The 57,020-nt window shown below is 69.0% G+C and carries 45 protein-coding genes, 1 pseudogene and 1 riboswitch (1 of these 47 only partly in view); of the genes and pseudogenes, 21 read left to right on the forward strand and 25 right to left on the reverse strand.

The genetic code is table 11. The annotated features are described in order from the left end of the window. The 7 genes and pseudogenes from VGU03_RS09235 to VGU03_RS09265 form a co-directional block, all read left to right on the forward strand. A pseudogene (locus tag VGU03_RS09235) lies at nt 1-139 on the forward strand (IS3 family transposase) (its annotated part extends 49 nt beyond the left edge of the window); the annotation flags it as partial. A 75-nt stretch (nt 140-214) separates the two neighbouring features. Continuing rightward, the gene (locus VGU03_RS09240) at nt 215-1,066 is read left to right on the forward strand and encodes an STAS domain-containing protein (RefSeq protein WP_327480090.1); all 852 of its coding nucleotides are present in this window, start codon (nt 215-217) and stop codon (nt 1,064-1,066) included. Nucleotides 1,067-1,069: 3 nt separating this feature from the next. Further along, nucleotides 1,070-1,432 (forward strand): STAS domain-containing protein, encoded by a 363-nt coding sequence (locus VGU03_RS09245; protein ID WP_327480091.1) that lies wholly within the window; start codon nt 1,070-1,072, stop codon nt 1,430-1,432. Next, nucleotides 1,429-1,833, forward strand: coding sequence for an anti-sigma regulatory factor (locus VGU03_RS09250; RefSeq protein ID WP_327480092.1), 405 nt, complete (start codon nt 1,429-1,431; stop codon nt 1,831-1,833). The genes VGU03_RS09245 and VGU03_RS09250 overlap by 4 nt, the downstream gene beginning before the upstream one ends. Continuing rightward, entirely contained in the window at nt 1,824-2,831 is a 1,008-nt protein-coding gene (locus VGU03_RS09255; protein ID WP_327480093.1) for an ATP-binding protein, read from the forward strand. Before VGU03_RS09250 ends, VGU03_RS09255 begins: the two co-directional genes overlap by 10 nt. A gap of 1 nt (nt 2,832) precedes the next feature. Then, nucleotides 2,833-3,693: a sensor histidine kinase gene (locus tag VGU03_RS09260; RefSeq protein WP_414655957.1), complete on the forward strand. Its 861-nt coding sequence runs from the start codon at nt 2,833-2,835 to the stop codon at nt 3,691-3,693. After that, on the forward strand, nt 3,686-5,614 hold the full coding sequence (locus tag VGU03_RS09265; protein ID WP_327480094.1) for a response regulator: 1,929 nt from the start codon (nt 3,686-3,688) through the stop codon (nt 5,612-5,614). The genes VGU03_RS09260 and VGU03_RS09265 overlap by 8 nt, the downstream gene beginning before the upstream one ends. Before the next feature lie 186 nt (nt 5,615-5,800). Here VGU03_RS09265 and VGU03_RS09270 read toward each other — a convergent pair whose 3' ends face one another. Continuing rightward, entirely contained in the window at nt 5,801-8,002 is a 2,202-nt protein-coding gene (locus VGU03_RS09270; protein ID WP_327480095.1) for an ATP-binding protein, read from the reverse strand. Nucleotides 8,003-8,183: 181 nt separating this feature from the next. Further along, nucleotides 8,184-8,732 (reverse strand): DUF488 domain-containing protein, encoded by a 549-nt coding sequence (locus VGU03_RS09275; protein ID WP_327480096.1) that lies wholly within the window; start codon nt 8,730-8,732, stop codon nt 8,184-8,186. Between the two features lie 137 nt (nt 8,733-8,869). Here VGU03_RS09275 and VGU03_RS09280 point away from each other — a divergent pair, with 137 nt between their 5' ends. Next, on the forward strand, nt 8,870-9,316 hold the full coding sequence (locus tag VGU03_RS09280) for a PA2169 family four-helix-bundle protein (RefSeq protein ID WP_327480097.1): 447 nt from the start codon (nt 8,870-8,872) through the stop codon (nt 9,314-9,316). 103 nt (nt 9,317-9,419) lie between these two features. Here the strand turns inward: VGU03_RS09280 and VGU03_RS09285 are convergent, their stop codons facing one another. From VGU03_RS09285 to VGU03_RS09295, 3 genes are all read right to left on the reverse strand, one after another. Next, entirely contained in the window at nt 9,420-10,019 is a 600-nt protein-coding gene (locus VGU03_RS09285) for a hypothetical protein (protein ID WP_327480098.1), read from the reverse strand. A gap of 72 nt (nt 10,020-10,091) precedes the next feature. Further along, on the reverse strand, nt 10,092-10,916 hold the full coding sequence (queF, locus tag VGU03_RS09290) for an NADPH-dependent 7-cyano-7-deazaguanine reductase QueF (RefSeq protein WP_327480099.1): 825 nt from the start codon (nt 10,914-10,916) through the stop codon (nt 10,092-10,094). An 85-nt stretch (nt 10,917-11,001) separates the two neighbouring features. Next, entirely contained in the window at nt 11,002-11,994 is a 993-nt protein-coding gene (locus VGU03_RS09295) for an aldo/keto reductase (RefSeq protein ID WP_327480100.1), read from the reverse strand. Between the two features lie 117 nt (nt 11,995-12,111). Here VGU03_RS09295 and VGU03_RS09300 point away from each other — a divergent pair, with 117 nt between their 5' ends. Continuing rightward, the gene (locus tag VGU03_RS09300; RefSeq protein ID WP_327480101.1) at nt 12,112-13,023 is read left to right on the forward strand and encodes a LysR family transcriptional regulator; all 912 of its coding nucleotides are present in this window, start codon (nt 12,112-12,114) and stop codon (nt 13,021-13,023) included. Nucleotides 13,024-13,084: 61 nt separating this feature from the next. Here VGU03_RS09300 and VGU03_RS09305 read toward each other — a convergent pair whose 3' ends face one another. Further along, complete coding sequence (locus VGU03_RS09305; protein WP_327480102.1) at nt 13,085-13,828, reverse strand: glutathione S-transferase family protein; 744 nt, start codon at nt 13,826-13,828, stop codon at nt 13,085-13,087. A 144-nt stretch (nt 13,829-13,972) separates the two neighbouring features. Here VGU03_RS09305 and VGU03_RS09310 point away from each other — a divergent pair, with 144 nt between their 5' ends. Both VGU03_RS09310 and VGU03_RS09315 read left to right on the forward strand, forming a co-directional pair. After that, nucleotides 13,973-16,297 carry a S9 family peptidase gene (locus tag VGU03_RS09310; RefSeq protein ID WP_327480103.1) on the forward strand — a complete coding sequence of 775 codons (2,325 nt, stop codon included), beginning with the start codon at nt 13,973-13,975 and terminating at the stop codon, nt 16,295-16,297. A 254-nt stretch (nt 16,298-16,551) separates the two neighbouring features. Beyond that, complete coding sequence (locus VGU03_RS09315) at nt 16,552-18,378, forward strand: filamentous hemagglutinin N-terminal domain-containing protein (protein ID WP_327480104.1); 1,827 nt, start codon at nt 16,552-16,554, stop codon at nt 18,376-18,378. Between the two features lie 54 nt (nt 18,379-18,432). Here the strand turns inward: VGU03_RS09315 and VGU03_RS09320 are convergent, their stop codons facing one another. From VGU03_RS09320 to VGU03_RS09355, 8 genes are all read right to left on the reverse strand, one after another. Further along, nucleotides 18,433-18,906: a nuclear transport factor 2 family protein gene (locus VGU03_RS09320; protein WP_327480105.1), complete on the reverse strand. Its 474-nt coding sequence runs from the start codon at nt 18,904-18,906 to the stop codon at nt 18,433-18,435. A gap of 140 nt (nt 18,907-19,046) precedes the next feature. Then, complete coding sequence (locus tag VGU03_RS09325; protein ID WP_327480106.1) at nt 19,047-20,975, reverse strand: M56 family metallopeptidase; 1,929 nt, start codon at nt 20,973-20,975, stop codon at nt 19,047-19,049. Between the two features lies 1 nt (nt 20,976). Beyond that, a complete protein-coding gene (locus VGU03_RS09330; RefSeq protein WP_327480107.1) occupies nt 20,977-21,363 on the reverse strand; it encodes a BlaI/MecI/CopY family transcriptional regulator in 387 nt (128 codons plus the stop codon). A 131-nt stretch (nt 21,364-21,494) separates the two neighbouring features. Next, nucleotides 21,495-24,740, reverse strand: coding sequence for a TonB-dependent receptor (locus VGU03_RS09335; RefSeq protein ID WP_327480108.1), 3,246 nt, complete (start codon nt 24,738-24,740; stop codon nt 21,495-21,497). A gap of 233 nt (nt 24,741-24,973) precedes the next feature. Continuing rightward, nucleotides 24,974-25,144 carry a hypothetical protein gene (locus VGU03_RS09340; RefSeq protein WP_327480109.1) on the reverse strand — a complete coding sequence of 57 codons (171 nt, stop codon included), beginning with the start codon at nt 25,142-25,144 and terminating at the stop codon, nt 24,974-24,976. 31 nt (nt 25,145-25,175) lie between these two features. Further along, nucleotides 25,176-26,183 (reverse strand): ribonucleotide-diphosphate reductase subunit beta, encoded by a 1,008-nt coding sequence (locus tag VGU03_RS09345; RefSeq protein WP_327480110.1) that lies wholly within the window; start codon nt 26,181-26,183, stop codon nt 25,176-25,178. Between the two features lie 189 nt (nt 26,184-26,372). Further along, entirely contained in the window at nt 26,373-26,597 is a 225-nt protein-coding gene (locus tag VGU03_RS09350; protein WP_327480111.1) for a hypothetical protein, read from the reverse strand. Nucleotides 26,598-26,610: 13 nt separating this feature from the next. Further along, nucleotides 26,611-29,025 (reverse strand): ribonucleoside-diphosphate reductase subunit alpha, encoded by a 2,415-nt coding sequence (locus VGU03_RS09355; RefSeq protein WP_327480112.1) that lies wholly within the window; start codon nt 29,023-29,025, stop codon nt 26,611-26,613. Between the two features lie 243 nt (nt 29,026-29,268). Continuing rightward, nucleotides 29,269-29,487, reverse strand: a riboswitch (cobalamin riboswitch). 282 nt (nt 29,488-29,769) lie between these two features. On the opposite strand from VGU03_RS09355, the gene VGU03_RS09360 reads away from it, so the two are divergent. After that, a complete protein-coding gene (locus VGU03_RS09360) occupies nt 29,770-30,804 on the forward strand; it encodes an SDR family oxidoreductase (protein ID WP_327480113.1) in 1,035 nt (344 codons plus the stop codon). 4 nt (nt 30,805-30,808) lie between these two features. After that, nucleotides 30,809-31,282, forward strand: coding sequence for a DUF421 domain-containing protein (locus tag VGU03_RS09365; protein WP_327480114.1), 474 nt, complete (start codon nt 30,809-30,811; stop codon nt 31,280-31,282). Nucleotides 31,283-31,289: 7 nt separating this feature from the next. Here VGU03_RS09365 and VGU03_RS09370 read toward each other — a convergent pair whose 3' ends face one another. The 4 genes from VGU03_RS09370 to VGU03_RS09385 all read right to left on the reverse strand — a co-directional run bounded on the left by VGU03_RS09370 (nt 31,290) and on the right by VGU03_RS09385 (nt 35,470). Further along, nucleotides 31,290-31,688 carry a hemerythrin domain-containing protein gene (locus VGU03_RS09370; protein ID WP_327480115.1) on the reverse strand — a complete coding sequence of 133 codons (399 nt, stop codon included), beginning with the start codon at nt 31,686-31,688 and terminating at the stop codon, nt 31,290-31,292. Next, nucleotides 31,685-33,496, reverse strand: a complete 1,812-nt coding sequence (locus VGU03_RS09375; RefSeq protein ID WP_327480116.1) for a bifunctional diguanylate cyclase/phosphodiesterase — start codon at nt 33,494-33,496, stop codon at nt 31,685-31,687. The genes VGU03_RS09370 and VGU03_RS09375 overlap by 4 nt, the downstream gene beginning before the upstream one ends. A gap of 113 nt (nt 33,497-33,609) precedes the next feature. After that, nucleotides 33,610-34,719, reverse strand: coding sequence for a cell division protein ZapE (gene zapE, locus VGU03_RS09380; protein WP_327480117.1), 1,110 nt, complete (start codon nt 34,717-34,719; stop codon nt 33,610-33,612). A gap of 64 nt (nt 34,720-34,783) precedes the next feature. Further along, on the reverse strand, nt 34,784-35,470 hold the full coding sequence (locus VGU03_RS09385) for an alpha/beta family hydrolase (protein ID WP_327480118.1): 687 nt from the start codon (nt 35,468-35,470) through the stop codon (nt 34,784-34,786). A 57-nt stretch (nt 35,471-35,527) separates the two neighbouring features. On the opposite strand from VGU03_RS09385, the gene VGU03_RS09390 reads away from it, so the two are divergent. Both VGU03_RS09390 and VGU03_RS09395 read left to right on the forward strand, forming a co-directional pair. Next, nucleotides 35,528-36,142 (forward strand): ACP phosphodiesterase, encoded by a 615-nt coding sequence (locus tag VGU03_RS09390; protein ID WP_327480119.1) that lies wholly within the window; start codon nt 35,528-35,530, stop codon nt 36,140-36,142. Next, the gene (locus tag VGU03_RS09395; RefSeq protein WP_327480120.1) at nt 36,139-36,390 is read left to right on the forward strand and encodes a hypothetical protein; all 252 of its coding nucleotides are present in this window, start codon (nt 36,139-36,141) and stop codon (nt 36,388-36,390) included. Before VGU03_RS09390 ends, VGU03_RS09395 begins: the two co-directional genes overlap by 4 nt. A gap of 91 nt (nt 36,391-36,481) precedes the next feature. On the opposite strand, the gene VGU03_RS09400 is transcribed toward VGU03_RS09395, so the two are convergent. After that, a complete protein-coding gene (locus VGU03_RS09400) occupies nt 36,482-37,003 on the reverse strand; it encodes a c-type cytochrome (RefSeq protein ID WP_327480297.1) in 522 nt (173 codons plus the stop codon). A gap of 331 nt (nt 37,004-37,334) precedes the next feature. On the opposite strand from VGU03_RS09400, the gene VGU03_RS09405 reads away from it, so the two are divergent. The 3 genes from VGU03_RS09405 (at nt 37,335) to VGU03_RS09415 (ending at nt 45,413) form a co-directional block, all read left to right on the forward strand. Further along, nucleotides 37,335-38,561 carry an efflux RND transporter periplasmic adaptor subunit gene (locus VGU03_RS09405; protein WP_327480121.1) on the forward strand — a complete coding sequence of 409 codons (1,227 nt, stop codon included), beginning with the start codon at nt 37,335-37,337 and terminating at the stop codon, nt 38,559-38,561. A gap of 230 nt (nt 38,562-38,791) precedes the next feature. After that, nucleotides 38,792-42,034, forward strand: a complete 3,243-nt coding sequence (locus VGU03_RS09410; protein WP_327480122.1) for an efflux RND transporter permease subunit — start codon at nt 38,792-38,794, stop codon at nt 42,032-42,034. Between the two features lie 265 nt (nt 42,035-42,299). After that, nucleotides 42,300-45,413 carry an efflux RND transporter permease subunit gene (locus tag VGU03_RS09415; protein WP_327480123.1) on the forward strand — a complete coding sequence of 1,038 codons (3,114 nt, stop codon included), beginning with the start codon at nt 42,300-42,302 and terminating at the stop codon, nt 45,411-45,413. Nucleotides 45,414-46,329: 916 nt separating this feature from the next. Here the strand turns inward: VGU03_RS09415 and acpA are convergent. Further along, nucleotides 46,330-48,021 (reverse strand): acid phosphatase, encoded by a 1,692-nt coding sequence (gene acpA / locus VGU03_RS09420; protein WP_327480124.1) that lies wholly within the window; start codon nt 48,019-48,021, stop codon nt 46,330-46,332. Nucleotides 48,022-48,085: 64 nt separating this feature from the next. Next, nucleotides 48,086-48,583 (reverse strand): Lrp/AsnC family transcriptional regulator, encoded by a 498-nt coding sequence (locus VGU03_RS09425; protein WP_327480125.1) that lies wholly within the window; start codon nt 48,581-48,583, stop codon nt 48,086-48,088. 115 nt (nt 48,584-48,698) lie between these two features. Between VGU03_RS09425 and VGU03_RS09430 the strand changes: the two genes are divergently transcribed. From VGU03_RS09430 to VGU03_RS09440, 3 genes are read left to right on the forward strand one after another with little or no spacing between them, the layout of a single operon-like run. Further along, the gene (locus VGU03_RS09430) at nt 48,699-49,625 is read left to right on the forward strand and encodes a DMT family transporter (protein ID WP_327480126.1); all 927 of its coding nucleotides are present in this window, start codon (nt 48,699-48,701) and stop codon (nt 49,623-49,625) included. Further along, complete coding sequence (locus VGU03_RS09435; RefSeq protein ID WP_327480127.1) at nt 49,612-49,920, forward strand: cupin domain-containing protein; 309 nt, start codon at nt 49,612-49,614, stop codon at nt 49,918-49,920. Before VGU03_RS09430 ends, VGU03_RS09435 begins: the two co-directional genes overlap by 14 nt. A 12-nt stretch (nt 49,921-49,932) precedes the next feature. Next, the gene (locus tag VGU03_RS09440) at nt 49,933-50,619 is read left to right on the forward strand and encodes a glutathione S-transferase family protein (protein ID WP_327480128.1); all 687 of its coding nucleotides are present in this window, start codon (nt 49,933-49,935) and stop codon (nt 50,617-50,619) included. 405 nt (nt 50,620-51,024) lie between these two features. On the opposite strand, the gene ubiE is transcribed toward VGU03_RS09440, so the two are convergent. The 4 genes from ubiE to VGU03_RS09460 all read right to left on the reverse strand — a co-directional run bounded on the left by ubiE (nt 51,025) and on the right by VGU03_RS09460 (nt 56,870). Further along, nucleotides 51,025-51,777 (reverse strand): bifunctional demethylmenaquinone methyltransferase/2-methoxy-6-polyprenyl-1,4-benzoquinol methylase UbiE, encoded by a 753-nt coding sequence (ubiE, locus tag VGU03_RS09445; RefSeq protein ID WP_327480129.1) that lies wholly within the window; start codon nt 51,775-51,777, stop codon nt 51,025-51,027. Between the two features lie 92 nt (nt 51,778-51,869). After that, a complete protein-coding gene (locus VGU03_RS09450) occupies nt 51,870-53,198 on the reverse strand; it encodes an amidohydrolase family protein (RefSeq protein ID WP_327480130.1) in 1,329 nt (442 codons plus the stop codon). Nucleotides 53,199-53,297: 99 nt separating this feature from the next. Beyond that, the gene (gene plsB, locus VGU03_RS09455) at nt 53,298-55,910 is read right to left on the reverse strand and encodes a glycerol-3-phosphate 1-O-acyltransferase PlsB (RefSeq protein WP_327480131.1); all 2,613 of its coding nucleotides are present in this window, start codon (nt 55,908-55,910) and stop codon (nt 53,298-53,300) included. 42 nt (nt 55,911-55,952) lie between these two features. Next, nucleotides 55,953-56,870, reverse strand: coding sequence for a hypothetical protein (locus VGU03_RS09460; protein ID WP_327480132.1), 918 nt, complete (start codon nt 56,868-56,870; stop codon nt 55,953-55,955). Between the last annotated feature and the right edge of the window lie 150 nt (nt 56,871-57,020).

Consider the following 57,020-nt stretch of genomic DNA (forward strand, 5'->3'; position numbering starts at 1 on the left):
TCAAGCGCGAGGCCGTGCGGCTGGTTGGGGAGCGCGGCGTAGCCGTTGCGCGGGGGGTGCGTGGCCTGTAACTGCACGTGTTGCGCAAGTGGGGCGGAAGCTGGCGAGTGATCCGCGGCATGCGTTTCCGGGCGCGGGAACGCCGGAATCCGCGGGCAAGTGTTTCACACCGACAGTTGCGCCATGATAAGCGGGTCATCCAGGAGGAATGCCCATGGCACAGCTGCAACCGTCGACGGTGGATGCAATACGTGACAACGATGCCTGGCTGCTCGAGCAGTGGAATGCGGATCTGGCCAACAGCGGCGCCACCCGCGATACCCGCCTGAGCCCTGAGGACTTACGCCGTCAGACCACCGAAGCCTTGCGCCTGCTGGTCGAATGCGCGAGCCGCGGCGGCAGCGCTGTCGGCACGGACGCTTGGTTGGAAGGCCGCACATTTCTCGAAAAGCTTTCGCGCGACCGCGCCCTGAACGGCTTCGATTCCCAGCACACGGCCAACTTCATCTTCTCGCTCAAGCGCCCGCTGTTCTCGCTGCTTCAGCGCGAGCTGGCCGGCGAGTCCGCGCAGCTCGCCGAACAGCTTTGGGCCGTTTCTGAGCTGATCGACGCCCTGGGCATGCACACGATCACCACGTTCCAGAAGTCGCGCGAGGAAGTCATCCGCCGCCAGCAGGAGGAGCTGCTGGAGCTGTCCACGCCGGTGGTCAAGTTGTGGGACGGCGTGCTGGCGTTGCCGATGATCGGCACGCTCGATTCGCAGCGCACTCAGGTGGTGATGGAGTCGCTGCTCCAGCGCATCGTCGAGACCGGCTCGGAGATCGCGATCATCGACATCACTGGCGTACCAACCGTCGACACCCTGGTCGCTCAGCACCTGCTCAAGACAGTCACGGCGATCCGCCTGATGGGCGCCGACTGCATCATCAGCGGCGTGCGCCCGCAGATCGCTCAGACGATCGTGCACCTGGGACTGGACCTGCAGGGCATCGTCACCAAGGCCAACCTGGCCGACGCCTTGGCGCTGGCGCTCAAGCGCACCGGCCTGAACGTGGTCAGGGCCTGATCGATGGAACGCATTCCGATCCTGCGCATGGGCGAGTTCCTGCTGGTGACCATCCAGGTGGACATGCACGACCGGCTGGCCCTGACCCTGCAAGAGGATTTGGCGGAGCGGATCAGCAAGACTGGGGCGCGCGGTGTGTTGATCGACATCTCCGCGCTCGACATGGTCGACTCGTTCATCGGTCGCATGATCGGCACCATTTCCGCGCAGTCGCGCGTCATGGATGCGCATACCGTGCTGGTCGGCATGCAGCCGGAAGTCGCGATCACCCTGGTGGAGCTTGGGCTGACGCTGCCTGGGGTGAGCACGGCGCTCGACGTCGAGCGGGGGATGAAACTGCTGCGCGAACGCGTGGCCGCCGAATGAACGTACGCAGCCGTGGCACCCTGCAGGTGCGCGTCGAACAGGATGTCGTGCTGGCCCGCCAGGCTGCGCGCCGCGTCGCGCAGGAGTGCGGCCTGCGCCTGGTCGATCAGACCAAGCTGGTCACCGCGGCCAGCGAATTGGCGCGCAATACCGTGATCTATGGCGGTGGCGGCGAGATGGACTGGGAGATCGTCGAGGATGGCGTGCGCACCGGCGTGCGCCTGGTCTTTCGCGACCAGGGCCCCGGCATTGCCGACATCAAGCTGGCCATGACCGACGGTTGGACCTCCGGCAGCGGACTGGGGCTGGGCCTGACCGGAGCCAAGCGGCTGGTCAACGAGTTCGAGCTCGATAGCACGCCGGGCAAGGGTACCCGCGTCACCATCGTCCGATGGACGTAAGGCAGACCGGCACATCCACTCTGGTGCTCGCGCTGGAGGATGCCAGCCAGGTCGGCCACGCGCGGCGGGTGGCCACGCAGTGGGCGCAAAGGGCCGGCTTCGACGAGGCCGATGCCGGTCGCGCGGCGCTGGTCGCCACCGAACTTGCCAGCAACGTGCTCAAGCACGCCACGCGCGGTGCGCTGCACCTGGCGACGGTTGCCGGACGCCACGGACCCGGGCTGGAAATCGTTGCGGTCGACCGCGGCCCCGGCTTCGACCTGGCGCATTGCCTGGTGGACGGCTACTCCACGCGCGGTACCCAGGGCATCGGGCTGAGCGCGCTCACGCGTCAGGCGCAGGTGTTCGATGTGTATGCGGATGCGCGCGGCGCCGTGGTACTGGCGCGCCTGTACCCACGTGGCGCTCCGGCCGGGTCAGACCTCCGCTATGGCGTCAGCCATCATGCCCTGCATGGGGAGACTACCAGCGGCGACAGCTGGCGGCTGGCCATCGACGGGGCCCGGACCAGCGTGTTGGTGGCCGACGGTCTCGGTCACGGCCCACAAGCCGCCGAGGCGGCGCAAGCCGCCGCCGAGGCCTTTGTCGAATCCCCCTTCGAGGCGCCGGAGGTGCTGCTTGAGCGCGCCCATCAACGCATGGCCGGCACCCGTGGCGGTGCGGTGGCATTCGCGCGACACGATGGCCAGGGCCTGCTTCGCTTTGCCGGCATCGGCAACATTTCCGCCAGCCTGGTGGGCGAGGAATCCAGTCGCGGGCTGGCTTCGCACCCGGGTATTGTCGGCGCACAGTTTCGCAAGGCACACGCCTTCGACTATCCGCACGTCGCCGGGAAGTTGCTGGTGATGCACAGTGACGGACTTCAATCGCGCTGGCGCCTGGGCGATTATCCCGGCCTGTGGCAGCGCCACCCGGCGGTGATCGCGGCCCTCTTGCATCGCGACTACTGCCGTGGGCGGGACGATGCCACGGTCCTGGTTCTAGCCCTGGAGGCCTAGCGTGTCTGACTTGTCGGAATCTCCCGCCGCCGAGCTCGCGCGCTTGCGTGCCGAAGCGGCCTGCCTGCGCGCAGAACTGGACGAAACCAACCGGGGCGTGCTCGCGCTGTACGCGGAATTGGACACCCAGGCCGAGGAGCTGCGTCAGGCGTCGGACCTGAAGAGCCGCTTCCTCTCCTACATGAGCCACGAATTCCGCACGCCGTTGGGGTCGATCCTGAGCATCGTGCGACTGCTCAGCGACGAGCTGGATGGCCCGCTCAACGAGGAACAACACAAACAGATGGAGTTCGTGCAGAACGCGGCGAGAGAGCTGAGCGCGATGGTGGATGACTTGCTGGACCTGGCGAAGATCGAGGCCGGCCGCATCACCATCGCTCCCGCCTGGTTCGACATGGTCGATCTGTTCGCCGCATTGCGCGGCATGTTCCGCCCGATTGCTGTTGGCACCGCCGTCGACCTGGTGTTCGAGGAGCCGCACTGCATCCCCAAGCTCTATACCGACGACAAGAAGCTCGCGCAGATTCTTCGCAACTTTATCGCCAACGCGCTGAAGTTCACCCTGCAGGGAGAGGTGCGCGTGACCGCGAGCGTGGAAAGCCCGGGGGAGGTGCGCTTCTCGGTGAAGGACACCGGCATCGGCATCCCCGAGGAAATGCACGCCAAGCTGTTCGAGGATTTCACACAGGTCCATTCGCCGCTGCAGCAGCGATTGCGCGGCACCGGGCTGGGCCTATCCCTGTGCAAGCGCTTCAGCCAGTTGCTGGGTGGACGGGTCGGGCTGGAAAGCGCGCCGGGCCACGGTTCGGTCTTTTACGTGATCATCCCCACCGTCCTGCCGGGAGAGCATGCCGATGGCTGACGATATCCGCCTGTTGGTGGTGGATGACAACATAGCCACGCGCTATGCGGTCAAGCGCGTACTGGAACACCGCGGCTGCCTCGTGCTTGAGGCGGCCACCGGGTGCGAGGGACTGGCGCTGCTGCAGGCGCATCGGGTCGACGCACTGATCCTGGACGTCAACCTGCCTGACACCAGCGGTTTCGATGTGGTCCGGCAGTTGCGCCAGCAACCCGACACCGCACTGCTGCCGGTGGTGCACGTATCGGCCTCGTCGATCGCCACCGGCGATGTCATCACCGGTCTCAATGCCGGCGCCGATGCCTACCTCGTGCATCCGGTCGATCCCGATGTGCTGATGGCCACGCTGCGCACGTTGCTGCGCGTCCGCGACACCGAGCGCGAGCTTCGCGAGAGCGAAGCGCGCTTTCGCGAAATCTTCTCCCATGTGGCCGCGCCCATTGCCGTGCTCGATGCGGAGCTGCGCGTGCACGAGAGCAATCCGGCATTCGGCCGGTTGATTCCACGCGATGCGCGCCTGGTCGACAGCTTTGCCGAGGATCAGGCCGCGACGCTGGAAGAATTGCGTTCGGCGCTGCTCGCGGGTGAGCGCTGGCACGGCATACTGGCATTGCTTACCGGTGGGGTTTTGCGCGAAACCGAATGGCGTGTGGTGCCGTACCGCGTGCCTCATCTCGGACTGATTTTTATCGAGGACGTTACCGAGCAGCGCCAGCGGGAACGCCAGCACCATGAGGCGCTGACCTCCGCCACCACCCGCCTGGCGCGCGAGGTCGAGGAGCACGCGCATACCGAGGCGCAACTACGGCAGGCGCAGAAGATGGATGCGCTCGGTCGCCTTACCGGAGGCATCGCGCACGATTTCAACAACCTGCTGACCGGCATCATTACCGGCATCGAGCTGATCAAGCGGCGCGTGGAGGAGGGCAGCCTCGACGTCCAGCGCTATTCGGACATAGCGCTGGAGTCGGCGCGCCGAGCGGCCGCGCTCACCCATCGCTTGCTCGCTTTCGCGCGGCAACAACCGCTGGATGCCCGGCCCGTCGATATCAACGAACACGTGCGCTCGCTCAAGGATCTGCTCAACCGCACCATGGGCGAGCGGGTCGAACTGCGCTTCGAGCTGGCGAGCGAACCGATGGTGGCGCGCATCGACGTCAGCCAGCTCGAGAACGCCGTGCTCAATCTGGTGATAAACGCGCGCGATGCATTGCCGGACCATGGCCTCGTCACTGTCAGCACCAGCTGCATGCACATCCGGGCCGACAGCGAACTGACCGATGGTCAGTACATCGCCCTGACCGTGCGGGACAACGGTTGTGGCATCCCGCCCGATCTTCTGGAGCAGGTCTTCGAGCCATTCTTCACCACCAAGGCGAGCGGCAAGGGTACGGGTCTGGGTCTTTCGATGATCTACGGCTTCGCGCGGCAATCCGGTGGTCTGGTACGCATCACCAGTGTCGAGGGCCAGGGCACCGAGGTGACCCTGCTGGTGCCGGCAGTGCAGACGGAAGCGCGCCCTGCGCTGGCGCTGCCACAGGTGGTCGCGCGCGGCAACGGCGAACACGTTCTGCTGGTCGAGGACATGTCGACCGTGCGCATGCTGGTGGCCGAGCTGCTCGGCGAGGCGGGCTATCGCTGTACCCGCGCGGCGGATATCGAATCGGCGCTGCGCGTACTGCGCGGAGACGAGAGCCTGGACCTGCTGGTCACCGATGTCGGACTGCCCGGCATGAACGGTCGCGACCTGGCCGATATCGCGCGCGGGCTGCGCCCACATCTGCCGATCCTGTTCATTACCGGCTACGCGGAAAACGCGTTGACGCGAGAGGAGTTCCTCGGCCCCGGCATGGACATGGTGGTCAAGCCGTTCGAGATCGAGCATCTGCTGCGCAAGGTCCAAACCATGCTTGACGCCTGACGAGCTGGTTCTGACCGCCAACCTCGCTGCGCAACAGCTCGCCGAGCGAAGCCAGTATCTGGTCCGCAGCGTGGGATGAGGCGGTAGCCATGGGGCTGTCCCCCGGTTCGTCGCCCGCACCTTGTCCCTGCCGCCTGTCGGCGGCATCGGGCGCGGAACGTCGTCCTACGCGCTGGGCGTCCGGGTTCAGTCGACGGAGGCCGGGCGCCAGGCTACGGGCCGCCAGCCGTCTGCCCGGCTCGCCGGCGCCGGCGTGGTGTCGGCCAGCCGCTCGCGCAGCATGGCGGCGGTGGCCTGCAGTTCCGCCTGCAGTGCGCCCAGCACCGGCTCGGTGCCTAGACCGGCGCGGATCGCCTCGCGCAGCTGCGCGCACAGGCCGACCGCTTCGCTGCGGCCCATCACCAGGAAGGCGTTCTGCAGGCGGTGCAGTCGCGCGGCGGTGGCGGCGGAGTCGTGGTTGCGCAGGGCGGCAAGCAGGGCTTCGTTGTCCTGCTGCAGTTCGCTCTGCCAGCTCTTCAGGTAGGTGCGCCGTTGCTCGGGGGTGGCGATGCGGCAGATCAGCGAGAGCGAGCTTTCGGCCTGCGGATTCGGCACGGCCCCGCGGGGCGGCGCCGTCGTCGCTGTGCGAACCATCGCGGCGCTGGCGCCGACCTGGCGCAGCAGCGCGAGCAGGCGCTCGATCGAGACCGGCTTGGTGAGATAAGCGGTCGCGCCGTGGGCCAGCGCCTGCTCGATCGCCTCGGGGTCGGAGTCGGCGCTCAACATCACGATCGGCATGTCGTGGCGCGGACGGCGGCGGGCCAGCACATCGAGCCCCGAAAGGTCGGGCATGTGCATGTCCAGCAGCACCAGATCGGGACGGTGCGGCCCATCCATGGCCCGCAGGCCTTCCTCGCCACTGCCGGCGAACAGCACCCGATGGCCGGCGCGGCGCAGCAGGTGCCCGAGGGTGTCGCGGCTGGAACGGTTGTCGTCGACCACCAGGCAGGTGATGGCCGGCACGCGCGCGCGGTGGGCATCCAGCGCGGTCACCGTATCCAGCGGCTCGACCACCGTCTGCTCGGGCGCGGCGCGGTCCAGCGGCAGCGCGGCGGTGAAGACGCTGCCGCCGCCCGGGTTGTCGCCGACCGCGACGCGGCCGCCCAGCTGCTGGCAGATGCTGCGCACGATGTGCAGCCCCAGGCCGGTGCCGTCGTGGCGGCGCACTAGGCCGTCGCTGGTCTGGTAGAACGGCTCGAAGATGCGCGCCTTCATCTCGTCCGGCACGCCGCTGCCGGTGTCGGTGACGGTGCACAGCAGGCGCGGCTGGATCAGCCCGTTGTCGGCCAGGCGCACCTCGATCCCGACGTCGCCGCCCGCCGGCGTGAACTTCACGGCGTTGGTGCCCAGGTTGATCAGCACCTGCGCGACGCGCCCGGCGTCGCCCAGCAGCGCGTCGTCCAGCCCGCGGCCCTGCACGGTACGCAGGCGCACGCCGCGCTGGTGCGCCAGCGGGCCGACCACGTCGCGCACCTGGCCGAGCACGTTGGCGACCAGGAACGGCTCGCGGCTGAAGTGCAGCCGGCCGGCGTCGATCGCGGCCACGTCGAGCACGTCGTTGACCCGCTGCAGCAGCGCGTTGGCGTTGGCGCGCAGCGCGTGCATCAGCTGGCGGTCGGAGGCATCCAGCGCCGCGGTGTCGATCAGCGAGGCGGCGTGCACCACCGTGTTGAGCGGCGTGCGCAGCTCGTGGCTCATGGTGGCGATGAAGCGGCTCTGCGCGTCGCGCGAATGCAGCGCCGACTGCGAGATCGCCGAGATCGTGCCGAGCAGCCGGTACATGGTCAGTGGCAGCCCGACCAGCAACACCAGCGCGAACGGCACGAAGGCCGGCCGCTCGGTCCAAAAGTGCGGCGGTGCGGCCAGCCCCAGCACCAGCACCGAACCGGTCATGAAGGCGAAGAACATGCCGCGGCCCGAGCGCGTGCCGACCATGATGGTCGCCAGCGGCAGCAGCGTGATGACCGAGATGCACAGGTTCCAGGCCAGGCCGAGCAGCACGCCGATGCCCAGCACATTCACCGCCGCGCCGATGCCGTCGACGAGTTCGGTGGTGGGCACCATGCGCAGCCGCACGGCGGCCATCCAGGCCAGGCTCGCGGCGAAGAACAGCTCCGCCCACGGCCGCAGCAACGCGGCCTCGCGCGCCAGCACCAGCTTCGAATGCGAGGGGCCGGCCACGTACTGCCAGTACAGGCACCACAGGATCGCCAGCCCCAGCAGCAGGGCACGGCGCACCGAGACGTGGTACTCGCCGTAGCTCGCGACCAGCCGCGCCAGCCGGCCATCGCGCAAACGGCGCGCGATCACGCGCAGCGAGCTCGGCGGCGCCTGTGCCCCAGGATTCATTCGGACGTTCCCCCTGCGCGCACCAGCGTGGCGGCGGCGCGGGGGCATTGTAAGCACACTCGCGCAGGCGGCGCGAAATCGGCCGCCGGGATTAGGCCAGCCGGTCCGGCGACACGCGCAGGTGGAGGATTTGATGGCCGCGCCGGACCCGGTGGTGGCGCGCCGGCTCAACCGGCGCTGATCAGGACGCCGGATAGACCAGATGATCGCCGGCGCGCCGTGCCGCCGGCGTCATTTTTGCGGGCTCGGCATGGCCATCGCCAAGGATGTGGCAGACCGTGCGGCCTGCGGCCAGCAGGTAGTCGTCCACGATGCGGCGGTGACAACGCCACCACAGCACCTCGGCGCACATCAGCGCGCAACGCTGGCGCCCGGCGAGTTCCAGCAGTTGCACCAGACCAGCGTGGAAGTCCTCGCCCATCGCGTAGTCGGCGTAGCGGCGGAAGCTTGCGTTCTCCCAGAAGCCGTTCGGTGAAGGCGCACCGGCGGGCAGGCTGCGTCCGCGCCGGCCGCCGAGCGCGGCCAGATGCCGGTAGCCGATGCCCAGCGGCGCCAGCGAAGCGGCCAGCGCGGGCCCGTCGTATTGCGGGTGGCGTCGCGAGCCGGGCAGGCGCCGCACGTCGACCACGCACTCGACCGCATGCGCCTGGAGCCGTCCGATGAAGGTCTCCAGCGCATGCGTGGAGTGGCCGATGTCGAATACCGGAGGAAAGGCGTCACCTGCTGGCATGCGCCAAGCATGCACCCATGGCCGTGTCCGCCGTGCGATGGCGCCGCTTCACGGAGCCATCGCCGGAGGTTCCTACGATGGCGGCGCGGCTTCCCCGTCCGGTCCGGACTGCCGCAGACGCCCACTGGAGAATTCCCATGCACAACCATGACATCCGCGTGCTCAACGACCTGATCGAGACCACCATCGACAGCGCCGACGGCTATGCCGAGGCCGCCAGGGAAACCCAGAGCACTCGCTTCGGCATCACCTTTCAGGAACGCGCCACCGAGCGGCGCCTGGTGGCCTCGCGGCTGCAGCAGCAGGTCGAGGCGCTCGGCGGCACGCCCGAGGAGGAAGGCAGCGCGCTCGCCTCGGCGCACCGCCTGTTCACCAATTTGCGCAAGAGCCTGCACGACGACCGCGCGGTGATCGACGAGGTCGAACGCGGCGAAGACCACATCAAGCACAAGTTCGAGGATGCGCTGGAGGACGAAGACGTCAGCCCGCCCACGCATGCGCTGATCGCCGACGCCTACCGTTCGGTCCGGTCGGGGCAGGAGCAGATGAGCGGGCTCAAGCGCGCCGCGCAGGGCGGGCGTTAGGCGCCCCCATCCGCCTGTCGGCAGCTTCCCCCGCGCTCGCGGGGGAAGGGCGCGGCGATGGGATCCACCACCGCGCGGGAAGGTGCCCGCAAGGGCGCTTCTATCAGGCCGCCTTCACTTCGAACGTCTGGCTGGTCACCGGCTTGCCGTCGACGGCGATCTCCACCTTGTACTTGCCCGCCGGCCACTGGTTGGGGTTGCGCAGTTTGAAGGTGGTGGTGGCCGGGCCGTCGGTGGCGATGGTCTGGCTGATCGTGGTGACGTCCTGGCCCTTGCCTTCGAGGTAGCTGAAGTGCGCGCTCAGGGTCGCGCCGGCGGTGGTGCCTGTAGTAGCGACGCTGGCGTAGATGGTGTTCTGCGAGGGCTCGAAGGTGGTGGTCGGCTTGGCGATCTTGTAGCCGGCGGTGACCGCCTCGCCGAGCGTGACGTCCTCCACCTTGAACACGTTCGTCGACGCCGGCGCCGCGCCGGCGCTGGTGCCCGCGCTGGCCGGCGCGGCGGCCGTGCCGGTGGCGGCCGGCGCCGGTGCGGTGTGAGCCGGGGCCGGCATCGGTGCGGTGTGCGCCGGGGCCGGCGCGGGAGCCGTGCTGGCTGCCGGCGGCGCGGTGGACGCCGGTTCTTCGTGCTTGCCGCAGGCGGCGAGCAGCAGCAGGCCGGCCAGGGCCGCGCCGCGCAGGGCGATGGAGCGTGCTTGGATCGTCATGGCGGGGTTTCCGTTCAATGGCCGCGGATCGGCCAGGCCCGAAAGGCTAACGTCGCCGATCTGAAGCGCCGATTACTGCCGCGCCGTGCGCGTAACGCCCGGAAGCGCCCTGGGATCGGTGCTGCGGAACGGGTTGATGTCCAGCCCGCCACGACGGGTGTATCGGGCGTACACGCTCAGCTGGGCGGGCGCGCAATGCGCCATCACGTCCATGAAGATGCGCTCCACGCACTGCTCGTGGAACTCGTTGTGGTTGCGGAACGAAACCAGGTAGCGCAACAGGCCGGCACGATCGATCGGCGCGCCGCGGTAGGCGATCTGCACGCTGCCCCAGTCCGGCTGGCCGGTGACCGGGCAGTTGGAGCGCAGCAGGTGCGACAGCAGCGTTTCCTCCACCGGCGCGACGTCGTGGTTGGCGCTCAGGTAGGCGGCCTTCGGCGGCCCGTAGTCGTCGATGTCCAGCGGCAGATCGTCCAGCGATTCGCCTAGCAGCTCGACGATGGCGTGGCCCGGGTCGGTCGGCGCGCTGAGCGTCACCGTCACCGGCGCGCCGGCGGCGGCCGAAAGGTCCCGCGCCAGCGTCTCCTGCAGTGCAGGGAGCTCGATGCGCTCCTGCGAGAAACCGTTCAGGTACAGCTTGAAGGACTTCGATTCGATGATGCTGGGCGAATCGGCCGGCACGCGGAATTCGGCCAGCGCCACCCTGGGCTTGCCGCGCAGGTCCAGCCAGGACAGTTCGTAGGCGTTCCAGATGTCGGTGCCGGCGAAGGGCAGCGGCTCGTGCACGCCGATCTCGATGCGTTTCTGTTCGCGCGGGATCGGAAACAGCAGGGAAGGGTCGTAGCGGTCGGCGTAGACGGTGGTCTTGCCAAGGGGGGAATGCTCGGGGGTGCTCATGACCGCCAGTGTAAGACCATGCTCCCTCTCCCCCATCTTTGCCCAGTGATGGGGGAGAGGGCTCCGGAGCCCAGCATGGGGCGGCTTACGCGTTGACCATCTGCATCGACGGTCCGGCATAGCGGTCGCCGGCGGCCGCATTGGGCGGAAACACCGCGTCGATCGCGGCGCGCTCGGTGGTGCTCAGCCGCACGTCCAGCGCACCGAGGTTCTCGTCCAGACGGGAACGGCGGCGGGTGCCGGGGATGGCCAGCACGTCCTCCCCCTGCGCCAGCACCCAGGCCAGCGCCAGCTGCGCCGGCGAGCAGCCCTTGTCGGCGGCGAGCTTCTTCACCTCATCGACCAGCGCCAGGTTGCGCGCGAAGTTGTCGCCCTGGAAGCGCGGGTTGTGGCGGCGGAAGTCGTCGGCCTCGAAGTCGTCCGGCGAGCGGATGGCGCCGGTGAGGAAGCCGCGACCCAGCGGCGAGTAGGCGACCAGCGCGACGCCGAGCTTGCGGCAGGCGGCGAGCATGCCGTTCTCCTCCGGATCGCGCGTCCACAGCGAGAACTCGCTCTGCAGCGCGGCGATCGGATGCACCGCGCAGGCGCGCGTCAGGGTCTGGCCGGAAGCCTCGGACAGGCCCAGGTAGCGCACCTTGCCCTGCCTGACCAGCTCGGCCATGGCGCCGACGGTCTCCTCGATCGGCACCTTGGGGTCGACACGGTGCTGGTAGTAGAGGTCGATCGTCTCTATCCCTAAGCGCTTGAGGCTGCCCTCGCAGGCGGTGCGCACGTACTCCGGGCGGCCGCTGACGCCGCGCGACTGCGGGTTGGCCGGGTCGCGCACGATGCCGAACTTGGTGGCGATGAAGGCCTGTTCGCGGCGGCCCTTGATGGCGCGGCCGACCAGTTGCTCGTTGGTGTGCGGGCCATACATGTCCGCGGTGTCCAGCAGGGTGACGCCGCGGTCCAGCGCGTGGTGGATGGTGGCGATCGACTCGGCGTCGTCGTGTGCGCCGTAGAAGTCGCTCATGCCCATGCAGCCTAAGCCGAGGGCGGAAACCCGGGGGCCGTCGCGGCCCAGCGTGCGCATTTCCATGGGGCTACTCCGTAAGAGATGGCGAACCTACGCCGTGGAAGGTGTGCGCATCGTGCGCGCCGGCGGCGACCGGATAAATGCCCAATAATCGGCAAGACCTTTCAACAGGAAGCAACAATGGACCGCCTGCATGCCATGCGGCTTTACGCCCGCATCGTCGAGCTGGGCAGCTTCACCGCCGCGGCGGATGATCTGGACCTGCCGCGCGCCACTGTCACCCACACCATCAAGGCGCTCGAAGCGCGGCTGGGCGCACAGTTGCTGCAGCGGACCACGCGGCGCGTGCGCGTGACCTGCGAGGGCAACACCTACTACAACCATTGCGTGCGCCTGCTGGCCGACGTGGACGAAGTGGAAACCAACTTCCGCGAGGCGTCGATCGTGCCGCGCGGGCGGTTGCGCGTCGATCTGTCGGCGGCGCTGGCCCGGCTGATGGTGATCCCGGCATTGCCCGAGTTCCTCGCGCGCTTTCCCCAGATCGAACTGGACCTGGGCACCGGCGACCGCTTCGTCGACCTGGTGCGCGAGGGCGTCGATTGCGCGCTGCGCGTGGGCGACCCGGGCGACACCGGCATGGTCGGCCGGCGCATCGCCATGCTGCCGCAGATCACCGTGGCCAGCGCCGGCTACCTGCGCCGGCACGGCAAGCCGAAGACGCTGGCCGACCTGCAGTCGGGCCACTATGCGGTGCACTGGGCCTCGCCGACCACGCGCCGGCCCGAGCCGCTGGAGTTCGTGGTCGGCCGCCGGCGGCGCGAGCTGCAGTTGCCGGGGCGGATCACGGTGAACGGTGCCGACGCGTATCTCGCCTGTTGCCGGGCGGGGCTGGGCATCGCGCAGTTCTCCCACTACCGCATCGCCGACGAGCTGGCCGATGGACGCATGTGCGAACTGCTGCCGGACACGCGGCCGCCGGCCTTGCCGATGACCGTGCTGTATCCGCCGCAGCGGCAGATGCCGGCGCGCTTGCGGGTGTTCATCGACTGGCTGGCGGAACGGGCGGCGGCGCAGTTCGGGGCGTTGCGCTGACCGTGGGGACACCCTTCGGCGCAGGCCTCGCGTAAGGCTGGAACCGGCCTGCGCAAACGCCTTACATGCGCGGCAATCCATGCCGTGGCGCGGACGTGCCGAAGGTCTCGGTCGTGAGCGGCGCCCCCGCCGCGGCCAATGCCGCCCGCTGCTCGGAAACAGGCAGGCGCAGCATCACGTCCTCCAGCCGGGCGAGCTTGCGGAAGGCCTCGTGCGCCAGCGCGCGCTCGACGAACGCGGCGCTGCGCGGCCAGCGCGTGGCGTCGATGGCGAAGCGCACGAAGGCCGCCGTGCGGAACATGCTGGCGATCGCCACGTCCGCGACCGACAACGCGCCGAACAGGTAGCCATCGGCCGGCAGCTGCGTTTCCAGGTAGTCCAGTGCCCGCGGAATGTGCCGCTCGAGCGTCTCGCCGATCACCGCCTCGTCGCGTTCCTCGCCGAACACGTAGGGGCGGATCGCCTTCTGGTAGAACAACCGCCAGATCAAGGCATCGGCCAACGCGGTGTCGGCGTACTCCTCCAGCCAGCGGGCGTGCGCGCGGTCGACCGGATCGGCCGGGTAGAGCGGCGGGGTCGGCTGGATGTCCTCCAGGTACTGGCAGATCACCGATGAATCGAGCAAGACGCGCCCGTCATGGAGCAGCAGCGGAATGCGCCGCAACGGGCTCAGTCGCGCGAATGCCTCGTTGCCCATGAACGGCACGATCGGGTCGATCTCGTACCCGAGCCCCTTCAGCTCCATGCACGCCAGCACCTTGCGCACGTAGGGCGAGAGGTAGTTGCCGATCACGACGAAGGCCATGGCGCGCTCCGCAGGCTCGAGGGGAGCCGGCAGCGTGAGGGCGCCTCGGGCACGCCGTCAACGCCCCCCACTAATGGCATGGGTGCCATGACTTCCGGCACGTTAGCATCGGCCGATGGCTGTACTGACAAGGGGAAACACGAGATGGCATCGATGATCGGCAGTTCGCGCCTGGCCGGCGCGCTGGCACTTGGCCTGGTGGCCACCGGCGCCTGGGCGCAGGGGCACACGCTGACCACGGACGACTATGCACGCGCGGAGCGCTTCCTGGGACCCGACACCGCACCGCTGGTCGACCACGCGATCCAGCGTGTGACCTGGCTGGACGAGGGCCACTTCTGGTACGTCGACCACGATGCCAAGGGTGATCATTACCGCGTGATGGACGCCGCCACCGGCAAGGCGTCCGACGCGTTCGACCAGTCCCGCCTCGCCGCGGCGCTGGGCAAGGCGCGGAGCAAACCGGTCAAGGCCGACAAGCTCGGCATCCGCGAATACGTGATCGCCGCCGATGGCCGCCTGGACGTCCAGCTCAACGGGCAGCGCTACCTGTGCGACCTCAAGAGCGCGCAGGGCGAATGCGTGGCGAAGAAGGCCGGCAAGGAGCCGGGCGTGCTCTCGCCGGACAAGAAGAACGAGGCCTTCATCCGCGGCTGGAACCTGTGGCTGCGCGACGTGGCCACCGGCAAGGAGACCCAGCTCACCACCGACGGCGTGGAGAACTTCGGCTACGCCACCGACAACGCCGGCTGGAAACACACCGACAACGCGATCCTGGTGTGGTCGCCCGACTCATCGCGGATCGCCACCTTCCAGCAGGACGAGCGCAAGACCGGCGACATGTACCTGCTCAAGACGCAGGTCGGTCACTCGGAGCTCTTGAAGTGGAAGGGCCCGCTGGCCGGCGACAAGGACGTGACCATGATCGAGCGCGTCGTCATCGACGTGCCGAACAGAAAGGTGGTACGGCTGAAGATGCCGCCGGACCAGCACCGCTCGACCCTGTGCGACGACGTCAGCTGCGGTCCCGACGGCGGCTGGGACGACGTCAAGTGGGCGAACGACGGCAAGACGCTGGCCTTCGTCTCCACCTCGCGCTACCACAAGGACGAATGGTTCCGCATCGCCGATCCGAAGACCGGTGCGGTGCGCACGGTGTTCGAGGAGCACGTGCCGACCTACTACGAAAGCGGCAACGGCCAGGTCAACTGGTTCTACCTGCCCGAGAGCCACGAGGCGATCTGGTTCTCCGAGCGCACCAACTGGGGCAACCTGTACCTGTACGACCTGGACACCGGCAAGCTCAAGCACGCCATCACCACCGGCGAGGGCAACGTCACCGAGGTGCTCAAGGTCGATCCGAAGACGCGCACCGTGTGGTTCCGCGGCGTCGGCCGCACGAACGGCGTGGATCCGTACTACCAGCAGTTCTTCAAGGTCGGCCTGGACGGCGGCAAGCCCACGCTGCTGACGCCGGAAGCGGCCAACCACGAGATCACCCTCTCGCCGGACGGCAGGGCCTTCGTCGATACCTATTCCTCGCCTACCGAGCCGCCGGTCACCGTGCTGCGCGACAGCCGTGACGGCCGCACGCTCGCCACCGTCGCCAAGGCCGACATCAGCCGCCTGCGCGCGGCCGGCTGGGTGCCGCCGACCCCCATCACCGTGAAAGCGCGGGATGGCAAGACCGACCTGTACGGCATGCTGTTCAAGCCGACGAACTTCGATGCCCACAAGAAATATCCGATCGTCGACTACATCTACCCGGGTCCGCAGACCGGCTCGGTGCGCGGGCGCAACTTCCTCGCCTCGCGCGGCGACAACCAGGCGCTGGCGGAGCTGGGCTTCATCGTGGTGGCGATCGACGGCATGGGCACGCCGTGGCGCTCCAAGGCCTTCCACGATGCCTGGTACGGCAACATGGGCGACAACACGCTGCCCGACCAGGTCGCCGCCATCAAGGAACTGGGCAAGCGCTACGCGTGGATCGACACGAACCGCGTCGGCATCTGGGGCCACTCCGGCGGCGGCAACGCCACGGCCGATGCGATGTTCCGCTATCCGGACTTCTTCAAGGTCGGCTGGTCCGAGAGCGGCAACCACGACAACCGCAACTACGAGGACGACTGGGCCGAGAAGTACCAGGGCCCGCTGGTCACCCACAAGGACGGCACCACCAACTACGACGACCAGGCCAACCAGAGCCACGCAGCCAAGCTCAAGGGCCGGCTGATGCTGGTGCACGGCACCATCGACGACAACGTGCCGCCGTCCAACACGCTGCTGGTGGCCGATGCGCTGATCAAGGCGAACAAGGACTTCGACCTGTTGATGATTCCCAACGTGCACCACGGCTATGGCATGGAGAAGGGTGCCTATGCCATGCGCCGGCGCTGGGACTACTTCGTGACCTACCTCGCCGGCGACACGCCTCCGAAGGAGTTCGCCTTCACCGCGCCGAAGGACTGAAGCCGGACGCCAGATGGATCCAACCGAAGGCCGGGCTCGTCCCGGCCTTCGGCTTTGTGAAACGCGCGCGCAGGACGGCAAGCGGAGTCAACAAGAGGAATCTGTGCCGGCGATCACACGATCCGCATCCGGCCTGGCCTCGCGTGGCGGCTTCACCGACTGACGACGGACTGAATGGGACGTTTGGATTGCGTCATCTTCATGTGGATGGCGCTCCCAGTCCATGCAGTTTCCCCTTGCGGGGAGAGGTACCTATGCGCGATCGCCTGCTCGTTCTCACGGCCCTGGCCGCTTCCGTCACCGCGGCCCTGCTCAGCGCCCCAGCCTGGGCCGCCAACGTCACGGCCTCCCAGTTGCCTGGCCAGGGCCGGGTGGTTTCCGGCCAGGTAGGCGTCGGCCACCTTTCGGCCGGCAGCATGGATCTCACCTTGAACGGGCCGGCGGTGATCGACTGGGGCAAGGGCAACGCGCGCGGCGACATCAACGCCGGCGGCGTGGCCGGCTTCAACATCGGCTCGGCCGCCAAGGTGAACTTCAGCGGTGCCGCGGGCGCCGCCGTGCTCAACATCGACAGCAGCGGCAACCCCTCGCAGATCCTCGGCGCGCTCAATGCGCACGGTGCGGACGTCTTCGTCGCCAACGGCAACGGCATCATCGTCGGCGCCAAGGCGCAGATCCTCTCCGACCGCACGGTCGGGCTGATCGGCAATCGTCTGCTGCCGGGCGCGACGACCGGTTTCAACGGTTCCAGCGATTCGATCGTGCGCGACGGCAGCGGCGGCGACGTCACCGTGCTGGCGGGCGCGTCCTTCGGTGGCGGCGGCAGGGTGCTGATCGCCGGCGGCGGCAACGTCAACGTCGACCTGGGCGCGTTCGCAGGTCCGCTGGAGCTGGCCGCAGGACGTGCCGTGAGCCGTGGCGGCACCGACAACGGCAGCGCCGCGCTGAATGTCTCGGGGCACCAGCGTGGCCGTATCGACGGCTTCTCGTCCGCCGGCAGCGCGACCAACCTGGGCGTGCTCTCGCTGGCCCGCGCGCAGGTCGATGGCAGGCTCGTCAACCAAGGCACGCTGACGCTCGCCGATGGCTTCGCCATCCGCGGCAAGCTGGAAAACCGGAACACCCTCGACGCCAACGGCAACGTGACCGTCGGCGCCCTCAACAACAAGGGGCTGCTCACTACGCAGGGTGTGCTCACCTCGCGCGGCTGGGTCGTCAACAGCGGCCGCATCGACAGCCCGACCGCGGCCGGCGCGCTGCGCTCGTTCGGCCAGTTCATCAACGTCGGCCGGATCCAGGGGGTGAGCTACCTGGACGTGTCGCGCGGCAGCCTGGTGAACACCGGCGCGATCGCGCTGGTCGACGCCAACGACACCCAGGGCTCGCCGGGCGCCGTGCTGGTGCGCGGCGGCGACCTGATCAATGGCGGCAGCATCACCAGCGCGGTAGCCGCCAACGGCAAGCCGCTGTACGCCGACCTGATCGCCCAGGTCACCAACGGCAGCATCCGCAACCTCGGCCTGCTGGCCGACTTCGGCCAGATCGCCACCGGCTCGGACACGCAATCGCCCAATTTCCGCGCCGACGGCGACTACTCGATCAGCAACGCGGGCACCATCCGCGGCAATTTCACGATCGACGCCAACTTCAGCGCGCGGCTGCAGGACAACGCCTCCACCGGCAACTTCAGCAACACCGGCGTGCTGGACCTGCGCGCGCCGTATGCCAGTGCGGGCCGCAGTCTGTGGATCAACGCCCAGACCAATGTCGACCTCGGCGGACGGGTGTGGGCGGGAGGCAAGGCGCTCGGCCAGACCAACGCGCTGGACGGCGTGCTGATCGGCGCATCGACGGGCCGGCTCACCATCGCCACGCCGCTGGTCTTCTACGCCAACGGCAGCAACAGCGGCACGGCCTACCTCAGCGGCCAGCAGGTGCGCGTGGCGGCCAACGTGATCGGCGTGGGCAAGGGGTCCGCGATCTACCTCACCACCGGCCGCGCCAGCGGCGGCGGCTCCGACTACACCCTCGCTCCGGGCGCACAGCTGAAGGCCGGCGCGGTGTACGTCACCAGCCGCTAGGATCGCCGCCGCCAGGGGCGCGGCGATCCGCGCCCTTGTGGCCGCCCGGCGGGCCTATCTCATTGCGCTGTGCTGCGAATAGACCGCATGCCAGCCGCCGTCGCGATAGACGAACACGTCCGACGAGCGCAGGTGCTCGGGTGCGGGCGGCGGGTCGTAGAAGGAGACGATCGCCAGGTCGCCGTCCAGCAGCACGCGCGTGTCCGCGGGATGGGCCTTGAGGTAGGCGTCGATCTCGCGCATGGCGCGGTCCGAACCCTGGTTCTTGCGCGCGCCTTCCACGATGGCATGGCGGTCGTGGACGCGGCCGTCGGCGCCGACCGAACGGTAGGCCGGCAGCAGCATCTGCGCGAGCCAGGCGACGTCGCCGGTGCCTTCGGCGCGCAGCCAGTGGTCTTCCACCGCCAGCACGGCGGCCTTGGTGTGCGCGCCCTCATCGGCGCCGGCGGCATGCGCGTGGAAACTCAAGACCAGCAACAGGCCGCAGACCTGGGCACAAAGCATGGAACGAAGGTAGCGAAAGGACATGGCCGGTTCCGGTGGACGAGGTGCTCCGGATCGTGCCGTGACGACGGCCTGCGGTCGCGTGGGCGGTGACGAACACGACCGCGGCGCCGACGAGCGGCACCGCGGCCGGGACGAGTGGTCCGTCGTGCGTGCCCGCGAACTCAGCCGGCGTCGACCGCCTGGGCCTTGCCGCTGCGGACGGCCTGGTCGAGCAACTGGCGCATCTGCTGCTCGGCCTGGCGGCCGACCTGCTGCTGGCGCTGGGCGAGGGCCTGCTGCTGGCGTTCCAGTTCGGCCTGCTGCGCTTCGAGCGCCTGGCGCTGCGCCGCGGTCGATTTTTCGCTGGCCGCGCGGCGGGCTTCGATCTGTGCCTGCTGTTGCTCCAGTGCGCGCTGGCGCGCCTCGCGGACCTGCGTGGCGGAGTCCGGACCGGCCCCGGCTTGCGCCGCCTGTCCGGACAGCTCGGCCTGCTCGCCGGCCAGCTGCGCCTGCTCTTGGGCGTAAGCGGCTTCTTCGGCGGCCAGGCCCGCCTGGCGTCCCGCCAGTTCGCCTTGGCGGCCGGCCAGCTGGCCCTGCGCGTTCGCCATCTCGGTCACCGGCTGGTAGATCGCCTTGGCGCTGCGGATGATGGCTGGATCGCGCACCAGATAGGCCTTGGCGCCCTGGCGGAACCACAGCATCGGCTGGCCGTCGCGGTGCAGGCGACGTGCCTGTTCGAGGTCGCGGTCGCTGCCGTTGACGAACGCATCGTCGCCGTCGAACATGGCCAGCCCGTCGGGCGCATCGCGGTCGATGGAAACGTGGCTGTGGGTCGCGTGGAAGCCCAGTCGCCCGTGGGGCGGAGGCGGCGGAGGTGGTGGCGGCAGCGGCGCACGGGGTGCCGCCGGCGGAGGCGGAGGGAGCGGCGGCAACGGAGGCAGATAGCTCCCCGTCGGCCGTGCGTCCGAGGTGCGTGCGGCGGGCAACGCACGTGCGGCCGGTGCTGCGCGTGCGGCCGGTGCGGCAGAGGTGGCCGGTGCCGCCGAGGCAACCGGTGCGGTCGCCTGGGCCTCGCTGCTGCCCTCGCTGGCGGTAACGCGGTACGGCAGCACGCCGGCGACGGCGACCAGGGCCACCAGCAGCCAGCCGCGCGCGCGCGGGTTCGATTCGTTGACGCTTTGCTGCAGCATGAGCAGTCGCCTCTTTAAGTTGTCGAACGTGGGGGAAGCGCCGGCCAGGCCGGCGTGGAGGGGGTGGGACACGCCCAGCCGCAGCAGCAGCCGGCCGTAGGCCTGCACGGCCAAGGGGTGGTCGCGCATCACGCGTGCATCGCAGGCGGCCTCGCGATGGAGCGCGTACTCGCGCATCGCCCAGCGCACCGCCGGATGGAAGAAGAACAGCCGCTGCGCCAGCGCCGGCACCAGGCCCAGCCACAGGTCGCGCCGCGCCAGGTGCGCCAGCTCGTGCGCCACGGCCATCTCCCATTCGGCCCCATCGAGCGCCTGCCGCGCGGGCAGCAGCACCACCGGCCGCCACCAGCCGCCGACCTGCGGCGAGGCGATCGCCGCGCACTGGCGCAGTTCCGGACAGCGGCGCAGGCCCAGTGCACGCGCCTGGCGCTGACAATGCTCGCGCAGCGCCGTGTCGGCCAACGGTTCGGTGGCGGCGTGCAGCGCACGCGCCTGGCGCCACTGGCGGCCGAGCCGGGGCAGTTGCCAAGCCAGTCCGGCGAGCCAAGCGAACAGCGCAAGCCAGGGCCAGGCGGGGACCGAGCCGGCGCCGCGCGCCGCCGGGCGGGACGGCGCGACCAGCGGCAGCGTCTGCGACGACATGTTTGCCCGCATGGGTGGCAGCGGGTCCGGCGTGGACACGACCGCGGGGGCCTCGGACGCCTGTGGCGCGAGCAGCGGCAGCGCCAGCGGACGGTTCCAGGCCAGCCCGAGCAACAGCTGCAGCCCGACCAGCCACCACAGCGCGCTGCGCATGGCCGCCGGCAGCCGCGGTGCCAGGCGCAGCAGCAGCGCCACCGCGGCGATCAGCAGGCAGGCCTGCAGGGAGCTCCAGGCCAGGCGCTGGACCATTTCGCCGGCGACGCGGGTCAGGCTGTCCATGTCAGGGCTCCTTGCGGCGCGACTGCAGCTGGGCGACCAGCGCCTCGAGCTCGGCCAGCTCCTCGTCGCTGACCTGCGCGCGCTCGGACAGATAGGCGACGAACGGCGACACCGAGCCGCTCAGGGTCTTCTCCACGAAGCTGCCGACCGCATGGCGCATCGCCTCGCCCGGTGCGGTGGCGGGGCTGTAGCGGTAGAGGCCGCCGGTCTGGCGGCGCTTGAGGTAACCCTTGCCGCGCAGGCGCTCCATCATGGTCAGCACGGTCGAGCGCGCCAGGCCGCGCGCCTCGCCGAAGCCGCCGGCGACTTCGCCGACCGAGGCGGGGGCGTGTTCGGCCAGGTAGTGGAGCAGGGCGAGTTCCTGGTCGCCGATGGTGGGACGTGACATGGCGGACTCCTGACTACAGATGTAGTCAGACTAGTCTTGACTACATCTGTAGTCAATAGAACTTGTGGCATGCCGCGCAAAAAAAACGGGCGCCCGAAGGCGCCCGTCGTGATTCGGCCGCAGCCGATGGATCAGAACGAGTAACGCAGGGTCAGCATCGCCGACCAACGTGAGACCACGCGGCTGGGGTCGTAGAAGCCACCGTCGTAGGTCTGCAGCTGCTGCGGCTGGTAGTTGCCGTTCTTGTCGGTGGGCAGCGAGTAGACGTACTGGCCCTGCGCATTCACGCCGGCGTAGCTGGCGAGCGTGCGGGTCGGGTAGATGCCGGTGTTGCGCTGCTGGCCCCAGTTGCTGTTGAGCAGGTTGAGGAAGTTGTACACGTCCAGCCGCAACTCGCCCTTGTTGCCCTTGAAGATGCCGGGCACTTCCTGCGAGAAGCTCATGTCCAGCTCGTTCACCCAGGCGGTGTGCGTGCCGTTGCGGCCGGCGATCTGGCCGCGGTGGTCCTTGAGGTAATTGTCGTTGGCCAGGAACGCCTGGAACTGGTCGATCACCTGCTGGCTGGTGCCCGGTGCATAGGCCACCTTCGGGTCGTTGACCGACGGGATGTAGACCGGATCCCAACCGGAGATGCTGTCGCCGTTGGCGTCGTTGGCGAACACCCAGGTGTAGGGCATGCCGGTGTGGCCGCTGTAGAACGCCGACACCTGCGTCTTGTAGTCGCCGAAGAACGCATGCTGCCAGGTCAGCGAGGCCTTCAGCACCTTCGCCACGTTGTAGTTGGAGGTGGCCTCGACGTTGGAGTTGGGGTTCAGGCGGGCGATGCGCTGGTAGCCGTTGTAGGCGATGGTATCGGTGCCCGGGTCGACGTCGGTGGCATGGTTGAAGGTCAGGCTGACGTTGCCGAACCAGTCGTCGGAGAACGGCTTGCTGAGCGCCAGGGTCAGGCTGTCGGACTTGCCGCGGCTGGTGTTGGTCAGCAGCGTGGAGGCGGTGCTGAAGGCGCGGTTCTGGTTGGCCAGCGCATCGGCCGTCTTGGGCGCCTCGCCGGGGGTCTTCCAGAACTGCTCGCGGCCGTCCGGCAGCGTGCCGGTCGGCGCGCCGAAGTTCACCGCCTGATACAGGATGCCGTCACGCACCTTGATGTGCTGGTACTCGGCCGAGCCCACCAGGCCCCACCAGGGCAGCTCGCGGTCGAGCGCCAGGCTCATCTTCCACACGGTCGGCAGGCGGAAGTTCTTGTCGATCGTATCGATCGAGCCCGCGCCGCCGCCGGCCGGAATGTTCTGGTGGAACGGATCGGCGCTGAAGGGCGCGCTGGCCGGATTGAACGACTTGTAGTTGAGCAGGGTGACGCCGTTGTTCTGGAACGGGTTGGTCATCCACACCGTCGGCGGGTTGGTCTGGAACAGGCCGGCGCCGCCGCGCAGCTGGGTCTTGTACTGGCTGTCGAACGAATAGTTGAACGACACGCGCGGCTCCACCACGCGGTTGGACGAGCCGACCGTGTAGTTGTTCGGATAGCCGAAGGCCTGCGCGAAGGCGGCGTTGTAGACCGGCCGGTCGCTGGAGTGCGGGATGTCCATGCGCACGCCGTACTGCACCGACAGCGCATCGGTGACCTGCCAGGTGTCCTGCAGGAACGGGCTGACCTGGCTGTAGGTCCATTTGCCGGCGATGTCGTTGAGCGTGTAGCCCGGCGCCGGGTGGTACAGCGAGTACTGGTTGTAGTTGCCGGCGGCGAAGTTGGCCAGGCCCCAGAACGAGTACACGCCGAACTCGGCCTGGCCGAACAGGTTGTTGATCTTGTTGCGCTGGTAGTCGATGCCGCCCTTGATCGCGTGGTCACCCAGGTAGTAGGTGCCGGCCAGGAAGACGCTGAGCTTCTTGGTGTCGATGTGGTTGTAGTGGCGGTACTGCTCCTCGCCCAGGTTCACCGACGGGCCCTTGCCGGTCGACGACAGGTTCACGTTGACCGCCGGCTGCTGGAACGGCGCGGTGGTGTCCTGCAGGTACTTCTGGTAGCCGACCTTGGCCTCGGTGGAGAAGCTGTCGGTCCAGTCGTCGAACACGTGCGCGACGTAGTTGTCGGTGGTGATCGCCTTGGTATAGGTGTAGGAGGTCAAGCCCACGCTGCTCGGGCTGTTGCCGCCCACCGCCGGCAGCAGCTCCTTGGTGCGCTGGTAGGTGAAGCTGGCGCGGTGGTTGTTGGAGATGTTCCAGTCGATCTTGCCGAGGTAGCGCTTGTCGTCGTAGGTCAGCCCGGTCGGGCCGCCGAAGGTGCCCGGGGTGAGGCCCAGCTGCTTGGCCGTGTCGATGATTTTCTGCAGGTCGCCCGGGGAGACCTTGTTGCTGGTCGAGGGACCGTTGCCCAGCGTGTTGTCCAGGCCGTTGGCGGAGTCCGCGCCGATGCCGGTGGTCTTCTCGTGCTCGGCCGAGACGAAGAAGAACAGCTTGTCCTTGAGGATCGGGCCGCCGACGTTGAAGCCGTAGGTGGCGTCCTTCTGGTAACCCTTGTAGTGGTAGCCGGGGTCGCTGCTGGGCAGCCAGCCGGCATCGCCGACCAAATGGTTGGCGTTGCGGTAGGCGTAATAGACCGAGCCGTGGAACTGGTTGGTGCCGGACTTGGTGACCGCGTTGACGTCGGCGCCGACCACATCGGAGGAGGTGTCGTAGTTGGCGGTCGAAATGTTGTACTCGGCGATGGTCTCGGGCGAGATCGGCGACTTCTGGTAGGGCAGGCCATTGGCGTTCAGGCCGAACGGGTCGCCCTGGGTCACGCCGTCCACGGCGATGTTGTTGTAGCGGTTGTTCATGCCCGCGGCGGAGATCGCGCCGGTGCCCTGGTCGGTCACCGTGATGCGCGGGTCCAGACGCGCCACGTCGTCGATCGAGCGGTTGCCCTGCGGCGTGGCCTGCAGCTGGCGCTGCGAGATGGTGGTGGACAGGCCCTTGTTCTCGGTCGAGAAGGTCTGCTGCAGCGCCGAGGCCGACACGGTCACCGCGCCGAGCGTCTTGGCGGCCGCTTCAGCGCCGCCCATCGTGAGGTTGATCGAGGAGGGCTGGCCCAGCTGCAGGTAGACGTTGTCCTGCTCGGCGCCGGCCAGGCCCGGCTTGCTCACGCTGATCGCGAACGGGCCGCCCACGCGCAGGCCCTGCGCCGCGTAGCGGCCGTCGGCGTCGGTGGTCACCGTTTTGGTGGTGCCGGAAGGCTCGTGCACGATGGTCACGGTGGCGCCGGCGACCGGCTGGCCCTGTGCATCGAGCACGCGGCCTAGCGCTCCCGACGTGGTGATGTTCTGGGCGGCCACGGGGGCCACTGCCAGCAGCGAGGCGATGGCAAGCGGAAGGACGCGCGCGCGGATGATGGAGTTCATGGGTTTCCCGAAGGTTGTGACGGACACGTTCCTGTGCCCACGGCGGTGCCGTCTCCCGCAGGGGAGGCGGCGGACACGGTGGGGCACGGCGCCGGCAGGGCGCAGTCGGCGTATTGTAGGGGCCGCAACATGACAATCGAACGAAATCTTTACGCTCGCTTCAGCCCCTGTTCGGGTCAATCCGTCTTCCTCGCGCCCTGGCCGCAGGGCACGCGGGCCGCCTCGGTGGAAGATCACGCACGGCGCCGCGCAGGTGGTAGCCGAAGCCGCCGCAGCGCAATAGCCAGGTGCGTACGCACGTCGCCCCGCTCGCAGCCGCAGCCGCCACGCGGATGGCGGCAATCGATGCCGTTGATCCGCAGCTGCGGACCGTCGAACGGCACGGTGACATCGGCCAGGCCCATCGGTGTCTCCTGGTGGGCGAGGGTGCGGCTCTCAGAAGGTCATGTCGAACGCCACCTCGCCCTGCACGCCGACCTGGTAGGCGGACACCCGCCGCTCGAAGAAGTTGGTCAGCTCCTGCACGTCCTGCAGGTCCATGAAGTCGAATGGATTGGTCGCGCCGTATTTCTTCGGCAGCTCGAGCTGGGCCAGGCGCTGGTCGGCGCAATACTCGAGGTACTGGCGCATGTCCTTGACCGAGAGCCCTGCCACGCCGCCGGAGAGCACGTCCTGCGCGAACTGCGTCTCGCAGGCGATCGCCTCCTCCAGCATCTGCTCGACCTGCGCGCGCAGCTCCGCGTCGAACAGCTCCGGTTCCTCGGCGCGCACCGTGCGCACGACCTCGAAGGCGAACGCCATGTGGCCGCTCTCGTCGCGGAACACCCAGTTGGTGCCCGAGGCCAGGCCGTGCAGCAGCCCGCGTGAGCGCAGGTAATAGACGTAGGCGAAGGCGCCGTAGAAGAACAGCCCCTCGATGCAGGCGGCGAAGCAGATCAGGTTGAGCAGGAACTGCCGGCGCTGCTGGCGCGAATCCAGGCGAGGCAGGTGTTGGACCGAGTCGATCCACCGGAAGCAGAACTCGCCCTTGGCGCGGATCGAGGGGATCGCCTCGATCGCCGCGAACGCCCTGTGCCGCTCGGCGGGATCGGGGATGTAGGTGTCCAGCAGGGTCAGGTAGAACTGCACGTGCAGCGCTTCCTCGTACAACTGGCGCGAGAGGTACATGCGCGCCTCGGGCGCGTTGACGTGCTGGTAGAGGTTGAGCACCAGGTTGTTGGCGACGATGGTGTCGCCGGTGGCGAAGAAGGCGACCAGGCGCTGGATCAGGTGGCGCTCGGCCGGATTCATCTTGCCGTTCAGATCGTTAAGGTCGGGCGCGAAGTCGACCTCGTCCACGGTCCAGGTGTTGCGGATGGCGGCGCGGTACATCTCGTAGAAGGCCGGGTAGCGCATCGGGCGCAGGGTGAGGGCGTAGCCGGGGTCGAGCAGTTGGCTGGTCATGGGCGCCTCGGTAGGCATGATTGTTCCTTCTCCCTTCGGGAGAAGGTGCCCCGCAGGGGCGGATGAGGGTGCGGGACTCGCGTGGGCGCTGGGCCCTCCGATTTCGGCGCTGGCGCGCCTGCGCTCAGGGCGAACGGTGGTGGCGAGGACCAAGCCTCACCCCCATCCCTCTCCTGGCGGGAGCGGCTTTCAAGCCTCGCGGTCGTAGTCGTCGTGGACGAACTTGCTGATGTAGGTCGCCAGTCCCTCGCCGGCCTGCGCGAGGATCTGCATGTTCTGCACATGCTCGGCGCCGGCGTTGGCCGCCGAATACCGGTAGTCCTCGCCGTTGACGAACCGGACCTTGATCCAGTCCGTGCCGAGTTCGTAGCCGGCGACGCCCGAGTGACCATCCAGGTTGCGATAAGGCCGCATGCGCTTTCTCCCATCACTGGCAGGCCTCGCAATACTCAGGGTTCTCCAGTGAACAAAACACCGCTGCGCTTGCCTGTTGCTGGCTGGCAGGCGCGGCCACGGTGGTCTTGGCGATCCTGGTCGCCGGCCGCGAGCGCAGGTAATAGGTGGTCTTGAGTCCCGCCTTCCACGCGTACATGTACATCGAGGAAAGCTGCCCGATGTTCGGGTTCTCCATGAAGAGATTCAGCGACTGGCTCTGGTCGATGTACGCGCCGCGCGCGGCGGCCAGGTCGATCAGCGCCTTCTGCGGCAGCTCCCACACGGTGCGATAGACCTGGCGCAGCCGCTCGGGAATCACCCCGATGCCCTGGATCGAACCTTCGGCCAGCTTGATCGCGTCGCGCACGTCGGCCGTCCACAGGCCCAGCGTCTTCAGTTCCTCGACCAGGTGGCGGTTGACCACCAGGAAGTCGCCCGAGAGCGTTTCGCGCTTGAACAGGTTGGAGACCTGCGGCTCGATGCATTCGTAGCAGCCGGCGATCGAGGCGATGGTGGCGGTGGGCGCGATGGCGACCAGCAGCGAATTGCGCAGTCCGCCGGCTTTGATGCGCTCGCGCAGGGCGCTCCAGCGCGCCTCGTCGCCCGGCGCCGCCTGCGGCCAGTAGTCGAACTGCAGCTCGCCGCGCGCGGCGCGGGTCTGGCCGAAGCCCGGATGCGCGCCGAGCTGTTCGGCCAGCGCGCAGGATTCCTCCAGCGCATGGAAGTAGATCTCCTCGGCGATGCGCGTGGACAGCGCCAGCGCCTCGGCCGAATCGAACGGCAGCCGAAGCTGGAAGAACACGTCCTGCAGGCCCATCACGCCCAGGCCCACCGGGCGCCATTTGAGGTTGGCCGCACGCGCCGTGGCGATCGGGTAGAAATTGAGGTCGATCACGCGGTCGAGCTGGCGCACCGCCGCGCGCACGGTGGCGGTGAGCTTGGCGAAGTCGAAGGCGCCGTCGGCCACGTGCCGCGCAAGGTTGATCGAGCCCAGGTTGCACACCGCGGTCTCGTCGGCCGAAGTGACCTCCAGGATCTCGGTGCACAGGTTGGACAGGTGGATCACGTTGCCCGGCTCGGCGGTCTGGTTGCCGGTGGCGTTGCAACGGTCCTTGAAGGTCATCCAGCCGTTGCCGGTCTGCGCCAGGGTGCGCAGCATGCGCGCGTAGAGTTCGCGCGCCTTCATCGTCTTCATCGCCAGGCCGGCGGCTTCCGCCGCACGGTAGGCGCGCTCGAACGCCACGCCCCACAGGTCGGCCAGTTGCGGCACGGCCTTGGGATCGAACAGCGACCAGTCGCCGTCGGCCTCCACCCGGCGCATGAACTCGTCGGGCACCCAGTTGGCGAGGTTCAGGTTGTGCGTGCGCCGCGCCTCGTCGCCGGTGTTGTCGCGCAGCTCGAGGAACTCCTCCACGTCGGCGTGCCAGGGTTCGACGTACACGCAGGCCGCGCCCTTGCGCTTGCCGCCCTGGTTCACCGCGGCGACCGAGGCGTCCAGCGTCTTCAGCCAGGGCACCAGGCCGTTGGAGTGGCCGTTGGTGCCGCGGATCAGCGAGCCGCGCGAGCGCACCCGGGTGAAGGACAGGCCGATGCCGCCGGCGAACTTGCTGAGCTTGGCGACGTCCGCGTACTTGTCGTAGATCGCCTCCAGCGAATCGGCCGGCGAATCGAGCAGGAAGCACGAGGAAAGCTGCTCGTGCGCGGTGCCCGCATTGAACAGCGTGGGCGAACTGGGGATGTACTCCAGCGAGGAGAGCAGCCGGTAGAGCTCCAGCGTCTCGCCCACGTCCTGCCCGCCCAGCGCGCAGGCGATGCGCATGAAGAAGTGCTGCGGCGTCTCGATCACCTTGCGTGCCTGCGGGTGGCGCAGCAGATATCGGTCGTACACCGTGCGCAGGCCGAAGTATTCGAAGCGGCGCGTGGCCAGCGGATCGATCGCGTCGTTGAGCTTGCGCGCGTGGGCGGCGACGAAATCGCGCAGGCGCGCATTGAGCAGGCCGAGCTCGGCGCCGCGTGCGATGGACTGGGAGTAGCTCTGGATCTCCTGCCCGCGCACTTCCTTGTCGATGTAGGCGCCGAGCAGGCGTGCGGCGAGCTGGCCGTACTCGGGTTCCTCGGCGGTGAGCGCGGCGGCGGTGCGGATCGAGAGCTGGTCCAGCTCGGCCGTGGTGGCGCCGTCGTACAGGCCGCCGATGGTCTTGAGCGCCACGCGCAGCGGGTCGACCGCGTGCAGGCCCTCGGCGTTGCGCGTCACCGCGCGCACGATCTTGTTGACGTCCACGCTTTCGGTGGCGCCGTTGCGCTTGGTCACGCGCATCTGCGCGGGGTTGTGCGGCGGGGTGAGGGCGAAATCGTCGGCGCGCGCGGCCGTGCCGCCTTCGTGCGAAGGGTTGTCGAGGGTGTCCATGCGGATCTCCGGAAAGGGAAGCCGCCGCGCCGATGCGGAGGAGGGCGCACCGACGCGACGGTTCCGAAAACGTCAAACGCCTGCTCCCGCGCGCAGGGCCTGAGGTTTCCGCTTGCCTTGGGAACGCACGTCGCGCGGACAGCGCCTGTCCGCATGCGACGCGCCTCCCCGCGGAAGCGGCCACCCGCGCCGGGTCGCGCCAGGGTCGGACGGGCGCGTCTCAGTGGACGCGACCGCCGGCCCTGGGGGCCCGGCGTGCCGGCAGGTCTTCGGACTTGCGGACGCGGACCGATCGCATCGATCCACCTACTTGCCCTCGCTTCCCAGGCGCTGCGGCCCAGTGCATGTGAGGGCGTTCGTTTCCGCTTACCGCTGCGGGGCAGTTCCGGATTCGCACCGGATTCCCTTTTAAGCCCGTCCGACAGTCGCGTCTGGCCGGGCACCGACAAGGCACAACATATCGGTAGAAATGCGGGTGGTCAACCCAATATTTCGTGTTTCGAAGTGAATGGCCAGGAGTGCCCACCCACCCTTCGGCAGGCCCCGCATTCGCGGTGGAAGGCTCGGCAAAAGGCTGCCCGCGGACACGATCCTTTCCCCGTTCCACGGGGAAGACGCCCGAAGGGCAGATAGGGCGCTCTTCGCGCGAGATCCTCCATGCCGCATGCCGCGCTGCGCTCACCTGTCCGCCACGGCGCGCTGCCTATCGTCGCCGACCATACCCAGCCACAACGGGAGCGGACGATGGCCACCACGAAGAACGCCACGCGCGGCAACGGCAACGGCAGCGGCAAGGCGGTGACGAAAGAACGGCGCGTGCAATCGCAGATCGACGCCCAGGACAAGCGCAAGCAGCAGGCCAAGGCCGCCAAGTCCGCCACCGGGAAGAGCGCGGCCAAGAAGCCGCCGGGCCAGACCAGCCCGCGGCCCAGACCGCGCACGCCGCTGCCCGAGCAGCACCTTTCCAAGCCGGGCAAGGAGGCGAAGCTCGAGCCGCGGCCGCAGTTCAAGGCGCCCCAGTACCGCGGCAGCGGCAAGCTCGAGGACATGGCCGCGATCATCACCGGCGCCGACTCGGGCATCGGCCGCGCGGTGGCGGTGCTGTTCGCGCGCGAGGGCGCCGACGTGGCGGTGGTGTACCTGTCCGAGGACGAGGATGCGCGCGAGACCAAGCGCCACGTGGAGAAGGAGGGCCGGCGCTGCCTGCTGATCCGCGGCGACGTGAAGGACCCGCAGTTCTGCGAGCAGGCCGTGCAGCAGGCGGTGGACGCGTTCGGCCGGCTGGACGTGCTGGTCAACAACGCCGCCTTCCAAGAACACGCCGATGCGCTGGAGGACATCACCGAGGAGCACTTCGACCTAACCATGCGCACCAACATCTACGGCTACTTCCACATGGCCCGCGCCGCGCTGCCGCACCTGCACGAGGGCAGCGCGATCATCAACACCGGCTCGGAGACCGGCCTGTTCGGCAACGCGCAGCTGCTCGACTACTCGGCGACCAAGGGCGCGATCCACGCCTTCACCATGTCGCTGGCCAGCAACCTGGTGTCGCGCGGCATCCGCGTCAACGCGGTGGCGCCAGGGCCGGTGTGGACGCCGCTCAACCCGGCCGACAAGCCGGCCAAGCAGGTGGCCAAGTTCGGCCAGCAGAATCCGTGGGGCCGGCCGGCCCAGCCGGAAGAGCTTTCGCCCGCGTACGTGTTCCTGGCCGCACCCAGCTGCTCGAGCTACATCAGCGGCGCGATCTTGCCGGTGATGGGTGGCTCGACCGGTTGATGCCATGCACCTGACCGATCCCTGGTGGGTCTATGTGCTGCGCGGCGCCGGCGTCTACCTGGGCCTGCTGATCGTCCTGCGGCTGATCGGCAAGCGCGCGTTCGGCGACATGACGACATTCGATATCGTCGTGCTCATGCTGGTCGGCAGCACGCTGCGCATCGCGATCACCGGCGAGGACAAGTCGCCGCTGTCGGCGGTGATCGGCGTCATACCCATCTTCATCCTGGACAAGGCGATCGGCTGGGCGTGCGCGCGCTGGCCCTGGCTCGACCGTGTGGTGGAAGGCAAGGACAGCCTGCTCGCCCGCGACGGACGCGTGCTGGAGGATGCGCTGCGCCGGCACGACATGTCCGAGGCGGCTTTCCGCCGCGCGCTGCGCGAGAAGGGCCTGCACGAGATCGGTGACGTGGTCGAGGCCCGGCTGGAGGCCAACGGCAAGGTCAGCGTGCTCAAGGCGAGTCGGAACGGGGAGTGAGCCGCCTTCAGACGCTCGGTTCGCAATAAGCTTCGTAGGCCGGGTACAGCCGCTCCTCCTCGCGGACGATGCGCTGTCTGAGCACGGCCATCAACTGCTCCAGGCTGTGCGCGAAGGCGCGCGGGTCGGCGTCGCCCTCGCGGTAGGTGTCGAAGAAGGCGAGCAGCGCGGGCGTCAGTTGCTGCAACTCGCCGAGGTAGCGCTCCGCCAGCGCGGTAGTGGCGGGATTCGTTTGCAGCGCCGGGTAGATCCGGCTCTCCTCCAGGCTGAAGTGCGAAAGCATGGCTTGCTGCGCGCGCTGCAACCGTTCGCGTCCGTCGGCTCCGGCGATGCCGTGACGGCCCAGGTCGTCGAGCATCGCGACCAGTTGCGCATGCTGGTCGCGCAGGATATCGGTCAATCTCATGCAGTCCCCTCGCCATGGTGCCAATCGGCGGTGCGCTCGAGCCAGGCAGGTACGGCGGCGGCGGGCAGCGGCCGGGAGACGTGGAAGCCCTGTACCTCGTCGCAGGCCATTCGCCGCACCGCGTGGTAGATGCGTCGGTTCTCCACCCCCTCGACCACCACGCGGAAGCCCAGGTCGCGGGCCAGCGCGGCCATCGAGCGCACGATGGCGGCGTCGTGGCGGTTGGCGTCCATCGAGCGCACGAACGACTGGTCGATCTTCAGGCAGGTCGCCGGCATCTGGCGCAGCGAGGCGAGGTTGCTGTAGCCGGTGCCGAAATCGTCGATCGCGATGCCGGCGCCCAGTTCGCGCACGGCCGCCAGGTGCCGGCTGGTCGCGTCGTTGTGCAGCAGCAGCGTGCTCTCGGTGAACTCCAGTTCCAGCCCACGCGGATCCACGGCGTGGCGGCTCGCGACCGCTTCCAGGCGCGTGACCAGGTCGGCGTCGAAATCGGCGTTGGAGATGTTGATGGACAGGCCGATGTCGTAGCCCGCCCGGCGCCAGCCGGCCAGCTGCGCCACGCCGTGCTCGAGCACCCAGCCGGTCAGCGAGCGCATCAGCCCGGCGCGTTCGGCCAGCGGCACGAACTGGCCGGGCGGCACCTCGCCCAGGGTCGGATGGCGCCAGCGCGCGAGCGCCTCGACCGCCACGCAGCGGCCGTCGCTCAGGCGCACGCGCGGCTGGTAGTCGAGGTAGAGCTCGGTGCGTTCGGTGAGCGCCGCGGCCAGCTCGGTGACCAGGAAGAACTCCTGCCGGTGGCGCTCGTCCTGGCTGCGCTCGTACAGCGCCCAGCCGCGCGGGCTGTGCTGGGCGGCATGCGAGGCGCTCATCACCTGCCGCAGCGGGTCGGCGCCGTCGAGCCGACGCACGTCCAGGTCGAGCAGCCCGACGCCGGGCTGCAGCGTGAGCGGGATGTCCAGGCAGTCGAACGGGTTGCGCAGTCGCGCGACCAGGTCGTCCAACTGCTCAGCGCCCAGCGGCGTGTCGGCCTCGGGCAGCACCGCGGCGAAGCGCGTGACGCCGACCTGGTAGAGGCGCGTGGCGGGCGGCATCCAGGCCTGTACGCGCGCGGCGACGGCGCGCATCAGCTCGTCGGCATAGGGAAAGCCCATCGCCCGCACGAACGCGTTGAAGCGCTCCACCGGCGCGACTTCTATGACGATCAGCCAGGCGCGCTGGGCGCCGTTGAGCCGGCGCGCGCGCAGGTCTTCGAAGAAGGCGCTGCGATGCGGCAGCTGCGTCACCGGATCGGTGCGGCCGAGGTAGCCGCCCAGGACCACGCCCGCGCCGGCCAGCCGCGCGGCGTCGCGCAGGGCGGCGTGGCCGGCGTCGTCCAGGCCGGTGCGCGGTACCGGGTCCATCACGCACAGCGCGCCCACGTGGCGGCCGCTCAAGGTGTACACCGGCTCGCAGGCGAAGAATCGCAGCGCCGCCGATGCCGTGCCCGAGAGCGGCGGCGTGTCGCGGTAGCGCGCGTCGGCGGCGATGTCGGCCAGCACCTGGCCGGTGCCGCGGCGCGCCGCCTCCAGGTAGAGCGGGTGGAGCACGTGGGTATGCTCCGGATCGGCGTCGCGGCTGTACCAGTAGGCGCTGCCGTTGTTGAGCACCAGCAGGACGATCGCCACGTCCAGCGATGCGGCCGCCAGGCGAGCGATCGCGTCGAAGCCTGGTACGGCGTAGCCTTCGGCCGCCCGGTCGTCCGCGCCGGTGCCGGCGGTGTCCGATTCGGCGGAGGTCATGTCCGGATCTTGTTCCACCGTCGTCTGCATGGCGTTCCCCCTTCGTCCGACGTGGTGGGACTCGCGATAACCCTCTCAGGGTACTTCGGCGGCCTTTGCAGCCGCAATGCAAATTTGGGAAGGGTCGGCGGCAGCCGGTCCGGTCAATCCGGCCGATGCGGCAGCGCCAGGTAGTGCTCGCTCTGCATCTCGATCAGGCGCGACTCGGTGCGGCTGAACTCGGCACGGTGGCGCTCGCCGTCGTACAGCTCGGTGATCGGCGCGGCGGCCGACAGCACCAGTTTGACGTGGCGGTCGTAGAACTCGTCCACCAGCAGCACGAAACGCTTGGCGGCATCCTCGCTGTAGACGGAGAACTGCGGCACGTTGGAAACGATCACCGTGGGCATGGTGCGCGCCAGCGCGATGTAGTCGGCCACCGCGCGCGGGCCTTCGCACAGCGCCTCGAAATCGAACCAGATGACCCCGCCGGCGCGGCGGCGCACGGCGATGCTGCGGCCGTTGAGCTCGATCGCGCCGCCCTCGTGCGGGTCGTCCTGCGCCTGGCTCGCGAAGATGCGCGCCAGCGCGCGCTCGGCCTCGGCGCCGGGCGGCGTGAGGTAGACGCTCGCCTGGGTCAGTGCGCGCAGGCGCCAGTCGTGCGGCGAGACCATTTCCACCACCTGGCAGTGCCGCTCGATCAGCGCGATCGCGGGCAGGAAGCGGGCGCGCTGCAGGCCGTCCCGGTAGAGGCCTCGCGGCGCCGTGTTGGACGTGGTGACCAGCGCCACGCCGCGGCGGAACAGCGCGTCGAGCAGGTTGGCCAGGATCATCGCGTCGCCGATGTCGTTGACCAGGAACTCGTCCAGGCACAGCACGCGGCAGCGCGCGGCCAGGCCCTCGGCGACGTCCTCCAGCGGATCGGCGCGCTCGTCCAGCTCGCGCAGGCGCGCGTGCACCTCGCCCATGAAGCGGTGGAAATGCCGGCGCAGCGCCACGCCGTGCGGCAGGCTGGCGGCGAACAGGTCCATCAGGAAGGTCTTGCCGCGGCCCACGCTGCCCCACAGGTACAGGCCCTGCACCGGCGCCCGCGCGTCCTCGCCGAACAGCGACTTGAGCCGCCCGAGCAGCCCGCCGTCGCCGGGCGATGCGCGCAGCAGCGCATGCATGCGGTCGAACTGGGGCAGCACGGCCAGCTGGGCCGGATCGGCCTCCCAGCGATGGGCGATGACGCCTTCGTGGTAGCGGGCGGAGGGGGTCGTATCGATGGTCATGCAAGCGTTTCTGGGCGGGTATCCGGACCGGCTCCCGCGAGGCGGGAAGCGGTGCTGCGCCTGCTCACGCGCGGCGCGGCGGCAGCCACGGCTGCACGGCGTGCTTGACCGCCCCGCGCAGGTCCATCAGGCGGCGATGGAAGAAATGGCCGGTCTCGGGCATGCGCACCACTTCGGGCCTGACCGGCAGGCCGGCGATCCACTCGAATACGGCTTGCGGCTCGACCACCTCGTCCGCCTCGCCCTGCACGATCAGCCAGGGGCATTGGGGCACTTCGATTCCGCCCAGGGCGAAGCGCCCCGCCGGCGGCGCGATGCTGACCAGCGCCGCGGCCTTCAGGCGCACGGCGTTGCGGATGGTCACGTAGCTGCCGAAGGAGAAGCCGGCCAGCCACAGCGCATCGCCCGGCCGCATGCGGCGTGCCCAGTCGGCCACCGCAGCGAGGTCTTCGCTCTCGCCGTTGCCTTCGTCGTAGCTGCCTGCGGAAGCGCCGGTGCCGCGGAAGTTGAAGCGCACGGTGTCCAGGCCGGATTCGCGCAGGCTGCGCTCGACCATCGTCACCACCTTGTTGTGCATGGTGCCGCCCTGCACGGGATTGGGATGGCAGATCAGCGCCACGCCGGCGCGCGCCTCGGCGGGCGCGGCGACGTTGGCGATCGCCTCCAGCTTGCCTGCCGGGCCGGTGAGCGCGAAGCTCGCCTCTTCGTCGGGAAAGCTCGTGGGGTCGTCGGGAAAGGTGGTGGGCGTCATGCGCGCAATGATAACCGCCGGCAACGTGACGCCGGCGAAGCGCAGCGGGGCGTGCCGGTGAATCACCTGGCACACGCGCTGCTGGCGGGCGGCGACGACGAGCTGCGGCTGGGCGGCGTGCTGGGCGATTTCGTGCGCGGCGCGCCCGATCCGGCCTTGCCGGCGGGCGTGCGCGAAGGCGTCGCGCTGCACCGGGCGATCGACGGCTACACCGACCGCCATGCCGACGTGCTTGCCGCGCGCGCCCTGTTCCCGCCGCCTTACCGGCGTTACGCCGGCATCGCGCTGGACATGTGGTTCGACCACTGCCTGGCGCGAGATTTCGCGCGGTGGTCGCCGGTGCCGCTGCAAGGCTTCTCCAACGAGCTGCGGGCCCTGCTGCAGCGGCACGAAGCGCTGCTGCCGCCGGCGGCACAGCGCTTCGCGCGCTACATGCAGGCGAACGACCTGCCGGCGGCCTACGCCGACCCGGCCGTGCTCGATCGCGCGCTGGCGGGGATCGGCCAGCGTCTGCAGAGGGCCAACCCGCTGAGCGACATGCTGCCGCTGCTGCAGGCGCTGGACGCGCCGCTGCAGCAGCGCTTCGAGGCTTTCTTCCCGCAACTTCACCGGTTTGCCCAGGCCTGGGCCGCATGCGGACGCGTCGAGAACCCATCAGGAGATGAGCCGTGAACAACAAGACCCGAACTATCTGGTTTCCGGCCAAGCGCTACGGCTGGGGCTGGGGCTTGCCGATCACCTGGCAAGGCTGGCTCGTCCTGCTGGTCTGCCTGGGCATCGTCGCGGCAGCGGTGCATTTCGTCCCGCCGGATCGCGATCCGCTGGCGTTCGCCCTGGCGATCGGCGCGGCCGTCGTGGCGCAGTCGGTGGCGTTCTGGCTCAAGGGCGAGCGACCGCGCTGGCGCTGGGGCGACGATTGAGATCGAGGCACGTCCGGGGCCGGGCCATAACCCTCGCCAACGAAAACGCCGCCCGGAGGCGGCGTTGACGAGTGCCTGTCGATCCTGCGGCTTACTTGGCCTGGTCCACGATCCAGTGCACGGTGTTCTTGACCTGCTCGTCGGTGAGTGAGGGCATGCCACCCTTGGGCGGCATGAAGTTGCCGTCCGGGCCGTGGTAGCCCTCGGTCGCGTGCTTGACCAGGGTGTCGATGCCCTCCGCGATGCGCGGCGCCCAGGCGGCCTTGTCGCCGAGCTTGGGCGCGCCGGCCACGCCGGCGGTATGGCAGCTGTGGCAAAGGCCTTCGTAGATCGTCTTGCCGTCGGTGCTGCCGCCGAAGGCGACCTGCGCGGCGGCGGCCTTGGCGGCCGCTTCCTGCGCGGCGGCCATGGCGGCGCGGCCGGTGTCGCCCGCATACACCGCGCCGGCCGGGGCCAGCCGCTCGGCGATGTTCTGCGCGGCGTGCGGATTGGTTTCCTTCGGCTCGCGGGTGTAGATGGTGTACGCCATGATTAGCAACACCAGCGCCAGCACGTGAAGACCGGCGATCAGCCAGCCGAACTGGCGGATGAAGCTCTGGTCCGATTTGGTCAGGGAACCGCTCACGCAAGTAACTCCAAGTGATCAGTGGACATGCCGGCGCGCCCTTCGGGATGCCGGCGTCAGGCAGACAAGACGCCCATTATAGGGCAAGCGGGCAGCAAGTTTCAGGTCGCCGCCGGGGCGCGCCACCTTTGCCGGTGTCGTGGCGTACCATCGCGCCGGCCCATCCCCACATGCCATCGGTTGGGTGCCTTCGGTCATGGGGCACCCGTGTCAACTGGCATTGTCCAGGTCCGTTGCTGTAACCCTATCCTTCTACCCTACCGCAAGGAGCGCCAAGCGCGCGGCGTGCGGATCGACATCCATTCGGGAGTTTTTGCACATGTCGCGTTTTTGGAAGATCGCGCTGGCCGTCGTGGTGGTGCTGGTGCTGCTCCTGATCGGGCTGCGCCTGATGCAAAAGCCGGGCGGCCCGGGTGCGGGGCAGGGCAAGGCCCAGGGCAAGGAAGGCGAGCAGCCGCCCGTGCCGGTGACGGTGGTGCCGGTGGCGCGCCAGAACGTGCCGGTCTACCTGACCGCGCTGGGCACGGTGCAGGCGCTCAACACGGTGGCGATCAGCCCGCAGGTGAGCGGCAGGCTGCTGAGCCTGGAGTTCACCGAAGGCCAGCCGGTGAAGAAGGGCCAGGTGCTGGCGCAGATCGATCCGCGCAGTTTCCAGGCCACCTATGACCAGGCGGTGGCGCGCCGGCGCCAGGACCAGGCGCAGCTGGCCACCGCGCGGGCCAACTACTCGCGCAGCCAGGAGCTGGGCCCGAAGGGCTACATCGCCAAGCAGGACCTGGATGCGCTGCGCAACACGGTCAGTCAATTGGAGGCGACGGTGGCCTCCGACGAGGCGCAGATCCGCGACGCGCAGGTCTCGCTGGGCTATACCAAGGTGATCTCGCCGATCGATGGCCTGGCCGGCATCCGCGGCGTCGATCCGGGCAACGTGGTGACCACCTCCAGCACCATCGTCACGCTGACCCAGCTGCACCCGATCAACGTGATGTTCAACCTGCCCGAGCAGAACCTGGACATGGTGCGCCAGGCGGCGCAGGGCGGCGGCGAGCTGTCGGTGGCCGCGCTCGACCGCGGCGACGCGCACGTGGTGGCCGACGGCGGCGTGCTCAAGGTGATCGACAACCAGATCGACGCCAGCACCGGCACCTTCCGCCTGAAGTCGGAGTTCCCCAATGCAGACAACGCGCTGTGGCCGGGCCAGTTCGTCAACGTGCGGCTGAAGGTGCGCACGGTCGACGGCGGCCTGGTGATCCCGGCGCAGGCAGTGCAGCGCGGCCCGGACGGCGACTACGTCTACCTGCTGCAGGCCGACAACACCGTCAAGATGCAGCCGGTGAAGGTCGCCCAGGAAGTGGGCGACAGCGCGGTGATGATCGGCTCGGGCCTGAAGGAAGGCGAGCGCGTGGTCACCGAGGGCCAGTTCCGGCTCAAGCCCGGCAGCAAGGTCAACCCGCTCAAGCCCGGCGAGGTGCCGGCGGCCCCGAGCGCGGCGGAACTGGAAAAGGCCAAGAAGCAGGGTGGCGGCGGCGGTCGCCGCGGGCACTGAAGAACAACCAAGGTGGCAGGCGCACGATCAGAGCTTGCCCGGCGCCATTCCCGCGAAAGCGGGGCAGGCGACGTGCGACGTCCGCAAGGGCGAGCGCGGCGAACGATCCATCCGGCCTTCGCACGAGGTCCGGTGGATCGCATTCGCGGGAATGGGCGTCCAGGATGAGACGCCATTCGTGACATCGGGCGCCCGGCGCTCCCACCCAAATACACGGATCCGGACAAACCATGGGCTTCTCCACCCTCTTCATCCGCCGCCCGATCGCCACCTCGCTGCTGATGGTGGCGGTGCTGCTGCTGGGCGTGCTCGGCTACCGCCAGCTGCCGGTCTCGGCGTTGCCGGAGATCGACGCGCCGAGCCTGGTCGTGACCACGCAGTATCCGGGCGCCAGCGCCACCACCATGGCGGCGCTGGTGACCACGCCGCTGGAGCGCCAGTTCGGCCAGATCTCCGGGCTGTCGATCATGAGCTCGGATTCGTCGGCCGGGCTGTCCACGATCATCCTGCAGTTCAACATGGACCGCGACATCGACATCGCCGCGCAGGACGTGCAGGCGGCGATCAGCGCGGCCAAGGGCACGCTGCCCAACAACCTGCCCTACCCGCCGGTGTACAACCGGGTGAACCCGGCCGACGCGCCGATCCTCACCCTGATGCTCACCTCGGACAGTCGTCAGCTGCGCGAGGTCAACGACCTGGCCGACTCGATCATCGCGCAGAAGCTCTCGCAGGTTCAGGGCGTGGGCCTGGTCTCGATCGCCGGCAACGTGCGCCCGGCCGTGCGCGTGCAGGTCAATCCCTCACAGCTGTCCAACCTGGGGCTCACCCTGGAGGACGTGCGCGCCGCGCTGACCGCGGCCAACGTCAACGCGCCCAAGGGCACGCTGAACGGCGCCACGCAGAGCTACTCGATCGGCACCAACGACCAGCTCACCGACGCGGCCGCCTATGGCCAGACCATCATCAGCTACAAGGACAACGCGCCGGTGCGGCTGAAGGACGTCGCGCGCGTGGTCGACGGCGTGGAGAACGACCAGCTCGCCGCCTGGGCCAACGGCAAGCCGGCGGTGCTGCTGGACATCCGTCGCCAGCCTGGCGCCAACATCGTGCAGACGGTGCAGCAGATCCGCGCGGTGCTGCCGCAGCTGCAGGCGGTGCTGCCGGCGGACGTGCACCTGAACGTGTTCGCCGACCGCACGGTGACCATCCGCGCCTCGGTGCACGATGTGGAGTTCACGCTGATCCTCACCGTGTGCCTGGTGGTGGCGGTCATCTTCGTGTTCCTGCGTCGGCTGTGGGCCACGGTGATCCCCTCGGTGGCGGTGCCGCTGTCGCTGCTGGGCACCTTCGGCGTGATGGCGTTCACGGGCATGTCGCTGGACAACCTCTCGCTGATGGCGCTGACCGTGGCCACCGGCTTCGTGGTCGACGATGCGATCGTGATGATCGAGAACATCGTGCGCTACATCGAGCAGGGCAAGAGCGGCAAGGAGGCCGCCGAGATCGGCGCCAAGGAAATCGGCTTCACGGTGCTGTCGCTGACCGTTTCGCTGATCGCGGTGTTCCTGCCGCTGCTGCTGATGCCCGGCGTCACCGGCCGCCTGTTCCACGAGTTCGCCTGGGTGCTGACCATCGCGGTGGCGATCTCGATGCTGGTGTCGCTGACGCTGACGCCGATGATGTGCGCCTACCTCTTGAAGCCGGACCAGCTCCCGGAGGGCGACGACGCGCACGAGCGCCATGCCGCGGCCGGCAAGCGGGGCGTGTGGCTGCGCACGGTGGACTTCTACGGCCGCACGCTGGACTGGGTGCTCGACCATCGCCGCCTGACCATGCTGGTAGCCGGCGCCACCGTGGCGATCACGGTGATCCTCTACGTGGTGATCCCCAAGGGCCTGTTGCCCGAGCAGGACACCGGCCTGGTCACCGGCGTGGTGCAGGCGGACGAGAACATCGCCTTTCCGCAGATGGAGCAGCGGACCAAGGCGGTGGCCGACGCGTTGCACAAGGATCCGGCCGTCTCTGGCGTGGCCGCCTTCATCGGCGCCGGTTCGATCAATCCCACCCTCAACCAGGGCCAGCTCTCGATCGTGCTGAAGGATCGCAGTGACCGCGGCGGTCTGGACCAGGTGCTGCCGCGCCTGCAGCAGGCGGTCGCCGGCATCCCGGGTGTGGCGCTGTATCTCAAGCCCGTGCAGGACGTGACGCTCGATACCCGCGTGGCCGCCACCGAATACCAGTACTCGCTGTCGGAAGTGAACTCCACCGACCTGGCCAAGCGCGCCGAGCAGATGACCCAGGCGCTGCGCCAGCGCCCGGAACTGGCCGACGTGGACAACAACCTGGCCGACCAAGGCAACGCGCTCAAGCTGACCATCGATCGCGAGAAGGCCAGCCGCCTGGGCGTGCCGGTGCAGACCATCGACGACACCCTGTACGACGCCTTCGGACAGCGCCAGATCTCCACCATCTTCACCCAGCTGAACCAGTACCGCGTGGTGCTGGAAGTGGCGCCGGAGTTCCGCTCCAGCCGCGACCTGCTCAACAAGCTCACCGTGCGCGGCAACGGCAACGGCGCCCTGACCGGCTCGACCGCCACCAGCTTCGGCCAGCTGACCTCGGCCAACTCGGCGACGCCCGCAGGCATCGGCAACACCGGCAACGTCGGCTTCCAGGTCGGCGCCGGCGGCACCATCCCGATCGCCTCGCTGGCCACCGCCGAAGTCACCGCCTCGCCGCTGGTGGTCAGCCACCAGCAGCAGCTGCCGGCGGTGACGCTGTCGTTCAACCTGGCGCCGGGCTATTCGCTGTCGCAGGCGGTCGAGGCGATCCACGAAGTGGAGGCGCAGCTGAACTTCCCGCCGCAGGTGCGCGGCGAGTTCATCGGCAAGGCGGCCGAGTTCAACAACTCCTTGGGCGACGAGGTTCTGCTGCTGCTCGCCGCGATCGTGGTGATCTACATCGTGCTGGGCGTGCTCTACGAGAGCTACATCCACCCGCTGACGATCATCTCGACCCTGCCGCCGGCCGGCGTGGGCGCGCTGCTGGCGCTGATCCTGTGCGGCATGAGCCTGTCGGTGGACGGCATCGTGGGCATCGTGCTGCTGATCGGTATCGTCAAGAAGAACGCGATCATGATGATCGACTTCGCGATCGAGGCGCAGCGCGACGGGCTCAATGCCCGCGACGCGATCCGCCGCGCCTGCCTCTTGCGCTTCCGTCCGATCATGATGACCACCGCCGCAGCCATGCTGGGCGCCTTGCCGCTGGCGCTGGGCAACGGCATCGGCGCGGAGCTGCGCCGGCCGCTGGGCGTGTCCATTGTCGGCGGCCTGCTGCTGTCGCAGCTGGTGACGCTGTACACCACGCCGGTGATCTACCTGTACATGGAGCGCTTCTCCGACTGGCTGCGGCTGCGCCGCGAGCGGCGGGCGCTGGAGCGGGCCCAGGCCGACGCGCGCGCGGTGTAGCGTTCCTGCTCCTGCTGGTGCGGCCTGGCGGGAGCATGCGTGGCGCAGCGCTCCTGCTCCCTCTCCCCTCCGGGGAGAGGGTTGGGGTGAGGGGCGGGGCTCGCGGGGTCGGTCGTGGCCTCCGCGCGACTTTGCTCGCCTGCGGCGGGCTTCCGATCGCCTGCCGGCGCTCGGGTACCCGCGATGCGGATCAACCGATTGGCCTGATGCGCGTTAGCACGGCGATGCCGCGTATCCTGTCCTCTTTTGCCCGCCACGCCGTCGCATGAACATCTCCGGCCCCTTCATCCGCCGCCCGATCGGCACCTCGCTGCTGGCCGCGGGCGTGCTCATCGCCGGCATCATCTGCTATGCGCTCTTGGGCGTGGCGGCGTTGCCGCAGATGCAGTTCCCGGTGATCTTCGTGCAGGCGCAGGAGGCCGGCGCCGATGCCAGCACCATGGCCTCCACCGTGGCCGCGCCGCTGGAGCGCCACCTGGGCCAGGTGCCGGGCATCGACTCCATGCGCTCGCGCAGTTCGGAGGGCAGCGCCTCGGTGTTTCTCATGTTCCGCGGCGGCACCGACCTGGATGCCGCGGCGCGCGACGTGCAGGCGGCGATCAATGCGGCCGCGCCGGACCTGCCGCCGGGGCTGAACAGCCCGCCCAGCTACCAGAAGGCCAATCCCAACGACGATCCGATCATCGCCTTCGCGCTGACCTCCGATACGCAGTCGGCGGCCGATCTGTACAACGCGGCCGACAGCCTGCTGGCGCAACGGCTGCGCCAGCTGCCGGGCGTGTCCTCGGTGGAGATCGCCGGCGCAGCCACGCCGGCGATCCGCGTGGATGTGGACCTGCATGCGCTCAACGCCATGGGCCTGTCGCCCGACCAGCTGCGCAACGCGCTGACCGCGGCCAACGTCACTTCGCCGCAGGGCTTCCTGTCCAACGGCAGGACCACCATGGCGATCACCGCCAACGACCAGCTGCACACCGCCGAGGATTTCGCCGGGCTGGTGGTCGCGGTGCGCAATCACGTGCCGGTGCGGCTGTCGGAGGTGGCGCACGTCTATGCCGGCCAGCAGGACGCCTTCCAGGCGGCCTGGTTCCAGGGCAAGCCGGCGGTGCTGATGTACGTCTACAGGAAGGCCGATGCCAACGTCATCGCCACCGTGGACAGCGTCAAGGCGCAGGTGCCGGCGCTGCGTGCGTATCTCTCGCCGGGCACGACGCTCACGCCGTACTTCGACGGCACGCCGACCATCCGCGCCTCGCTGCACGAGGTGCAGGCGACCTTGCTCATCTCGCTGGCGATGGTCGTGCTGACGATGGCGCTGTTCCTGCGCCGGCTCGCGCCCACGCTGATCGCCGCGCTCACCGTGCCGCTGTCGCTGGCCGGCGCGTTCGTGGTGATGTACGTGCTCGGCTACACGCTCAACAACCTCACCCTGCTGGCGCTGGTGATCGCGATCGGCTTCGTGGTGGACGATGCGATCGTGGTGATCGAGAACGTGATCCGCCACATCGACGCGGGCATGCCGCGTTTCGAGGCAGCGCTCACCGGCGCGCGCGAGATCGGCTTCACTATCGTCTCGATCACCGCCTCGCTGATCGCGGTGTTCATTCCGCTGCTGTTCGCGCCGGGCATCACCGGCATGTTCATGCACGAGTTCACGGTGACGCTGGTGGCGGCCATCGCCATGTCGGCGCTGATCTCGCTGACGCTGACGCCCTCGCTGTGCGGCTTGTTCCTGCGCGGGCACGAGACCGCGCGGCCCTCGCGCCTGGGCGCGGCGCTGGACCGCTTCCACGCCGGCATGCTCGGCATCTACACCCGCGCGCTGGACTTCGCGCTGCGCCACGCGCTGGCGCTCTCGCTGACGCCGCTGGTGCTGATCGTGGCGACCTTCTTCCTGTTCGGCATGGTCAAGTCGGGGCTGTTCCCGCCGCAGGACACCGGGTTGATCTGGGGCCGCGCCACCTCCAGCGCGACGGTGTCGTTCCAGGATGCGATGGCGCGACAGGAGCGGCTGACCCGCATGCTGCTGGCCGACCCGGACGTCAAGGCGGTCGGTTCGCGGCTGGGCACCAGCCGGCAGGGCACCGCCGGAGCGTTCAACATCGAGCTCAGGACGCTTGGCGAGGGCCGGCGCGAGGACACCTTCACCGTGCTCGCCCGGCTATCGGCCAAGGCCGCCCGCTACCCCGACCTCAACCTGCGCCTGCGTCCGATCCAGGACCTGCCCAGCGGCAGCGGCGGCGGTGGCAACCAGGGCGCGCAGTACCAGGTTTCGCTGCAGGGCAACGACCTGCAGGAGCTGCAGACGTGGCTGCCCAGGCTGGTCGAGGCGCTGAAGAAGAATCCCAAGCTCAAGGACGTCGGCAGCGACATCGACGAGGCCGGCCTGCGCCAGAACGTGGTGGTCGACCGCGACAAGGCGGCGCGCCTGGGGGTGTCCATCGGGACCATCGACGGGGCGCTCTACAACGCCTTCGGCCAGCGCCAGGTGTCGACCATCTACTCGGACATCAACCAGTACAAGGTGGTGATCAACGCGCTGCCTTCGCAGACCGCCACGCCCGCGGCGATCGACCGCATCTACGTGCGCTCGGACGCCGGCAAGATGATTCCGCTGGGTGCGCTGGCGCGCCAGGAGCCGGGCCTGGCGCCTTCGGAGGTGACGCACCAGGACCAGTACACGACGATGGACCTGTCCTTCAATCTCGCCGACGGCGTGAGCATGGGCGAGGCCATGGCGATCATCCAGCGCACCGCCGAGGGCCTGCGCATGCCCGGCGACATCCGCCTCAACGTAGGCGGCGACTTCCGCCGCTTCATGGAGACCCAGAGCGGCATGGGCTGGCTGATCCTGGCGGCGATCCTCACCGTGTACATCGTGCTGGGCATGCTCTACGAGAGCCTGATCCACCCGGTGACCATCCTCTCCACGCTGCCGGCGGCGGGCGTGGGCGCGTTGCTGGCGCTGTGGCTGACCGGGACGGAGCTGTCGGTGATCTCGCAGATCGCGCTGGTGCTGTTGATCGGCATCGTCAAGAAGAACGCGATCATGATGATCGACTTCGCGCTGGTGGCCGAGCGCGAGCACGGCAAGAGTCCGCTGGAGGCGGCGCGCGAGGCGTGCATCGTGCGTTTCCGGCCGATCATGATGACCACCATGGTGGCGATCCTGGCCGCATTGCCGATCGCGATCGGCCTGGGCGAGGGTTCGGAGCTGCGCCGGCCGCTGGGCATCGCGCTGATCGGCGGCCTGCTCATCTCGCAGAGCCTGACCCTGCTCAGCACGCCGGCGCTGTACGTGATCTTCTCGTGCCTGTCCGCACGCTGGCGGGCTTGGCGCGCGCGGCACCGCCGTCGCGAAGTCGTCCAGGCCTCCTGAGTCCGTGCTCCCTCTCCCCTGCGGGGAGAGGGTTGGGGTGAGGGGACGGGGCTCGCGGGGAAGGGGATATCTTGTTTGGCGCTCTTGCGAGACACCCTTCCGTGATTTGGTCGGGCGCGAAGAGCTTCCGATCGCCTGCGGCGCTCGGGTCACTTTCTTTGCTGGCCCAAAGAAAGTAACCAAAGAAACGGCCTCACTAAGCCCGGTGAGGGATAAGAGCTAGGCGCCTTTTCGCCTTGTCGGGCGAATCTCTCGCTCTTAGAGGAGCTGCAGCCGCTTTGCCGCGGGCGCTCGGGAGCTGAGGAAAGGGAGGGTTGGTTGCCGTGTGCGGCCCTTCGCACGGGTCAGGCCAGCGGAGTGCCCATGCGGCGAAGGGTTCCTTTGGGCCGGCGGCGTCTGCCGAACGCGCCGTAGAGCGGCTTCAGCCTATCAGGCGAACTCAAATCTAATCTTTGCTTTCGTAGAAGGAAGTAACGCAAGCGACCAAAAAGCCGACGCCATCAACCACACTGCATGCCCCCCTGGCCTCAGCTCCCGAGCGGCCGCGGCAAAGCGGCTGCAGCTCCTCTAAGAGCATGCGACGTACCAAGCAAGGCGAGGCGGCACCTAGCTCTTATCCCTCACCGGGCTTAGTGAGGCCGTTTCTTTGGTTACTTTCTTTGGGCCAGCAAAGAAAGTGATCCGAGCGCCGCAGGCGATCGGAAGCTCTTCGTACCCGACCAATGACGGAAAGGTCTCGCAAGAACGGCAGCCGGCAAGGCGAGGCGGCACCTGGCTCTTATCCCTCACCGGGTTTAGTGAGGCCGTTTCTTTGGTTACTTTCTTTGGGCGCAGGCGATCGGAAGCTCTTCGTGCCGACCAAATGACGGAAAGGTCTCGCAAGAACGGCAGCGAAACGCCGCAGGAGGTCAGGACATCAGGCAACGTCGTCGAATTGCAGCGCCGCCGTGAGATCGCCCGGGGGCGGCCCGCCGGCGGCCCGCATGGCTTCCTCGCGCAGCGTGAGCCCTGGCAGTTTGCGCAGGCCGAAGCGGCGGGTCAGGAAGCGGGCGATCGAGCCGGTGTCGTAGACGGTGTGGTCGACGTGGCCCTTCTTGGCGTGCGGCGACACGATGATCGCCGGGATGCGCGAGCCCGGTCCCCAGCGGTCGCCCTTGGGCGGCGCCACGTGGTCCCACCAGCCGCCGTTCTCGTCCACGGTGATGACGATGAGCAGGCCGGGCCATGCGGGCGATGCCTGCAGGGCCTCGACCACGGCCATGATGTGGCGGTCGCCGGCGTCCACGTCGGAATAGCCGGCGTGCATGTTGAGATCGCCCTGGGGCTTGTAGAAGCTGACCGCCGGAAGCTGGTCGGCCGCGACCGCGGCCAGGAAGTGGTTGGTGGCCGCGGTCTGGCCCACGCCGGCATCGCGCAGGTGCTTGGTGCGCGCGGCGGTGCCCGGCGCATAGGCGGCGAAATAGTTGAGCGGCTGGTGGTGCGGCTGGAAATTGGGCCGTTGCGGGAACTCGCGCTGGTCGCCGTCGCCCTGGCCGTCCAGCGCGAGCTGCCAGCCGCCGGCATACCAGGCCCAGTCGACGCCGGCTTCGGAGAGCACCTCGCCGATCGTGTCGTGCTTCTGCGGCGGCACGGTGTTGGGGCTGTGCGGGTCGGCGCGGGTCGGGTCGTTCGGGTCCTTGGAGAACCCCGGCGCGTAGGGCGGACCCATCGTGTTGACCGCCCAGAAGTCTGGCGTGAGCGTGTTCGGCGTCAGCGCCTCGGGCCTGCCCTGCATGGCGCTGGCGGGCGAGTCGTGCGCCATCTTCAGGTGGATGTCGGTGGCCTCGCCGCTGACCGTCTGCGCGATGTTGAAGCGCGCCGGGCTTTGATCGGCATGCGGGTAGTAGGGCGGCTGCGCGGCGACGAGGTACTGGTGGTTGAGGAAGGAGCCGCCGAAGGCGCCCATGAAGAAGTGGTCGCACAGGGTGTACTGGCGGGCCAGCTGCCACAGGCGCAGGTTGGCCGCGTTGTCGCCGTAGTAGCCCATCACCAGCGCGCCCGAATCGCCCCAGGCGACGAAGCCGTCGTTCCTGCCGCCGTTGATCTGCAGCTGGTTCTCGTAGAAACGGTGCCAAAGGTCGCGCGTGACCACGCCTTGCGGCAGCGGCTCGCCGGCGCCGGTGCGCAGCGCCCAGGGCGCATTGGGCAGGCCGGTGAGGTCTTCCTGGCGCACCACGTAGCTCTTGTGGTTGACCACCTGTTCGTGCGGCGCCACGCCGTGCCACACCGGCGGCAGTTCGGTAAGCAGCGAGCCGTCGCGGTCGCGCTGGCGGTACTGCCCGGGCTTGAGCGCGGACAGCGGCTCGGCCACGCCGGGGAAATCGGCGAACAGGTTGTTGAAGCTGCGGTTCTCGGCGTAGATCACCACCACGCGCTGGATGCGCTCGCGCAGCAGGGCGTCCAGCTTCGTCGCGGCGGGCACGGTCGCCGCGGTGGCGGTGCCGGCCTCGATGGCCGTGCCGCCCAGCGCCAGGCCGGCACCGGCAGCGGCCAGCCCGCCGAGCAGGCGGCGGCGTTGCGGATCGGCAGGTTGGTCGCCGGTGTCGGGGGGCAGGGGCAGGTCGGACATCGCTCGGGATTCCTCGGACATCGAAGCGGTGAGTATGCCGGCATCCGGCACGGGACGGTCCGCCTCAGCCTTCCATCGCCTGCGCCGCCTGCCACATCGCGCGGGTCAGCGGTCGGTTGGCGTGCGGCGTCTGCAGCACCACCAGCGTGGTCGTACTGATGCTCGGGTGGATCTTCAGCAGTCGGTCCAGCACCGTCTCCAGATGCGCCACCGAAAGCGCGACCACGTGCAGCAGCGCCGAATCCTCACCGGCCAGGCGGCGGCACTCGAGCACCTCGGACACGTCCGCCACCAGCGCGCCGATGCGAGCGCACACGCCGCCGTCGCAACGCAGCCGGATCACCGCGTCGATGGTGTAGCCCAGACGTTTCGGATCGATGACCGCGCGATAGCCGGCGATCACGCCGGCCTCCTCCAGCCGCTTGATCCGTTCGGCCACCGCCGGCGCCGACAGGCCCACCTGCCGGCCCAGTTCGGCATAGCCCTGGCGCGCGTCCTGTTGCAGGGCCTCGAGCAGCTGCCAGTCGCGTCCATCCAGTTCCGGTTTCGATACGGAAGCCATGCGGGGTATTTCCCATTTCGTTCGATGGCGAAAGGTCGCCACTTTATTCCGATCCATCATTCCCGTGTCCGGTGCGCGCCACTAGCATGCGCACTTCCCTGCTTGGACTTGTCCCATGGATACCCCACGCCTCGACGGGCGGACGCTGGCCTGCATCGGCGTCGCGCTGGTCACCTGGTCGTCGGCCTATGCCGCGATCGCCTTTGCGCTGCCGGCGTTCACGCCCGGCGAAGTGGCCTTCGCGCGGCTGGCGATCGGCTCGCTGTGCTTCGCGCTGTGGCTGGCCGCCAAGCGCCCGCCGCTGCCGGCGCGGCGCGACTGGCCGCAGCTGGCGGTGCTGGGCGTGATCGGGCTGACCGTCTACCACCTGGCGCTCAACTACGCCGAGACGCGCATCGCCAGCGGCACCGCGGCGATCCTGATCTCGCTGGTGCCGGCGGCGACCGCGGCGCTGTCGGCGCTATGGCTGCGCGAGCGCCTGCCGTTGCGCACGCTCTGCGGCCTCGGCGTGGCGCTGGTGGGCGTGGTGACGGTGGTGCTGGCCAGCGGCAAGCAGGTGAGGTTCGAGCCGATGGCGGCGCTGGTGCTGGTGAGCGTGGTCGCCTCGGCGATCTATTTCGTGGGGCAGAAGCCGCTGTTTTCGCGCTCGAGCGTGTTCGGCGTCACCGCCTGCACCTTCTTCGCCGGCACGCTGGGCGCGCTGCCGTTCGCCACCCACCTGCCGCAGGCGCTGGCCGCGGCGCCGTGGCCGCGCATCGGCGCGCTGCTGTGGCTGGGATTCGCGCCGACCTTCCTCGGCTACATCACCTGGAACGTGGCCATCCACCGCAGTTCGGCCTCGCAGGTGTCCAGCTTCATCTACTTTTCGCCGCCGATCGCGGTATTGATCGGCTGGGTCTGGCTGGGCGAGCGGCCGGGGCTCCTGACCCTGGTCGGCGGCGCGGTGACGGTCGGCGGCGTCATACTGGCCAATGCGCGCGGACGCAGGGCGCCGACGCGGCCGGTAGCGGTACATGGGGCCAAGCGCTATGAGCACGGCTGAGGCGGCCATCATCGACTTGCAGGCGCTGGCGCAGGCGCTGCCCGCGTGGCGCTCGCAGCAGCTCGGCAGGATCGGCTCGGCCAGGCTCAAGCTGCTGCGCATGGACGAGGCGCCCTATGTGGAAGAAACGCACGATTTCACTGAAGCACTGCTCGTGCTCGATGGCGTCCTGCGGTTGCGCGTCGGCGGCGTGCTGCGGGTGGTGGGCGCCGGCCAGCTGTGCCTGCTGCCCGCCGGCGTTCCTCATGCGGTCGACGAAGGCAGCGCCGGCAGCTTGTTGATCATGGATACCTGAAGGAGATCCGTCGTGTACCAGCTCTACATCGGCAACAAGAATTACTCGTCCTGGTCGCTGCGGCCGTGGCTGTTGATGGTCGAGCGCGCGATTCCCTTCGACGAGCGCCTGGTCGCGTTGCAGGAGGGTTCCAGCTGGGACGCCTTCCGCAGCTTTTCGCCCAATGGCAAGGTGCCGTGCCTGAACGACGACGGCACGGTGGTGTGGGATTCGCTGGCGATCGTGGAATACCTGGCCGAACGCCATCCCGGCGTGTGGCCGGCCGATGCGGCGGCACGCGCCTGGGCGCGCTGCGCCGCGGCGGAAATGCACTCGGGCTTCGCCGCGCTGCGCGGCACCTGCCCGATGGATTGCGCCATCCGCGTGCAACTGCACGGCATCGACGCGCCGCTGCAGCGCGACCTGTCGCGCCTGGCCGAGTTGTGGAACGAAGGTCTCGCGCGGTTCGGCGGACCGTTCCTGGCCGGCGCCGCCTTCAGCGCGGTGGACGCCTTCTTCGCACCGGTCGCCTGGCGCATCCTGAGCTACGGCCTGCCGCTGGACGATGTCTCGCTGGCCTACGCGCAGCGCCTGCGCGAGCTGCCCGGCATGCAGCGCTGGTACGCCGCCGCGCTGGCCGAGAGCGCGCGCCTCAACGGCACCGAGCACACCGCCCGCCGCGTGGGCACGGTGCAGGCGGACCTGCGTACTTCAGCCTGAGCGCACCGAAGATGGCCCAATGACAGAAGCGGCGAGCGATGCCCTGGGGCGTCGAAGATGTGCACGTTTTATTCGGGACTGAGGTCTGGGTGCATGAGGGTGGCTCCGTGGAAGTGGCGCCACCCTACGGCCGGCAGCGCCTGCCGCCCATGACCTGGGTCAGCTGGGGCCGTGTGCGCTGCCTGCGCCGCAAGACGTGGCGGCGTCCGGTGGCGGCATAGGCGCGCGCCAGCAGCGGGACGGACAGCAGAAGAAGTTGTTGTTGCCGGGCATGTGCGGCGCCGCCAGCAACGCCACGGCCGCCGCCGTAGGCAGCGTCAGTACGCGCCGGCGCAACGCGTTGATCTCTTCTGGGGGCACCTGCGTGCGTATCCGCCCCGTCCCCGGTTCATGGGCCGCCTTGGATCAGAGCTTGTAGGCCTTGTGGATCGCCACGATGCCGTTGCTCAGGTTGCGCACTTCCACGCGGCCGAAGCCGGCCTTCTCCATCATGCCCTTGAGCGTGGCCTGGTCCGGATGCTTGCGGATCGATTCGGCCAGGTACTGGTAGCTGTCCGCGTCGCCGGCGAACAGCCGGCCGAGCCGGGGCAGCACCTTGAACGAATGGAAATCGTAGAGCTTGCCGAACAGTTCGCTCTGTACGCGCGAGAACTCCAGCACCAGCGCGCGGCCGCCAGGCTTCAACACGCGGCAGATATCGGCCAGCGCCTTGTCCTTGTCGGTGACGTTGCGCAGGCCGAAGGCCATCGTCACCGCGTCGAAGCTCGCGTCGGGAAAAGGCAGGCATTCGGCGTTGAGCTGCGCCCAGCGCAGGCCCGAGACCAGGCCGCGGTCGGTCATCCGGTCGCGCCCCACGCCGAGCATGGCGGCGTTGATGTCGCCGACCACCACCTCGCCCTCGTCGCCGACCACCGGCAAGAGCTGCGCGGCGATGTCGCCGGTGCCGCCGGCCAGGTCCAGCACGCGGTCGCCTGCGCGCACGCCGCTGATCGCCACGAAATGGCGCTTCCACAAACGGTGGATGCCGAACGACATCAGATCGTTCATCAGGTCGTAGCTGCGGGCGACCGAGGTGAACACCTGGCCGACCAGTTTCTGCTTGTCGCCCACCGGCACGTCGCGGAAGCCGAAGTGGGTGGTCCGTGGCTGCTCGTTCATGGCGGGCAATGCTACAGGATGCGGGTCGCCCGCTCGCTGGTCGGCTTTTCTTGGCGTGGCCGCCGCGTTCCTTCCGGCAGCCGATGCGCGGCTTACGGGCTCACGGCAGGGGTCGGCTTGCCGTCCTGCTTGTAGACGGTGCCGCCCTTCATCACGAAGCTCACCCGTTGCATCGCGGTGATGTCCTGCAGCGGATCGCCCGGCACGGCGATCACGTCGGCCAAGCGGCCGGGCTGGATCTGGCCTAGCTGGTCGGCCTTGCGCAGCAGTTCGGCCGCGTGCGTGGTGGCCGCCTGCAGCACGAACATCGGTGGCATGCCGGCCTGTACCATGTATTCGAACTCCTTCGCGTTCTGTCCGTGCGGGTACACCGACGCGTCCGTGCCGAAGGCGATCTTCACCCCGGCCTTGTAGGCGCGGCCGGCGGTGGCCTGGATGATCGGGCCGACCTGACGCGCCTTGGCGGCCACCTGCGGCGGGTAGTAGCCGGGCGTGCCCGCCATCTGCTGGACGTACTTGCCGGCGATGATGGTGGGCACGTACCAGGTGCCGTGTTCCTTCATGAGCTTCATGTCGGCGTCGTCCATGAAGGTGCCGTGCTCGATCGAGTCGACGCCCGCCAGCACCGCGCGGCGGATCGCCTCGGCGCCGTGCGCGTGCGCGGCCACGGTGAAGCCGTAGTCGTGCGCCGCGGCGACCACCGCCTTGATCTCCTCCAGCGTCATCTGCGGGTTGTCGGCGCTGGCGCTTTCGTCCAGCACGCCGCCGGAGGGCATGATCTTGATCAGATCCACGCCGTCCTTGTAATGCTGGCGTACGGCCTTCCAGGCATCGGCGGGGCTGTTGATGATGCCTACCCTGGGACCGGGATCGCCGGCCAGGTCCTGGCGGTAGCCGTCGGTGGGATCGGCATGTCCGCCGGTGGAACCGATCGGCACGCCGGCGGTGAAGATGCGCGGGCCGGGCACGACGCCCGCATCGATCGCGTTGCGCAGGGCGATCGATTCGTTGGCGTTGTCGCCGAGATTGCGCACAGTGGTGAAGCCGGCCAGCAGGGTGCGGCGCGCGTAGACCGTCGAACGGATCGCGTAATCGGCGGTGTTCCAACGGAACTGGTCGGTGTAGCCGGTGGGGCTGGTCTCGGAGGTCAGGTGGGTGTGCGCGTCGATCAGGCCGGGCAGGCAGGTCTGGCCTGCCAGCTCCAGCACGCGGCCATCGCCGCCCGCCGGCGCACCGGCATGGATCGCCTGGATGCGCCCTTCCCGCACCACCACCGTCGTCTCGCCCAGCAGCTTGCCTGCGGCCGGGTCAAGCAGGTGGGCGCAATGCAGCGCGGTGGCGGCCTGTGTCGGCGGATCGCCGGCAAGCACGGGAGCGGCCACCAGCAGGGCGGCCAGGACGGGCACAGGGCGTAGCGACATGACGGCCTCCTCGGCGGGAGCGGCCATCATAGGCGGCCCCTTGGGCCGGCCGGTAGCCTGGCCGACGTGCCCGCAAAGGCCCGCCTGGGGTGAAGCCCGCTAGGCGTCCCGGGGCGGCTCGTGCGCGTGTTCGTGCTGCTCGGTCTGGACGTGGCGCCGGTGCAGGTCCTCGCTGCCGCTGTCCTCGGGCACGTGCGCCGCCGGCCTGGATGGCGCCGCGTCCATGTCGCCGTCCACGCCGGTGATCTTGAGGATCGAGTGGCGTACTTCGCGCGCCAGGATCACCCGCGCGTCGCGCACCATGTCCTCCAGCGCGCGGTCGTAGTCGAGCTTGCCGGCCTCGTCGGTCCACACGATCTTCTGTTCGCGCAGCTTCTGGATGAAGCCGCGGAACAGCGCCTTGTCGAAGAACTCCGGCGCGGACTGCTCGTTGAGCAGGGACAGCCGCTGCGCGGTGAGCGCGCAGGCGTTCTCCAGCTCCGCCGCGGTGGTGGTGTGCGGGCCGTTCTTGGCCAGCGCGGCGATGGTGATGTAGTAGCGCTCGAAGGCCTGGATCAGGCTGCGCGCGATGGTCTTCATCTGGAAGGCCGCATCGTCCTGGCCCGGCCCGCGCTCGAGCACGCGGCCATCGGCGGACGCTTCCAGCAGGCCGCGGCCGACGAAGAAATCGATGGTGCCCTGCATCTGCGCCACGAAGCCTTCCGTATCCCACGGCAGGAACAGCTCGCCCTGGATGAAGGGATAGATGATGCGGCCCAGCCTGATCACCGAGGCGCGCGTCATGCGCCGGTTGTTCAAGAAGCAGCAGGACACCCACGCGGCGGTGGCCGTCAGGTGCAGCACGTTGTTGCGGAAATAGGACAGCAGCACCGCCGGCTCGTCGTCGGCCACCAGCACGTCGCCCAGCGGGTGGCGTACGCGGCGGATCCAGCCCATCTGCTCGCCATAGGCGACGATCGCGGGCGGGTCCATCGGCGTCAGCGTGACGCGGTCGGAATAAGGCATCTGCGTGAGCAGCGCGCGCATCAGCTCCAGCTGCGCGAGCAGGTCGCTCTCGGCCATCGCATGCTTCGGAGTCGCCAGCAGGGCCAGCGCCAGCAGGTTGATCGGGTTGACGTCGGCGGCGCGGTTGATGTTGACCTGGATGCGCTCGGCCAGGTCGTCCACCACGCGGTTGAGCCACTCGGGCTTGGCGTCCGGATCGGCCGTGGCGGCGCGCCAGTCCTGGCTGGCCGCATCCAGCAGCGGGGTCAGCTCGATCGGCTCGCCGAAGTTGAGCGCCACGTGGCCGTAGCGCTGGCGCAGCACCTTCAGGCCCTTGAGCAGACCGAGCAGGGATTCCTTCTCCTTCGGCTTGCCGGTGAGTTCGCCGATGTAGCTCTTGCCCTCCATCAGCTTCTCGTAGCCGATGTAGACCGGCTGGAACAGCACCGGGCGGCGCGGCGCGCGCAGGAAGGCGCGCACGGTCATCACCAGCATGCCGGCGCGCGGCGCCAGCAGGCGCCCGGTGCGCGAGCGGCCGCCCTCGATGAAGTATTCCATCGGCACGCCGCGGTCGATCAGCTGCGCCACGTATTCGTTGAAGATCACCGAGTAGAGCGCATTGCCCTTGAAGCTTCGGCGCAGGAAGAACGCGCCGCCGCGGCGCAGGATCGGGCCTATCACCGGCAGGTTGAGGTTCACGCCCGCGGCGATGTGCGGCACCACCACGCCGGACATGTGCAGCTGGTAGGACAGCAGCAGGTAGTCGGCATGGCTGCGGTGGCTGGGCACGTACACCACTTCGTAGCCGGGCGCCGCGGCGCGGGCCTTGTCGAAGTGGTGCATGGCGATGCCGTCGTAGAGCTTGTTCCAGAAGTTCGACAGCAGGAACGACACCGAGCGCACCACCGGATGCGAATAGTCGGCGGCGATTTCCATCACCAGCTTGTGCGCGCGGCGCCAGGCCTTGGCGTGGGAGATGTGCTCCTTGGCCGCGGTGGCGCCGATCGCGGCGCGCACCGGCTCGGCGTTGAGCACCGAATCGGCGACGGTGCGCCGGTGCGACAGGTCCGGCCCGATCACCGCCGCGCGGATGCGGCGGAAGTGCGTGCGCAGCACCCGCGCGATCTTGCGCACGAAGCGGTCCGGCTCGGTCTGCCCGGCCTCGTCCAGCACCGCGCGCAGCGACACCGGCGCGGAGAAGTGCACCACCGTGTCGCGGCCGTTGAGCAGCAGCGCCAGCAGGCGGCGGAAGCGGCCGACCATCACCCAGTTTTCGGAAAACAGCACGCGGAACCAGCCGGCGTCGCGGCTGGGCGCGCGGCCGACGTAGATCGACACCGGCACGATCTGGATGTCGCTTCCCGGCTGGCCTTCCAGCGAGCGCACCAGCTGCGCCAGCGACTCGTTGGGCGGGCGCTGGCGGTTGCGGCCCAGCAGCCAGCCGTCGCGGCGCGCCAGGGCGAACACCGAACGCTTGCGGCGGCTGCCGGCCAGCGGCTGCATCGGCGGCGGCAGGCCGGCCTCGCGGCAGGCGCGCTCCAGGATCAGCGCGTCGGAGAAACCGTCGCGCTCGATCACGTAGCACACGGGCGCTCCCGCCTTGAGCAGGCTGGCCGGTTCGGCCGGATCACGCCGGATGCGTACCCAGGGTTCGAGCAATTGGCCGGCCAGGCCGAACCACCAGGGTGCGCGGCTGCGGCTCGGATAATCCGCGGTCATGTTCTGCATCGGCGGATTGTAGCCGGTGGGCTGTAAAAGACGCCCGGGTGCTCAGCGCGGCGCCGGGGCCACGGCCGGTGCGCTGGCGCCGGCCGGCGGGGCGGCCAGGCGCTGGTGGGCACGGCGCACGGCCTGCAGCAGGTCCTGGTCGTACCAGCGGCCGTTTTCGAGCACCAGTGTCGATTCCATCGAAAGCGGCTGGTCCAGCAGCTGGTATTCGATGCGCACGCGGGCGTAGGGCGGGTGGTAATCCAGCGGCACGACACGGGCCGAGTCCAGCGCCTGATCGAGCGCCAGCCCGTAGATCGCCAGCAACTGCTTGAGGCCTTCGAACGCGGTGGCGTAGCTGCGCATGGCCTGGTCGAAATCCATCGTGCGCAGTTGCTGCGCGTCGTGCAGGCCGAGCTTGCGTGCGGTGGCGACGACCACGCCGACCGCCCGGCGAGCCCTGGCCGGATCGAACCAGGGCGCCCGCTGCGCCCATGGAGCGAGCGCATCCAGCAGTGCCGTGGCGTCGCGCTTCTGAGCGTCGCCGAGACGAGGGTTGCCGGCGATCGCCTTGGCCCCGAGCGCGCGGCCGATGCCCGCCAGCAAAGGCAGCTGGTCGCCGTAGCGAGCCTGCGTGTCGGCAAGCCAGGGCTGCAGGCGGGCATCGAGCGCCGCCTCGGCGTCCGGCGCGGCGAGTTGGCGCAGGGCCGTATCGATGCGCTCGCGGTCGGCCTCGCTCATCGGAGCTTCGCCGGCGCGCAGCTTTCCCCAGTCCGCGCGCAGCAGGGCGTAGTCGCGCGGCGGCAGGGCGTGACGCCAGAAGCCGGCGAAGTCGTCCGCGCGGATCAGCGCGATCGATTCGCGCACCGCCGCCTCGGGGGACGGGCTGCCGGAGGCGGTGGCCGCATCGTGCGAATGGCAGGCGGCCAGGGCCAGCAGGCCAAGCAACAGCATCAGGCGGCGTAGCGTCGTCAGGCGCATGGACCTCTCGTCGGTGCGGAATGGCGCGGGGCGAACGGGCAGGGTAGGTGGGCGGACGCGCCAGCGGCAAGCCGTGGGGCGATGGATCCGCCGGCGGCAACACGGCGCGCGTGGGCGCCCTCGCGGGCAAGAAAAACCCCGCGGGCCTGG

The sequence above is a fragment of the Frateuria sp. genome (assembly GCF_035944355.1).
GTDB lineage: Bacteria > Pseudomonadota > Gammaproteobacteria > Xanthomonadales > Rhodanobacteraceae > Frateuria_A.

Excerpts from the sequence above, each read along its gene's own strand:
- VGU03_RS09340 (WP_327480109.1), bottom strand. The coding sequence starts at position 25,144 with ATGGGCCTGGCCGATGTCACCGTGCCGTTCGACGGTCCGCAGCTGCGG.
- VGU03_RS09450 (WP_327480130.1), bottom strand. The coding sequence starts at position 53,198 with ATGTCGCTACGCCCTGTGCCCGTCCTGGCCGCCCTGCTGGTGGCCGCT.
- VGU03_RS09365 (WP_327480114.1), top strand. The coding sequence starts at position 30,809 with ATGCACCTGACCGATCCCTGGTGGGTCTATGTGCTGCGCGGCGCCGGC.
- VGU03_RS09345 (WP_327480110.1), bottom strand. The coding sequence starts at position 26,183 with ATGACCAGCCAACTGCTCGACCCCGGCTACGCCCTCACCCTGCGCCCG.
- VGU03_RS09305 (WP_327480102.1), bottom strand. The coding sequence starts at position 13,828 with ATGGCCTTCGTCGTGATCGGCAACTACCTCTCGCCCTACGTGCGCAAG.
- VGU03_RS09435 (WP_327480127.1), top strand. The coding sequence starts at position 49,612 with ATGAGCACGGCTGAGGCGGCCATCATCGACTTGCAGGCGCTGGCGCAG.
- VGU03_RS09430 (WP_327480126.1), top strand. The coding sequence starts at position 48,699 with ATGGATACCCCACGCCTCGACGGGCGGACGCTGGCCTGCATCGGCGTC.
- VGU03_RS09295 (WP_327480100.1), bottom strand. The coding sequence starts at position 11,994 with ATGGAAATGCGCACGCTGGGCCGCGACGGCCCCCGGGTTTCCGCCCTC.
- queF (WP_327480099.1), bottom strand. The coding sequence starts at position 10,916 with ATGAGCACCCCCGAGCATTCCCCCCTTGGCAAGACCACCGTCTACGCC.
- VGU03_RS09285 (WP_327480098.1), bottom strand. The coding sequence starts at position 10,019 with ATGACGATCCAAGCACGCTCCATCGCCCTGCGCGGCGCGGCCCTGGCC.
- VGU03_RS09320 (WP_327480105.1), bottom strand. The coding sequence starts at position 18,906 with ATGTCCTTTCGCTACCTTCGTTCCATGCTTTGTGCCCAGGTCTGCGGC.
- VGU03_RS09255 (WP_327480093.1), top strand. The coding sequence starts at position 1,824 with ATGGACGTAAGGCAGACCGGCACATCCACTCTGGTGCTCGCGCTGGAG.
- VGU03_RS09315 (WP_327480104.1), top strand. The coding sequence starts at position 16,552 with ATGCGCGATCGCCTGCTCGTTCTCACGGCCCTGGCCGCTTCCGTCACC.
- acpA (WP_327480124.1), bottom strand. The coding sequence starts at position 48,021 with ATGTCCGACCTGCCCCTGCCCCCCGACACCGGCGACCAACCTGCCGAT.
- VGU03_RS09460 (WP_327480132.1), bottom strand. The coding sequence starts at position 56,870 with ATGCGCCTGACGACGCTACGCCGCCTGATGCTGTTGCTTGGCCTGCTG.
- VGU03_RS09270 (WP_327480095.1), bottom strand. The coding sequence starts at position 8,002 with ATGAATCCTGGGGCACAGGCGCCGCCGAGCTCGCTGCGCGTGATCGCG.
- VGU03_RS09415 (WP_327480123.1), top strand. The coding sequence starts at position 42,300 with ATGAACATCTCCGGCCCCTTCATCCGCCGCCCGATCGGCACCTCGCTG.
- VGU03_RS09325 (WP_327480106.1), bottom strand. The coding sequence starts at position 20,975 with ATGGACAGCCTGACCCGCGTCGCCGGCGAAATGGTCCAGCGCCTGGCC.
- VGU03_RS09310 (WP_327480103.1), top strand. The coding sequence starts at position 13,973 with ATGGCATCGATGATCGGCAGTTCGCGCCTGGCCGGCGCGCTGGCACTT.
- VGU03_RS09375 (WP_327480116.1), bottom strand. The coding sequence starts at position 33,496 with ATGCAGACGACGGTGGAACAAGATCCGGACATGACCTCCGCCGAATCG.
- VGU03_RS09370 (WP_327480115.1), bottom strand. The coding sequence starts at position 31,688 with ATGAGATTGACCGATATCCTGCGCGACCAGCATGCGCAACTGGTCGCG.
- VGU03_RS09425 (WP_327480125.1), bottom strand. The coding sequence starts at position 48,583 with ATGGCTTCCGTATCGAAACCGGAACTGGATGGACGCGACTGGCAGCTG.
- VGU03_RS09245 (WP_327480091.1), top strand. The coding sequence starts at position 1,070 with ATGGAACGCATTCCGATCCTGCGCATGGGCGAGTTCCTGCTGGTGACC.
- VGU03_RS09300 (WP_327480101.1), top strand. The coding sequence starts at position 12,112 with ATGGACCGCCTGCATGCCATGCGGCTTTACGCCCGCATCGTCGAGCTG.
- VGU03_RS09275 (WP_327480096.1), bottom strand. The coding sequence starts at position 8,732 with ATGCCAGCAGGTGACGCCTTTCCTCCGGTATTCGACATCGGCCACTCC.
- VGU03_RS09410 (WP_327480122.1), top strand. The coding sequence starts at position 38,792 with ATGGGCTTCTCCACCCTCTTCATCCGCCGCCCGATCGCCACCTCGCTG.
- VGU03_RS09335 (WP_327480108.1), bottom strand. The coding sequence starts at position 24,740 with ATGAACTCCATCATCCGCGCGCGCGTCCTTCCGCTTGCCATCGCCTCG.
- VGU03_RS09360 (WP_327480113.1), top strand. The coding sequence starts at position 29,770 with ATGGCCACCACGAAGAACGCCACGCGCGGCAACGGCAACGGCAGCGGC.
- VGU03_RS09385 (WP_327480118.1), bottom strand. The coding sequence starts at position 35,470 with ATGACGCCCACCACCTTTCCCGACGACCCCACGAGCTTTCCCGACGAA.
- VGU03_RS09265 (WP_327480094.1), top strand. The coding sequence starts at position 3,686 with ATGGCTGACGATATCCGCCTGTTGGTGGTGGATGACAACATAGCCACG.
- VGU03_RS09250 (WP_327480092.1), top strand. The coding sequence starts at position 1,429 with ATGAACGTACGCAGCCGTGGCACCCTGCAGGTGCGCGTCGAACAGGAT.
- VGU03_RS09350 (WP_327480111.1), bottom strand. The coding sequence starts at position 26,597 with ATGCGGCCTTATCGCAACCTGGATGGTCACTCGGGCGTCGCCGGCTAC.
- VGU03_RS09355 (WP_327480112.1), bottom strand. The coding sequence starts at position 29,025 with ATGGACACCCTCGACAACCCTTCGCACGAAGGCGGCACGGCCGCGCGC.
- VGU03_RS09240 (WP_327480090.1), top strand. The coding sequence starts at position 215 with ATGGCACAGCTGCAACCGTCGACGGTGGATGCAATACGTGACAACGAT.
- VGU03_RS09405 (WP_327480121.1), top strand. The coding sequence starts at position 37,335 with ATGTCGCGTTTTTGGAAGATCGCGCTGGCCGTCGTGGTGGTGCTGGTG.
- VGU03_RS09330 (WP_327480107.1), bottom strand. The coding sequence starts at position 21,363 with ATGTCACGTCCCACCATCGGCGACCAGGAACTCGCCCTGCTCCACTAC.
- VGU03_RS09280 (WP_327480097.1), top strand. The coding sequence starts at position 8,870 with ATGCACAACCATGACATCCGCGTGCTCAACGACCTGATCGAGACCACC.
- ubiE (WP_327480129.1), bottom strand. The coding sequence starts at position 51,777 with ATGAACGAGCAGCCACGGACCACCCACTTCGGCTTCCGCGACGTGCCG.
- plsB (WP_327480131.1), bottom strand. The coding sequence starts at position 55,910 with ATGCAGAACATGACCGCGGATTATCCGAGCCGCAGCCGCGCACCCTGG.
- zapE (WP_327480117.1), bottom strand. The coding sequence starts at position 34,719 with ATGACCATCGATACGACCCCCTCCGCCCGCTACCACGAAGGCGTCATC.